At 71.6% G+C, this 40,403-nt stretch carries 34 protein-coding genes; 10 read left to right on the forward strand and 24 right to left on the reverse strand.

Annotated features, from left to right (window positions below; genetic code table 11):
• Positions 1 to 34 precede the first annotated feature (34 nt).
• From ACFXGX_RS02470 to ACFXGX_RS02490, 5 genes are all read right to left on the reverse strand, one after another.
• A complete protein-coding gene (locus tag ACFXGX_RS02470) occupies positions 35 to 1,108 on the reverse strand; it encodes an Ldh family oxidoreductase (protein WP_384783835.1) in 1,074 nt (357 codons plus the stop codon).
• A 20-nt stretch (positions 1,109 to 1,128) separates the two neighbouring features.
• Positions 1,129 to 2,862 carry a thiamine pyrophosphate-dependent enzyme gene (locus tag ACFXGX_RS02475; protein ID WP_384783837.1) on the reverse strand — a complete coding sequence of 578 codons (1,734 nt, stop codon included), beginning with the start codon at positions 2,860 to 2,862 and terminating at the stop codon, positions 1,129 to 1,131.
• A 13-nt stretch (positions 2,863 to 2,875) separates the two neighbouring features.
• Positions 2,876 to 3,736 carry an amidohydrolase family protein gene (locus ACFXGX_RS02480; protein ID WP_326789632.1) on the reverse strand — a complete coding sequence of 287 codons (861 nt, stop codon included), beginning with the start codon at positions 3,734 to 3,736 and terminating at the stop codon, positions 2,876 to 2,878.
• Positions 3,737 to 3,867: 131 nt separating this feature from the next.
• A complete protein-coding gene (lhgO, locus tag ACFXGX_RS02485; protein WP_384783839.1) occupies positions 3,868 to 5,079 on the reverse strand; it encodes an L-2-hydroxyglutarate oxidase in 1,212 nt (403 codons plus the stop codon).
• A 32-nt stretch (positions 5,080 to 5,111) separates the two neighbouring features.
• On the reverse strand, positions 5,112 to 6,560 hold the full coding sequence (locus ACFXGX_RS02490; protein ID WP_384783841.1) for an aldehyde dehydrogenase family protein: 1,449 nt from the start codon (positions 6,558 to 6,560) through the stop codon (positions 5,112 to 5,114).
• A gap of 207 nt (positions 6,561 to 6,767) precedes the next feature.
• Between ACFXGX_RS02490 and ACFXGX_RS02495 the strand changes: the two genes are divergently transcribed.
• Positions 6,768 to 7,055 (forward strand): putative quinol monooxygenase, encoded by a 288-nt coding sequence (locus ACFXGX_RS02495; protein ID WP_384783843.1) that lies wholly within the window; start codon positions 6,768 to 6,770, stop codon positions 7,053 to 7,055.
• Between the two features lie 98 nt (positions 7,056 to 7,153).
• Here ACFXGX_RS02495 and ACFXGX_RS02500 read toward each other — a convergent pair whose 3' ends face one another.
• The 12 genes from ACFXGX_RS02500 to ACFXGX_RS02555 all read right to left on the reverse strand — a co-directional run bounded on the left by ACFXGX_RS02500 (position 7,154) and on the right by ACFXGX_RS02555 (position 18,912).
• Positions 7,154 to 8,176 (reverse strand): methionine synthase II (cobalamin-independent)-like protein, encoded by a 1,023-nt coding sequence (locus ACFXGX_RS02500; protein ID WP_384783845.1) that lies wholly within the window; start codon positions 8,174 to 8,176, stop codon positions 7,154 to 7,156.
• Between the two features lie 3 nt (positions 8,177 to 8,179).
• Complete coding sequence (locus ACFXGX_RS02505) at positions 8,180 to 8,902, reverse strand: heme-binding protein (RefSeq protein WP_384783847.1); 723 nt, start codon at positions 8,900 to 8,902, stop codon at positions 8,180 to 8,182.
• Positions 8,899 to 9,681 (reverse strand): alpha/beta fold hydrolase, encoded by a 783-nt coding sequence (locus ACFXGX_RS02510; protein WP_384783849.1) that lies wholly within the window; start codon positions 9,679 to 9,681, stop codon positions 8,899 to 8,901. The genes ACFXGX_RS02505 and ACFXGX_RS02510 overlap by 4 nt, the downstream gene beginning before the upstream one ends.
• A 50-nt stretch (positions 9,682 to 9,731) precedes the next feature.
• Complete coding sequence (locus ACFXGX_RS02515; protein WP_384783851.1) at positions 9,732 to 10,103, reverse strand: VOC family protein; 372 nt, start codon at positions 10,101 to 10,103, stop codon at positions 9,732 to 9,734.
• On the reverse strand, positions 10,100 to 10,900 hold the full coding sequence (locus ACFXGX_RS02520) for a fumarylacetoacetate hydrolase family protein (protein WP_384783852.1): 801 nt from the start codon (positions 10,898 to 10,900) through the stop codon (positions 10,100 to 10,102). The genes ACFXGX_RS02515 and ACFXGX_RS02520 overlap by 4 nt, the downstream gene beginning before the upstream one ends.
• 5 nt (positions 10,901 to 10,905) lie before the next feature.
• Complete coding sequence (locus tag ACFXGX_RS02525; RefSeq protein ID WP_384783854.1) at positions 10,906 to 12,354, reverse strand: NAD-dependent succinate-semialdehyde dehydrogenase; 1,449 nt, start codon at positions 12,352 to 12,354, stop codon at positions 10,906 to 10,908.
• A gap of 86 nt (positions 12,355 to 12,440) precedes the next feature.
• Positions 12,441 to 13,361 carry a VOC family protein gene (locus ACFXGX_RS02530; RefSeq protein ID WP_384783856.1) on the reverse strand — a complete coding sequence of 307 codons (921 nt, stop codon included), beginning with the start codon at positions 13,359 to 13,361 and terminating at the stop codon, positions 12,441 to 12,443.
• Positions 13,362 to 13,523: 162 nt separating this feature from the next.
• Positions 13,524 to 14,435, reverse strand: a complete 912-nt coding sequence (locus ACFXGX_RS02535; RefSeq protein WP_384783858.1) for a LysR family transcriptional regulator — start codon at positions 14,433 to 14,435, stop codon at positions 13,524 to 13,526.
• A gap of 228 nt (positions 14,436 to 14,663) precedes the next feature.
• On the reverse strand, positions 14,664 to 15,629 hold the full coding sequence (locus tag ACFXGX_RS02540; protein WP_384783860.1) for a sugar ABC transporter substrate-binding protein: 966 nt from the start codon (positions 15,627 to 15,629) through the stop codon (positions 14,664 to 14,666).
• Between the two features lie 108 nt (positions 15,630 to 15,737).
• Positions 15,738 to 16,751 carry an ABC transporter permease gene (locus tag ACFXGX_RS02545; RefSeq protein WP_384783862.1) on the reverse strand — a complete coding sequence of 338 codons (1,014 nt, stop codon included), beginning with the start codon at positions 16,749 to 16,751 and terminating at the stop codon, positions 15,738 to 15,740.
• Positions 16,748 to 18,283 (reverse strand): sugar ABC transporter ATP-binding protein, encoded by a 1,536-nt coding sequence (locus tag ACFXGX_RS02550; protein ID WP_384783865.1) that lies wholly within the window; start codon positions 18,281 to 18,283, stop codon positions 16,748 to 16,750. Before ACFXGX_RS02550 ends, ACFXGX_RS02545 begins: the two co-directional genes overlap by 4 nt.
• A 38-nt stretch (positions 18,284 to 18,321) precedes the next feature.
• Positions 18,322 to 18,912 carry a carboxymuconolactone decarboxylase family protein gene (locus tag ACFXGX_RS02555; protein ID WP_384783867.1) on the reverse strand — a complete coding sequence of 197 codons (591 nt, stop codon included), beginning with the start codon at positions 18,910 to 18,912 and terminating at the stop codon, positions 18,322 to 18,324.
• 203 nt (positions 18,913 to 19,115) lie between these two features.
• On the opposite strand from ACFXGX_RS02555, the gene ACFXGX_RS02560 reads away from it, so the two are divergent.
• A complete protein-coding gene (locus tag ACFXGX_RS02560; protein ID WP_384783869.1) occupies positions 19,116 to 19,520 on the forward strand; it encodes a cupin domain-containing protein in 405 nt (134 codons plus the stop codon).
• 111 nt (positions 19,521 to 19,631) lie between these two features.
• Here the strand turns inward: ACFXGX_RS02560 and fusA are convergent, their stop codons facing one another.
• Positions 19,632 to 21,734, reverse strand: a complete 2,103-nt coding sequence (gene fusA / locus ACFXGX_RS02565; protein WP_384783871.1) for an elongation factor G — start codon at positions 21,732 to 21,734, stop codon at positions 19,632 to 19,634.
• Between the two features lie 579 nt (positions 21,735 to 22,313).
• On the opposite strand from fusA, the gene ACFXGX_RS02570 reads away from it, so the two are divergent.
• Positions 22,314 to 23,063, forward strand: a complete 750-nt coding sequence (locus tag ACFXGX_RS02570) for an MBL fold metallo-hydrolase (RefSeq protein ID WP_384783873.1) — start codon at positions 22,314 to 22,316, stop codon at positions 23,061 to 23,063.
• A 35-nt stretch (positions 23,064 to 23,098) separates the two neighbouring features.
• On the opposite strand, the gene ACFXGX_RS02575 is transcribed toward ACFXGX_RS02570, so the two are convergent.
• A complete protein-coding gene (locus tag ACFXGX_RS02575) occupies positions 23,099 to 24,889 on the reverse strand; it encodes a glycoside hydrolase family 15 protein (protein ID WP_384783875.1) in 1,791 nt (596 codons plus the stop codon).
• A 271-nt stretch (positions 24,890 to 25,160) separates the two neighbouring features.
• Here ACFXGX_RS02575 and ACFXGX_RS02580 point away from each other — a divergent pair, with 271 nt between their 5' ends.
• Positions 25,161 to 25,322, forward strand: a complete 162-nt coding sequence (locus ACFXGX_RS02580) for a hypothetical protein (RefSeq protein WP_384783877.1) — start codon at positions 25,161 to 25,163, stop codon at positions 25,320 to 25,322.
• Here ACFXGX_RS02580 and ACFXGX_RS02585 read toward each other — a convergent pair.
• Both ACFXGX_RS02585 and ACFXGX_RS02590 read right to left on the reverse strand, forming a co-directional pair.
• The gene (locus tag ACFXGX_RS02585; RefSeq protein WP_384783879.1) at positions 25,305 to 26,162 is read right to left on the reverse strand and encodes a GNAT family N-acetyltransferase; all 858 of its coding nucleotides are present in this window, start codon (positions 26,160 to 26,162) and stop codon (positions 25,305 to 25,307) included. The two genes, ACFXGX_RS02580 and ACFXGX_RS02585, sit on opposite strands and share 18 nt — an antisense overlap.
• 240 nt (positions 26,163 to 26,402) lie before the next feature.
• The gene (locus tag ACFXGX_RS02590) at positions 26,403 to 27,143 is read right to left on the reverse strand and encodes a chaplin (protein ID WP_384783881.1); all 741 of its coding nucleotides are present in this window, start codon (positions 27,141 to 27,143) and stop codon (positions 26,403 to 26,405) included.
• Positions 27,144 to 27,406: 263 nt separating this feature from the next.
• Here ACFXGX_RS02590 and ACFXGX_RS02595 point away from each other — a divergent pair, with 263 nt between their 5' ends.
• Positions 27,407 to 28,981 carry an alpha/beta hydrolase gene (locus ACFXGX_RS02595; RefSeq protein ID WP_384783883.1) on the forward strand — a complete coding sequence of 525 codons (1,575 nt, stop codon included), beginning with the start codon at positions 27,407 to 27,409 and terminating at the stop codon, positions 28,979 to 28,981.
• 91 nt (positions 28,982 to 29,072) lie between these two features.
• Entirely contained in the window at positions 29,073 to 30,641 is a 1,569-nt protein-coding gene (locus ACFXGX_RS02600) for an FMN-binding glutamate synthase family protein (protein WP_384783885.1), read from the forward strand.
• 76 nt (positions 30,642 to 30,717) lie between these two features.
• On the opposite strand, the gene ACFXGX_RS02605 is transcribed toward ACFXGX_RS02600, so the two are convergent.
• Complete coding sequence (locus tag ACFXGX_RS02605) at positions 30,718 to 31,980, reverse strand: arginine deiminase (protein ID WP_384783887.1); 1,263 nt, start codon at positions 31,978 to 31,980, stop codon at positions 30,718 to 30,720.
• A gap of 31 nt (positions 31,981 to 32,011) precedes the next feature.
• Positions 32,012 to 33,430: a basic amino acid/polyamine antiporter gene (locus tag ACFXGX_RS02610; protein ID WP_384783889.1), complete on the reverse strand. Its 1,419-nt coding sequence runs from the start codon at positions 33,428 to 33,430 to the stop codon at positions 32,012 to 32,014.
• A gap of 202 nt (positions 33,431 to 33,632) precedes the next feature.
• On the opposite strand from ACFXGX_RS02610, the gene ACFXGX_RS02615 reads away from it, so the two are divergent.
• The 3 genes from ACFXGX_RS02615 to ACFXGX_RS02625 all read left to right on the forward strand — a co-directional run bounded on the left by ACFXGX_RS02615 (position 33,633) and on the right by ACFXGX_RS02625 (position 37,243).
• Positions 33,633 to 34,646, forward strand: a complete 1,014-nt coding sequence (locus tag ACFXGX_RS02615) for a Gfo/Idh/MocA family protein (protein WP_384783891.1) — start codon at positions 33,633 to 33,635, stop codon at positions 34,644 to 34,646.
• A 167-nt stretch (positions 34,647 to 34,813) separates the two neighbouring features.
• The gene (locus tag ACFXGX_RS02620) at positions 34,814 to 35,494 is read left to right on the forward strand and encodes a TetR/AcrR family transcriptional regulator (RefSeq protein WP_384783892.1); all 681 of its coding nucleotides are present in this window, start codon (positions 34,814 to 34,816) and stop codon (positions 35,492 to 35,494) included.
• Positions 35,495 to 35,776: 282 nt separating this feature from the next.
• A complete protein-coding gene (locus ACFXGX_RS02625; RefSeq protein WP_384783894.1) occupies positions 35,777 to 37,243 on the forward strand; it encodes a PP2C family protein-serine/threonine phosphatase in 1,467 nt (488 codons plus the stop codon).
• Between the two features lie 192 nt (positions 37,244 to 37,435).
• Here the strand turns inward: ACFXGX_RS02625 and ACFXGX_RS02630 are convergent, their stop codons facing one another.
• Positions 37,436 to 38,935, reverse strand: a complete 1,500-nt coding sequence (locus tag ACFXGX_RS02630) for a hypothetical protein (RefSeq protein ID WP_384783896.1) — start codon at positions 38,933 to 38,935, stop codon at positions 37,436 to 37,438.
• Positions 38,936 to 39,166: 231 nt separating this feature from the next.
• On the opposite strand from ACFXGX_RS02630, the gene ACFXGX_RS02635 reads away from it, so the two are divergent.
• A complete protein-coding gene (locus tag ACFXGX_RS02635; RefSeq protein ID WP_384783898.1) occupies positions 39,167 to 40,306 on the forward strand; it encodes an aminoglycoside phosphotransferase family protein in 1,140 nt (379 codons plus the stop codon).
• The last annotated feature ends 97 nt before the right edge of the window (positions 40,307 to 40,403 follow it).

Consider the following 40,403-nt stretch of genomic DNA (forward strand, 5'->3'; position numbering starts at 1 on the left):
GCACCGGGCCGCTCGGGGTACGGACGTCCGGCAGCTACCCCCGGATTTCGGGCACGGCGATACCGAACGCGGCCGCGCGCTCGGTCAGTTCGCGCCACACCTTGGCCGCCACCGGCACCCCCTCCCCCGCGCGCACCGCGGCGACCGAGGCGCTGCGCTCCCCCGGGTAGAACACGCCCCGCGCCCCGTCCGCCGGGGTGAGCGCCTTGAGCGTGGCGAGCGTGGCGTCGACGGCGTCGGTGAAGGCGCCTGCGTCGCCGAAGGCCGCCGGGTCGATCGCGACGATCAGGGCGTTCTGGCGGTGCTCGCGGCCCGCTGGATCGTCGGAGTGGAAGGCGGCGAAGATGGGCGCGCCGACGAGCACGCTGGTCAGCAGCTCGAAGGCGAGCGACATGCCGGACCCCTTGGCGCCGCCCAGGGGCAGCGGCATGACCGCCTTCTCCGGATCGGTGGTGGGGGTGCCGTCCGCGGTGGCGGCGGCGCCCTCGGGCAGCGCGGTCCCGTTCGCCCTGGCCTGCCTGATCCGGCCCAGGGCGATGGTGGCGGTGGCCATGTCCAGGAGCAGCGGGGCATGGCTGTTCGCCGGTACGGCGACGGCGAGCGGGCTGGTCGCGACGGCCGCTCCCTTGACCCCGGTGTAGCCCATGTTGGGCATGCCGGCGACGAACGCGATGCCGATCAGGCCCTGTTCGGCGATCTTCGAGACGTAGTGGCCGATGGCCCCGGTGTGCACGGTGCGTCGTACGCCGACGGCCGCCACTCCGCTCGCCCTGGCACGGGCGACGGCCTCCTCGGCCGCCGCGGTGAGGGCCACCGGGCCGGGTGCGCGGTCCGCGTCGAGGACGGCGACGGCCGTGCCGCCCGACTCGACGGTGATCTCGGGACGGGCGTTGGCCACTCCCTTGGCGAGCAGTTCCAGATAGGCGGGGACGCGCGCGGCGCCGTGGGAGTCGATGCCCCGGAGCGCGGCCCAGACGAACACGTCGGCGGTGGTACGGGCGTGCTCGGGGCTGAGGCCGCCCTTCTCCAGGAGCGCGGCGGCGAGGCCGCGCAGCCCGTCGGCGGGGACGAGCACCTTGCCCGGCCGGGGTGTCGGTGTGTCGGTCATGGTGGCGGGTGCCTCCTGGATCAGCGGGTGACGAGGACGTCGACGACGGCGGTGGTGCCCTCCGCGACCGCCTTGAGCGCGCGCTCCAGGGCGGGGGCGAGCGCGTCCGGCGCGTCGACGGTCTCGGTGTGCATGCCGAACGGTTCGGCGAACCCCGCGAGCCGGGGCAGCCTGCGCAGATCGGTGCCGAGCCATTCGCCGGTCTCGGCCGCCGCGCCCTCGGGGTAGAACCTGCGGTGGTTGAGGTTCATCGACTTGTAGACACGGTTGTTGAAGACCACGATCAGCAGCGGCAGTCCGTACGCGTTCGAGGCGTCGTACGACGGGATGACCGGGTTGTACGTGAAGGCGCCGTCGCCGATCGTCAGCACCACGGGCCGCTCGCGGGCGGCGAGTTTGACGCCGAGCGCGACCGCGATGCCCTGGCCGAGTCCGCCCTGGACGTAGAAGTACGAGTCGGGGGCGGCCGTCCGCGTATGGCGTTTGACGACGCGGCTGTGGGTGATCGTCTCGTCGACGACGATCGCGTCCTGGCCCTCCAGGAGCCCGCGCAGGGTGGCGGCGACGTGCACGGGGTCGACTCCCTCGGACCGGGCCGCCTTCGCCTCGGCGGCGGCGATGGCGGCCTGTTCGTCCGCGTGCCGCTCCTCGTGCTCCGCCCGGCGCGCGGTGACGGCGGCCGTGGCCGCGGGGCCGAGGGGGCGGGTGTGCGCCCGCTTGGTGAGCTGGCGCAGGGTGTTGGCGACGTTTCCTTCCAGATAGTGGTCGGCGAAGAGGACTTGGTAGGCGACGTGGGGCCGTTGCGGGACCTCGTCGACGACCACGATCCGTGCCTTGGACGGGCGGCGCGACGGAGGGTAGAAGGGGGCACGGCAGTTGACGAGGAGGATGAGGTCGGCCTCGTCCATCCAGGGGCCGATGTCCGAGCCCGCGTGGAGCGGGTGCGTGCGCGGGAAGTTGCCGCACACGGCCGAGTCGGGTTCGACGACCGGGATGTTCCAGGCCTCGGCGAGGGCGACCAGGGCCTCGAAGCCGCCCGCCTCACGGCCGGCCGTCTCGGTGACGACCACCGGGCCGGCCGCTTCGCGGATCAACTCGGCGACGAGGTCCACCTCTTCGGGGGAACTGTGGGTCGAGCCCGGTGGGACGACCGGCTTGGCCTCGCGGCCGTCCCACTCCTCCAGCAGGATCTCCAGCGGGATGTTGAGGTAGACCGGTCCGGCCGGTGCCCGCCAGGCCAGTTCGGCCGCCCGCGTGACCATGGCGGGCAGGGTGTGCACCCCCGCGGCCTCGTTGGACCACTTGGTGAACGGCTGCGCGATGCCGTGCGGTCCGCCGACGACGGACAGGTTGCGGTACCACTGACCGCCGGGGTCCTGTCCGGGTCCGTCCCCGTAGGTCGTCGACTCCGAGGAGGCGACCACCATGGGGACGCCGGCGAGCAGGGCGCCGTGGACCGCCATGGAACCCTGGAGCAGGCCGGGGGCCGCGTGCAGGAGCACGGCCTGCGGGCGGCGTGCGAGGAGACCGTAGCCGGTGGCCATGCCGACCGCGACCGTCTCGTGGGTGAGGTCCAGATACCGCGGGGCGGGCTCGCCGTCGCGGTGGCGCCGGGCCAGGGACTCCCAGACCGGGGCCCATTCCGACCCCGACGAGCAGAAGACGTAGTCGGCGCCGACGGCGTTGAAGGCCGATACGAGCGCTTCACCGCCGTCCCCGCCGCCGGCACCCGGTGTGTTCTCGGTGTCCGTCATCTCAGGTGTGCCCTCAGCCTTCGATCGGCCAGTCGAGGACCTCGGAGATGCCGCGGCCCAGGATCCACTCCAGTTCCTCGGGCGTGAAGTCCCAGTGCTGGGTGAACTGTTCGATGGTGTCGGTGTAGGTGATGCCGTGGCCGAGCAGCCGGGTGATGTCGGTGCCGTAGAAGCACCGCTGGGGGCCCAGCTTGTCGACCATCTCGCGCACGTACTTCTCGATGTTCTTGTTCGGGAAGGGCTGCGTCGAGTAGCCGGGGAGCGCCGAGACCTTGACGTAGATGTTCGGGTGGACGGCCAGGTCGGCGGTCTCCTGGACCCAGTAGCCGATCGCGTCGTCCACGCAGCGGGCCATGATGCCCATGTGGTCGATGATGATCTTCAGGCCGGGATGCTTGGCGGCGATCTCGCCGAGCTCGCGCTTCCAGATCGGGGCGTGGACCATGGTGGGGATGCCGAGTTCCTCGGCGATCGGCCAGTACCAGTCGTTGGTTCCGTCGATCATCCAGTTGCGGTCCTGCGGACGGTGGAAGGTGAGCCGGGTCCCCTTGATGTGCGGGTTCCGGGCGAAGTCCTTCAGCATGGCGGTGCCTTCGACGGCGTCGTCCTGGGGGACGCGGGCCATGATGCCGAAGCGGTCCGGGTGGGCCTCGCAGGCCTCGAGGGCGTAGTCGATGCGGTTGCCCTCCCAGGACGGGGGCAGGATCAGCGCCCGGTTGACGCCCGCCTCGTCCATCAGCTCGAGGGCCTCCTCGTACGAGAACGGGTCCTCGCGGTGTCCGTTGAGGCGGATGCGCTCCCGTGCGCCCGGGACCCAGGGGCGGTCCGGGGTCTCTTCCTTCCAGATGTGGATCTGGGTGTCGACAACGAACATGTCATCTGCCGTTTCTCTGCGGAGGGGTGCCGGGGTGGTGCGGAGGGAACGCTAGGTCGGCGGGAGGTCTTTGCCGAGCGCTGGGAGCGCAAGCAGTTCTTGCGCGGAAGTGCCCTGCGCACAGGGCATGTTCAGGTTGCGCGGGCGTCGCCGAGGACGGTGTCGGCGATGTGTTCCGCGATCGCCATCGAGGAGGTCGCGGCGGGCGAGGGCGCGTTGCGTACGGCGGTGACAGCACCGGTGCGGTGGATGACGAAGTCGTCCACCAGCGAGCCGTCCCTGCCGAGCGCCTGAGCGCGTACGCCGGCTTCGCCGCGCACCACGTCGGTGGCGTGGATGGCGGGGACGTACGCCCTGGCGACCTTCATGTAGGCCTCCACCGACAGTGAGCCGCGTATCTCCTTGACGCCGGTGCGCCAGTGTTCCCTGGCCAGGCGCCACATGCCGGGGAAGCGGGCGATACGGGCGAGTTCGCGGACGTCGATGTCGGATCGGCGGTAGCCCTCGCGGGCCAGGGCGAGGACGGCGTTGGGGCCGACCTCGACCTCGCCGTTCACGCGGCGGGTGAAGTGCACGCCGAGGAAGGGGTAACGCGGGTCGGGCACCGGGTAGACGAGGCCGCGGACCATGTGCGCCCGGCTCGGTGTGACGGTCATGTACTCACCGCGGAAGGGAACGATGCGCGGCTCGTCACCGTCGTCGGCGAGCCGGGCGACACTGTCGCTCTGGAGTCCCGCGCAGAGCACCAGGCGGTCGGCCCGCAGGGTCTCGTCGCCGGAGGCGACCTCGACGCCGCCGCCGGTGAGGCGGGTGACACGGGTGACCGGGAAGCCGAGCCGCACCTCACCGCCGGAGTCCACGACGTCCCGCGCGAACGACCGGGCGATCACCGTGTAGTCCGTGATGGCGGTGCGCGGGGAGTGCAGGGCCGCCCGGCCCACGGCGTACGGCTCGATCTCGTGGATCTCGCCCGCCCCGACGCGGCGCAGGCCCGGCACCCTGTTCTCCAGGGACGTGGCGTACAGGGCCTCCAGACGCGGCACCTCGTCGTCCGTGACGGCGACGACGAGCTTGCCGCACTCGTCGTAGGGCAGGTTCCGGTCGTGGCAGTACGCCCGGATCATCGCCATGCCCTTGGTGCACAGACGGGCCTTCAGACTGCCGGGCCTGTAGTAGATGCCGGCGTGCACGACGCCCGAGTTGTGGCCGGTCTGATGGACGGCGACCTCGTGCTCCTTGTCCAGGACCACGACACGCGTACCGGGCCGGCGCAGCGCGATCTCGCGTGCCGTGGCCAGGCCCACGATTCCGGCGCCGACGACGGCGATCGTCTCGTCAGCCATCCGCTCTCCTCCTCTCGTCGCCCACGGCCCCGTCAGGCACCGAAGTGGACGGCGACGGTCTTGACCCGGGTATAGAAACGCAGCCCTTCCTCGCCCTGCTCCTTGAACGGCGAGCCGGAGTCGCGGAAGCCCCCGAACGGGTGGTGGACGTCCCAGCCGGAGGTGGTGGTGTTCACCGCGATCTGGCCGCACTCCACCTCGTCCGCGAACCGGTGGGCGGCGCCCAGGTCCCGGGTGAACACGGCGGCGGCGAGGCCGAAGACCGAGTCGTTGACCGCCTCGACCGCCTCGTCGAAGGAGTCCACCGCGCGCAGCGCGACGACCGGGCCGAACACCTCCTCGCGCCAGATGTCGGACTCCGGGGGCACCTCGCCGAGCACGGTCGGGTTGACGTAGCAGCCGTGGCCGAGCGCCTCGTCCGTGGGCCGGTCCCCGCCCGCGAGGACCGTGGCGCCCTGCTCGACGGCGCGTTCGATGTCGGAGAGGACGCCGTCCCGCTGCCTCGCGCTGACCAGCGGACCCATCGTGGTGCCGGCGGCGAGTCCCGGTCCGACCCGCAGGGCGGCGGTCTCGGCGAGGAGCAGCGCGGTGAACTCCTCGTACACCGGCCGCTCGACGATCACCCGGCTGGTGGCCGTGCAGCGCTGTCCGGCCTGCGCGAAGGCGGCGGCTGCCACGGCCCTGGCGGCGGCGCCCAGGTCGGCGTCGGCGAGGACCACGGTGGCGTTCTTGCCGCCGAGTTCGCCCTGGAAGCGGACGTTCGTGTGGGCGAGCGCGGCCCGCAGTCCCTCGCCGACCTCGTTGCTGCCGGTGAAGGTGACGGCGGTCAGGCGCGGGTCGCCGAGCAGCGCGTCGGAGATCTCCGCGCCGCGTCCGGTGACCACGCCCAGGACACCGGCGGGCAGACCCGCGTCGTGCAGGGCGCGGGCCAGGTGCAGGGCGGCCCCCGGTGTGTCGGTGGCCGGTTTGAGGATCGCCGCGTCGCCCGCCGCGAGGCAGGGGGCGAGCTTGCGTGCCGGGGTGATCAGCGGGTCGTTCCAGGGGGTGATCGCGAGGACGACACCGATGGGCTCGCGCTGGTGGTGCGTACGGGTGTCGGGGCGTACGTCGTGCACGAGCGTCCCGTAGCCCTGGCGGGCGATGCCCGCGTAGTACTCCAGGAAGTCGGCGGCCTTGAGGGTCTCGCCGGTCGCCTCGGCACGGGTCTTGCCCATCTCGGTGCTCAGATCCTCGGCGATCTCGGCGACGCGCTCGCGCAGCAGCCGGGCCGCCTCGGTCATGATCCGGGTGCGTTCGAAGGGGCTGGTGCGCTTCCAGACCGCGAAGCCCTGTTCGGCGTGGCCGTAGGCTTCGGTGACGTCGGCGGCGCTCAGCGCGGGAACGCGGGCCACCGGGGCGCGCAGATCGGCGGGGTCGTGGACGTCGATCCACGCGCCGGTCGCCAGCCACTCCCCACCGATGAGGGTTTCCAGGGTTCGCATCAAGATCACTTCTCTCGTCCGCCGCGGTGCGGGGCCGCGGTCAACCGGATGGGACGGCCCTGGGGGCCGCACCGACAACACACGAGCGGGGGCGGGGCCGGCCAGTCCCGCGGCGGCACACATTGCTTGCGCGCCGCACGGGTCGCTCATCAGGGGATTCGTGCTGGAATCGGCGGACCCGACAGCCCGCCCCTCCGGAGGAAACTCATGGCATTCGCCGTCGTCGCCCACTACCGCTGCGCGCCCGCCGACGCCGGCACGGTGCGCGCCGCGCTGCTGAGGATGCGCGAACTGACCCCCACGGAACCGGCGAACCTCGCCTACGAGGTGCACGCCGAGGTGGACAGGCCGGGCTCGTTCGTGCTCTACGAGCGGTACACGGACCGCGCGGGCTTCGAGGCGCACCGGGCGACGGACCACTTCGCGGAGTTCATCGTGGGCATCGTCCTGCCGCTGCTGACGGACCGCACGGTGACGTTCGCCGAGGCGCTCTGAACCGTCGGCCGTGCTCTGAACCCGTCGGCGGGAGTCCCGGTCCCGAGGATCCGTCGGCCGGGAGGCCCCCGTGGCTCCCGGCCGACTCGGCCGCGTGATCAGAACTCGTTGCCCCAGCAGTACCGGGCGAGTGTCTCCACCAGGACCAGTTTGCGGCGCTGGTCCCCGGCGCCGAGGAGCGGTCGCGCCCCGACGTCGGCGAAACCGCGGGACGGCGAGAGGGCCATGTCCTCGATGTCCTTGATCGCGGCGCCGGCGTCGATCCGGGCCAGCACCGTGTCGATCTCCTCCAGTTCCGGAGTGGTCGCGTCCACGACCCCGAGGCACACGTCCCGGTCCTCCGGCAGCGCCCTGAGCAGGTCGAGTTCGGCGGCCGTCCCCCGGTCGTACGGGAGGATCCAGCGGTCGGCGGGGACCTCGCCGTACAACCGCTCGGCCCTGGCCCGGTCCACCGTGTCCGGTGCCCGCCGGCCGGGGCAGACCCCGATCCGTACGCCCTCGGGACGTTCGTCCAGGCGCGCCGCAAGGGCCTCCACGGCGAGCGCGTCCTCGAAGGCCAGCACGCCGGGAGCGGCCGGCTCGGCCGTCAACTGGCCCAGCAGCAAGGGGTTGTCGAGCTGGATCAGCCGGACGCCGCGGGAGACGAGGAGTTCGATCTCCGCGTGGACGATCTCCGCCAGGGCCTCGCCGAGTTCTCGGGCCGAGGACGGACCGCCGGAGCCCGCGAGCGCGGGGTCGAAGGTGGTGGCGGCGAGGTAGGCCGGGGAGGGCAGGGACACCTTGGGCGCGATCACCGTCAGCTCGGTGAGCCGGGCCGCCCGGTCGGCCGCCAGCGGGCCGTCGGCCTTGGGCAGGGCCTCGGCCACCCAGCGGGCCAGACCGTCGGGCCCGGTGTCCCCCGTACGGCGGAAACCGGACACGGCGGCGAGGACGGCACCGCGGAAGTCCTCGTACGGGAAACCGCCGTCCGTGACGACGGTGGAGCGCACCGTGCGCTGGAGGGCGACCGCCTCCCTGACCGCGTCGTCCAGTGCCGCGGGATCGTCGCCCGGGTCCGTGAGGCCGGCCGGGCGGACCAGGCTGCCGTGGTGGTCGATGCGGTAGTTGAACGTGTCCGCCATGGCTCAGGCACCCTTCTCGGCGTTCTCGGCGTTCCGTGCCTTCTCGGCGCTGTCGGTGTTCCAGGTCGCCCCGGCGCCGTCGGTGTTCCAGGTCGCCCCGGCGCCGTCGGTGTTCCGGGTCGCCCCGGCGCCGTCGGTGTTCCGTGCCGTCCCAGCGCCGTCGGTGTTCCGTGCCGTCCCAGCGCCGTCGGTGTTCCGTGCCGTCCCGGCGACGTCGGTGTTCCGTGCCGTCCCGGCGTCCTCGGTGTTCCGGGTCTTCTCGTGGTCGCCGGCCGCCGTGCCCGCGACGCCCCAGGCCGCGAACTCCAGTTCGTAGCCGAGGGATGCGAGGACCTCGTCGGCGACCTGCTGGTCCTCGTCCGCGGTGCCCCCCGCGATGCCGAGTCCGCCGATGATCTCGCCGTCCCTCTTGATGGTGACGCTGCCCTCGGTCGCCATGATCGGCAGGGCGGCGCCCGGCAGTTGGGAGAGCTGCGCGAAGAACACCGGCTGGCTCTCCTGCCACTTCTTCAGCATCCTGCCGGGGCGCTGCATGACGGCCGCGGTGTACGCCTTGGCGCGGGCGATGTCCGGGGTGAGGGGACGGGCGCCGTCGCAGCGGCGGACGCTGATGACGAAGCCGCCCGCGTCCACCACGGCGACACTGACCGCCTTCCCGAGCGCCTGGGCCCGCTTCAGCGCGGCGGCGACGATCTCCTCGGCGGCGTCGAGGGTGAGGCTGCTCATGCGGCTTCCTTCCGTCCGAGGGTGCGGCGCAGGTGGGCGACGGCCTGGTTGTAGGGGCCGGGCGTCTCCCAGTACATGGAGTGCGGGGCGTCCGGGACGATCTCCAGCCGGGAGGCCGGGAGCAGTTCGTGGGCGCGGGTCACGGTCTTCACGCTGAGCACCGCGTCCTTCTCGCCGAGGAGGAAGGCGATCTCGACGCCCGACTCCTCGATGTCCCGCAGCGAGGGGCCGTCGGTGTCGAGATTGCGCAGGTCGGCCATCCTGGCGACGTTGAAGGTGCCCATCTGCTGGAAGAGGAACGTGCGGTCGGCGTGCTCCTGCTGGAAGCGCCGGGTGAGCAGCCGGTCGATGACGGGAAGCTTGACGGCCTCGGCGCGGTCGGCCGCGGCCAGTTCGCGCAGTTCGGGGTGGCTGATGCCACCGAGGGAGTGGCCGAGGACGACGGCCCCGACCCGGTCGGGGCGCAGCAGGCCGGCGCGCAGGGCGGCCACCGAGCCGATGGACTGGCCCACCAGCACCACATCGGTGAGGTCCTCGGCCTCCATGACGGCGAGCACATCGCCCGGGAAGTCCTGGCCGTCGAATTCCGGCATCGAGGAGTCGGACTTGCCGAAGCCGCGCAGGTCCATGGTGACGACGGTGAACTCCGCACGCAGGGCGGCCACTTGCTGCCACCAGGCAGCGTGGTTGCCGCCGCTGCCGTGCACGAAGAGGATCACCGGACCGCTGCCGTGACGTTCGTAGTAGAGGGAGGTGCCGTCGGAGTCGGCGAAAGGCATGGGAGGGAACTCCTGGAGGTACGGGGGGAGGGAATCCTGGCCGCGCGCGCTCAGTGGGGGCGCTTGCCGTGGAAGACCAGCTCGATCATGGTGTGGTCGGGGTCGTGGATGTAGCAGAACTTGGACTGGTTCTCGGGGCGTTCGATCGGCCGGGTGTGCCGGATGCCGAGTTCCTTGAGGTGGGCCAGGAACTCGTCCCAGTCCTCGACCTCGACGGCGAAGTGGTAGGGCGCCATGCGCTCCATCTCCTCGACCGGGGTGAAGTGGAGGTCGAAGTTGCCGCGGGTCATCAGGACGACCCGGGTGTTGGACTTGGGCATGATGCGCTTCATCCCGAAGACGTTCGTGTACCACGCGGCGGTGCGGTCGGGGTCGGTGGTGGGGAAGTTGACGTGGTGGATGTAGAGCGGTGCCTTGCTCATGGGGGATTCCCTTCTGGGTGTACGGGGTTGGAGAGCACGCCGATGCCGCTGATCTCGATGTCGACTCTGTCCCCGGGCTCGATCCGGCAGGTCGACTCGGCGCCCATCCACAGCACGTCACCGGGGCGCATCGTGATGTGCCGGGTGATCTCGACGATGTAGTCGAAGGGGTCGAAGACCATGTCGCCGGTCGGGAACGCGGCCCGTTCCTCGCCGTTGACCCGGAGCGTGGTCGTCTGCGCGAGCGCGTCGACGTCCGTCTCGATCCAGGGACCCATCGGCTTGAACGTGTCGCTGTTCTTGCCGCGCCAGAACGTGCGGTCCCGGTGCTGCCAGTCGCGGGCGCTGACGTCGTTGCCGATCGTCCAGCCGAAGACCGAGGCGCGGGCCTCCTCGTACGTGGCGTGCCGCAGCGTTCGGCCGATGACGGCGACGAGTTCGGGTTCGGCCTCGAACCGGCCGGACACGTCGGCCGGTTTGACGATGGGCGATCCGTGGCCGGTGAGGGCGCTGTTGGCCCGGTAGCCGACTTCGGGGCGCCCGGGGACCTCGGCCCCGCAGTGCGCGATGTGGCGTGGGTAGTTCAGGCCGACGGCGTAGAACACGGGCGGGACGACGGCCGGCAGCCAGACGGCCTCGGCCCGGGGCACGGTTCCGATGACGGTGAGGCCGGGGTCGTCGTCGTACCCCTGCCGCTCCATGGACTTCAGGGGGGATCCGGACAGCAGCTCGATGTCCTCCTCCCTCACGCGGCCCCAGACCGCCCGGCCGCCGGCCGACACTCGGGTGTACCTCATGGTGGTCAGCCCGCCAGAAGGTGGGAGACGCGCTTGGTGACCAGATAGGCCTCCAGCGCCTCGGGTCCGCCCTCCCTGCCGTAGCCGCTGTCCTTGACGCCGCCCGAGGGTGCCTCGGGGACCGAGCCGCCGCAGTGGTTGATCGAGAGGATGCCCGCCTCCAGTTCGCGCACCAGGTGTTCGGCGGTGGCCGCGGACTCGGTGAAGCCGTACGCGGCGAGACCGTAGGGCAGTTCGTTCGCGGTGCGCAGCGCTTCGTCGAGGTCGCCGAACGCGCTGATGGGCGCGAGCGGCCCGAACGGTTCCTCGCGCATCAGGTCCGCGTCCGGGGCCACGTCGGTGAGAACGGTCGGCGCGAAGAAGTAGCCGGCGCGGTCCAGGCGTTCGCCGCCGGTGCGGACGGTGGCGCCACGGCGTACGGCGTCGGCGGTCAGGCGTTGCATCGCCCGGAGCCGGCGTTCGTTGGCGAGGGGGCCCATGGTGGTGCCCTCGGTCAGGCCGTCGCCGACGACGACCGCCTCGGCCGCCATCACGAACTCGGCGGTGAAGTCGTCGACGAGGCTCTCGTGGACGAGGAAGCGGCTCGGGGAGGTGCAGACCTGGCCGGCGTTGGCGAATTTGGCCTGGGCGGCGCGGCGGGCGGCTCGGGCGGGGTCGGCGTCCGCGCACACGATCACCGGGGCGTGGCCGCCCAGTTCCATCAGGGACGGTTTCATGACCTCGCCCGCCGCGGCGGCCAGGAGTTTGCCGACGGGGACCGAGCCGGTGAAGGCGACGAGGCGGATGACGGGCGAGGCGATCAGGTGGGCCGACACCTCGGCCGGTTCGCCGAAGACGAGGTTGAGGACGCCGTCCGGCAGTCCGGCGTCCACGAAGCAGCCGACGAGGGCGGCGGCCGTGGCCGGGGTCTCCTCGGAGGCCTTGATGACGATGGAGCAGCCCGCGGCGAGGGCCGAGGAGATCTTGCGCATGGGTCCGCCGGCCGGGAAGTTCCAGGGGACGAACGCGGCGACGGGGCCGATCGGTTCACGGCGTACGGACAGCAGGGTGCCCGGGGCGGAGGGGATGATGCGGCCGTAGGCGCGGCGGGCGTCGTCGGCGTGCCAGCGCAGGGTGTCGGCGACGCGGAGTGCCTCCCCGGTGGCCTCGGCGAGGGGCTTGCCCTGTTCGAGGGTCATGATCCGGCCGACCTCGGCGGCCCGCTCGGTGAGCAGGTCGGCGGCGGTGTGCAGGATCGCGGTGCGCCGGGCGACGGGGGTGTCGCGCCAGGTCCTGAATCCCCGTGCGGCGGCGTCGAGTGCGCGGTCGAGGTCGGCGGTGGTGGCGAGGGGGACCTGTCCGATCACCTCTTCGGTGGCCGGGTCGACGATCGGGGCGGTGCGTCCGGTGCCGCCCGGGCACCATTGCCCCGCTATGTGCAGGCGGACGGCGGGATAGCCGTGGTCGGTGGTCATGGGTGGGAGCCCTCTCAGGCCGGCGGACGAGACGGTGGGAGCCCGCGGCGCGGAGGCCGGGGGTGGGGCGGGGGGCCGGGCGCCGGTCAAGAGGCGGAGGCGTCCCGCTGGTCGCGGTTGGTGCGCAGGGCCCAGATGTGGTGCGGCGGGGTGGTCGTGTGGACGCGGGTCTCGTACGAGTCGTCGACCCGGTCCATGTCGGCGGCGTACTCGACGCGCCCGCCGCAGGGCGCGTGCAGGAAGCGGAAGACGTTGGAGCCGACCGTGTGGCGGCCGAGTCTGCGGGCCTCGCGCCAGCCCCGGTCGATCATGTGGTTGCCTCCCTCGACGACGTCGTCGAAGCCGGGGACCTCGTAGGCGATGTGGTTGATGCCCGCCTTGTCGGGGCGGTGGCAGAGCAGCATGGTGTGCTGGTCGTCGTCGCCCGGTGCCCGCATGAAGACGCCCATGGGTTCGACGACGTCGGTCGGCCGGAAGCCGAGGCGGTCGACGTAGAAGGCGACGGCCTCCTCGCGGCCCTCCTTGCGGATGTTGAGCGCCACATGGCACATGCGCAGCGGGCGGACGCGGGTGATCGGTTCCAGCGCGGTGTTCCAGCGGGTGACGCTGCCCAGCGCGTTGGCGGGCCGGGGCGTGACGTCGGCGGGCCGGGGCCGGGCGAGGGTCAGACCGGCCCCGAAGCCCGTCTCGTCCACGGTGTGGAACACCCCCGCGACGTCCTGCCGGACCGGGCGGTCACGGCCGGCCGCGGCGACCAGGCGCGCCAGCTCCTGGGGGGTGTCGACGCCCCAGACCACTTCCCGCAGGGTGGGTCCGTCCTCCACCGGGGGCGGGAGCAGCGTGCCCGGTGCGGTGTCGAGGCGGAGGGTCTGGCCGGTGCGGGTCTCGAACACCGCGTGCTCGTCGGTCCGTTCCTGCGGGAAGAGCCCGAAGTCGTCGAAGAACCGGACGCATTCGCCGAGGTCGTCGATGCCGTAGGTGACCGATTCGATTCTCTGGATTCCCATGGGTTCCTCGTTTCGCGGGTCGCCTGGTGAGCGTAGGTTTCGGGCTCCGGCCGGCTCAACGGTCCGGGCTCGACGGAATGCGCAATCGTTTCTTGCGGCCGGGGAATGCCGTGCGGACAGGTCCGCTCGGACAGCTCCGTTCGGACTCCGCGTGGGCGGTTCCTAGGGGCGGATCGCCGGAATGGGATTCTGGGAGAACCACGCGGTGAGGAAATCCAGGAAGACGCTGACCTTGCGCGGAGTGCCCTGCCCGGGGCCGTAGATCGCGTACAAGGGGCGTTCGGGGACCGCGAGTTCGGGGAGCAGGACCTGGAGATCGCCCGAGATGAGATCGTCGTACGCCGGCCGCTGGGGCAGCAGGGCGATACCGCGTCCGTGTACGGCGGCCTTCTGCAGGGCGATGTAGGAGTTCGACGAGAAGGCGACGTTGCGGATCTTGTGCAGGGTGGAGGCGTGGCCGTGGCCGATGCGCCAGACCGGGTCGTTGACGTGCACGAGGCACTCGTGGGCGGCGATCTCGTTCGGCTCGGTGAGCGGTCCCCCGCGTTCGAGGTACTTCTCGGAGGCGCACAGGACGAACGGCAGTGAGGCGATCTTCTTGAGGCGGACGCTGGAGTCCCTGAGATCCCGGGTGTGGAAGGCCACGTCGAATCCGCTGTCGAGGAAATCGTAGGTCCGGTCGGACATGCCGCCCAGTTCGAAGCGGACCTGGATCTTCGGGTGGGAGGCGGAGAACGCCGCTATCGCGTCACCGAGGTCCAGACTCCCGATCCATTTGGGGCAGATGATGCTGAGTGTGCCCTCGGCGCGGTCGTGGAGCTGGGCTATCCCCGCGTCCTCGGCCTCGATCTCCTCCAGGATGCGCGCGGCGAAGTCGGCGTAGCGCTGCCCGGGTTCGGTGAGGCTGACGGAACGGGCCGTGCGGTTGACCAGTCTGACGCCCACCTGCCGTTCCAGTTCGGCGACATGGCGTGAGACCAGGGAGCCGGAGGAGCCCAGTTTCTTGGCGGCGCCGTTGAAGCTGCCGACCTGTGCGACGGTGACGAAGCTGTGCATGAGGAGCAGGCGGTCCATGTTTCCCTCCGGAGGCCCACGACTGCCAGGGGTGGGCCCCGGCGGCGGTGCCGGTGTTCGGGTGTGCGGGCGGTACGTCCTTCCCCAGGGGGCAGGTCTCACTGCGGTGCGGGCCCTTGTCGCGCCGGTCCGGAATGCCCCTGCGGGCGGCTCTGCGAGGACATTCCAGGGACGACGGGACGGGTGGCTCGGGACGCGCTGAGGAAGGCGCCGCTCACCGTGCGGGCGCTATGAGGTGGGGCAGTACTGCGGGGCCTTGGTCAGGTTGTCCTTGGTGACCAAGAGAAGTGGAATGTTGGCAATCTTGTCAACCTTTTCTTTGCCCAGGAGACCGATGGCGCTCTTCACCGCCGTCCGGCCGATGACCATGGCCGAGTTGGCCACGGTGGCGGAGAACCGGCCGTCCTTCACGGCGGCCAGCCCCTCGTCGGTGCCGTTGACGGTCACGATCTTGACGTCCTTCGCGCCGGCGGCGTCGAACGCCTTGCGGACGGCGAAGCCCATCTCCTCGTTGGCGACGAAGGCGTAGTCCAGGTCCGGGTGCGCCTGGATCATGTTCTCGGCGACCTCCTGGGCCTTGACCGGGTTGAACATGCCGGGCTGGTTCGCGACGACCTTCGCGGTGGCCGGCAGTTCGTTGGTGAACCCGCCCACGAGCAGGTCGGAGGCCGCACCGGGCGCTCCCGCGACCACACCGACCTTCACGTTCCCGCCGTCGGCGTCCTTGCCGACCCAGTCGGCGTCCAGGGCGCCCACCTTCTGGAGGTCGACGACGGCCGCGCCGAGGATGTCGTTCGCTTCGTTGGGGGCGACGGAGGTCAGGTAGATCGGAATGCCGGAGGCCTTGGCCTTGGCTATGTCGCCGTCGAGCGAGTCGACGTTGACGGTCTGCACGATCAGCGCGTCGACATCGCGGGAGATCATGTCCTCGATGTTGGACAGTTCGGTCCCGGCGTTCTGGTGGGAATTGGCCGTGTAGACCTTGGCGCCTTCCGACTTCGCCGTCTGCTCGACGGCCTTCTGCAGACAGGTGTGGAACGCGGTGTCGGCGCCGTTGACGAATCCGAGGGTGACGGAACCGGAACTCGCCCCGGCCGAACCGGTGTTGTCGTTCTTCGCACAGCCGCTCAGCACCAGGGTGGTACCGGCGGCCGCGGCGATCAGGGCGCGGCGGGAACGGACGGAAAGTCTCATGGTCGTACGCCTTTCATGACGGGAAGAGGGCAGGGCGGATCGCCTTCGGAAAGCGGAGAAGGAAATCGCCTGCGCCGTGCGGGAGTTGGTGAGGTGCGCGGGGCGGCGTCAGTTCCGTGTGGAACGGGACTTGTGGAACTCGTTGGCGACGGCCGCGACGAGCAGGACCCCGCCCACGGAGACCGGCTGGTAATTGCTGGAGACCTGAAGGAGGTTCAGCGCGTTGGCCACGACGCCGAGGAGCACGACGCCGAGCGCGGTACCGATCACGGTGCCGTGGCCGCCGGCCAGCGAGGTACCGCCGATGACCACCGCGGCCACGGCGGTGAGCTGAAGGGAGAGCCCGCCCGTGCCGGGGCTGCTGGAGCCGAGCCGGGACAGCAGCATCAGACCGGCCAGACCGGACAGGGCGCCGGTGACGGCGTACAGCGTGAGCTTGCGCGCGGTGACGTCGATGCCGCTGAGCCTGGCCACGTGCTCGTTGCCGCCGATGGCGTAGGCGTCCCGGCCGAACACGGTGAACCGCATGATCAGAGCCGTCGCGAGAAGGACCAGGACGGCGAGGACGAGCAGGTAGGGGATGCCGAGGATCTTGTCGTTGCCCAGCGGGAACATCCGGGTGCCGATGGAGACGCTGACGCTGTCGAGCACGAGCAGCGCGACACCGTCGAGCAGGGTGGCCGTGGCCAGGGTGACGACGAAGGGGGCGACGTTGGTGAACGTCACGACGAGCCCGTTCACCAGGCCGATCGCCGTGGCGAGAGCGATCGTGGCGCCCACGGTGAAGACGGTGGAATGGCCGTGCGACAACAGCTGCGCGCCGAGCGCGGTCGTGACGGAGACATTGCTGCCCATGGAGAAGTCCATGCCGCCCGCGGTCATGAGCAGGGTCAGGCCGGCGGCGATCACGGCGGTGACGCTCACCTGCCGCAGGATGTTGATCACGTTCGTGTCGGTGGCGAACGCGTCGGTCCGCAGCACGGTGGCCACCACCACGACGACCAGGACGGCGGTCAGGCCGGTGTGCGGGGCACGGCGCAGAGCACCGAGCCGGTTCCCCGGCCGCCTCCGGCCGTGCGAGTCCGCGATCCCCGGGGCATCGGGAAGTGTCTTGACGCTCACTGGGGCTGACCTCCGAGTGCGGTGGCGACGAGTTCGTCGCGGGTGATGGCGGTGATGTCGTGCTCGGCGACCGGGCGGCCCGCTCTGACGACGATCACCCGGTCGGCGAGCCGCATGACCTCCTCGGCGGACGAGGACGCGAGCAGCACGGCCGCGCCGCGCGAGGCGAGGTCGTCGATCAGGGTGTGGATGTCGGCCATGGCGGCGATGTCCACGCCGTTCGTGGGGTCTTCGAGGAAGCAGGCGACCGGCTCGGTCTGCAGCCACTTGGCGAGCAGCACCTTCTGCTGGTTGCCGCCGGACAGGGCGCTCACGGGCGGGTTGCCGGCGAGCGAGACGACTCCGTAGCTGCGCCGCAACGGCCGTGCGCGGCGGGCGAGTTCGCCTCGCCGGTGCAGGCGTCTGCGGGCGAAGCGGTCGCCGGCGAGCATCAGGTTCTCGTCCAGGGACATCCCCGGGACCAGTCCGAGGGCCCGTCGGTCGCCCGTGACGCAGCGCAGTCCGCCGGCGAGCGAGGCGTGCACCCGGCCGAACGGCACCGGGGCGCCGTCGACGAGGAGTTCGCCGGAGTCGGGGCGGCGGCGGCCGGAGAGCAGGTCGAAGAGACGGGACTGCGCGTCGCCGGCCGGTCCGAGAACCGCGACGATCTCACCCCTGCGCACCTCGACGTCGAGGCCCCGGACGGCCCGGCCGTCGCTGAGCGCGCGGACCGCGAGGCCGATCTCGTCCTTGGGGGCGGGGCGTTCGGAGCGGCGCGAGACGACGTCCCGGCCGACCATGGCGCGCACCAGCGAGTCCGGGTCGAGCTCGGCGGCCGGCACGCTGCGCACCACGGCTCCGTCGCGGAGCACGGTGAGGCGGTCCGCGACGGCCATCACCTCGTCGATGTAGTGCGAGATGTAGACGACGGCGACACCGTCGTCGCGCAGGGTGCGCACCAACTCCCTGATCTGCTGGGCGGCTTCCGCGCTCAGACAGGCGGTCGGCTCGTCGAGGACGAGGATCCGGCCGCCGCGGCGTACCTCGCGGGCCACCTCGACCATGGTCTGCTCGGCGACGCTCAGCGAACCCGCCGTCCGCTCCACGTCGATGTCGATGCCGAGCCCCGAAAGGGCCCGCGCGGCCTCGGACTTGAGCGTCCTCCAGTGCACCGCGCCACGCCGGGTGGGCAGGTCGCCGAGCATGACGTTCTCCGCGACGGTCAGACCCATCGCCAGTTCGCGGCGCTGGGGGACGGAGGCGATGCCGAGCCGTCGGGCCCTGCGTACGGTCAGTTGGTGCTGGGTGTGTCCGTCGACCTCGACGGTGCCGGAGTCGGCCTGGTGCACCCCGGAGAGGATCTGCACCAGCGTCGACTTCCCGGCGCCGTTCATGCCCATCAGCGCGTGGACCTCGCCGGGGTACAGGTCGAGGTCGACGTCCGTGAGCGCGGCGGCGCCGCCGAAGCTCTTGGTGACACCGCGGACGCGGAGTACGGGTCCGCGGGCGGTCCCGGCGCCGCCGGCCGTCGTCGTCGGGGTCCTTGGGGTCACGGCGGCGCCTCCTTGCGCGTCCCGGTCCGTGAGGGTGGTCACGGCCGCGGTCCGTCGTCGTGGCCGTGACGCCCGTGGCCGCGGATGTCGGGGAACGGGGGCTCGCGGTCGGCCTGGAGGTCCACCTGGAAGGTGTTCAGGCACATCCCGAGCATGGTGAAGTTCCCGAGCGCGCCGATCGTGTCCACCAGGCCCTTCGGGCCGAAGTGGCCGAGCGCCCGGGCGAAGGTCTCGTCGCGGACGAAGTGCTCTTCGAGGACCTCCCGGCAGAACTGGTAGAAGGCCTGGTCGGCCTCGTCGTCGAAGACCGCTTCGCGCCTCTCGGCGACGGCCTTGACGGCGGCCTCGGGGACACCCGCCTCGATCGCCTGGTCCACGTGCGCGTTCCAGGAGTACTGCGCGTCCCAGTTCCGGGCGGCCATCAACAGGGAGAGTTCGCGCAGGTGCTTGGGCAGACTGCAGTCGAACCGGGCGAAGGCGCCGAGGGATTCGGCGCGCTCGCACATCTCCGGGCTGTGCAGCCAGACCCGGAAGGGACCGCGGACGGCGCCGCGCCGGCCGGCGATGCGGGCGGCCAGTTCCCGCTGGCGCGGTTCCATGTCCTCATCGGTCAGAACGGGGAGCCTCATGTGGCTGCTACCTGCCTTTTCTTTCCGGCGTGTTTCCGGCACGTACGGGGATGCCGTGCGATGCCAGCCGACGGTACAGCCGGGTGCGGGAAGCTCACCCTTCCCGGAACGCAAGGTAAAACTGCACGCCGGACGGCACCCGTTCGCGGGAACGCGACCTAACGTCGGTCGACGCATCACCGTCGACGGGAGAGGAACTCCGGATGACCACGATCATCGAAGCCGCGTCCGTGCCCCCGCTGGACCGGGGCGGCGCCGTCGTGACGACGCCGCTCGTCACCACCCGCTCGGCGGGCGGGGAGAACCGCATCACCAGCGGGATGAGCGTCTACCCGGTCGGCTCCGGAGCGCCTTTGCACTCCCACAACTGCGACGAGCACGTGACGATCCTGGAGGGCGAGGCGGAGGTGGTCGTCGACGGCGAGGTGACGAAGCTGAGGCGGTTCGACACCACGTACGTCCCCTCCCCCGTTCCTCATCTCTTCAGGAACATCGGCGACGGCCCGCTGCGCATCCTGTGGGTCTACTCCTCGGGCCATGTGACCCGTACGTTCACCGCGACCGGGAAGACCGTCGAACACCTCTCGGACGAGGACCGGATGGGCTGACGCGAGGACGGCCCCGCCCTTCTCGGGCGGGGCCGTCTTCAGGGGCCCTCCTCAGCGCCGTCCTCAGAGGCCGTCCTCAGAGGCCGTCCTCAGGAGCGGGACCGCTCGGGGTCACCGGGCGGGCACTCCTTGGACGGGGGCCGGGGCCAGACCGGCGGGACGGGTGGTGAACACGCCCCGGCCCTGGGTCCGGCTGCGCAACCGGGTCGCGTAGCCGAAGAGTTCGGCCAGCGGCACGGTCGCGGTGATCACCGACGTACTCCCGCGGGTGAGCGAGCCCGAGACCCTGCCGCGCCGGGCCGCGAGGTCGCCGAGCACTCCGCCCACGGCTTCCCCGGGCACGGTGACGGTGACCTCGGCCACCGGCTCCAGCAGGACCATCGCACTGGCGCGCAGCGCCTCACGCAGCCCGAACCGGCCGGCCGCGCGGAACGCCATCTCCGAGGAGTCCTTCGCGTGGGTCGCCCCGTCGGTGAGGGTGACGCGCAGTCCGGTCACCGGGTGACCGCCGAGGGGACCCTCGGCGAGCGCGTCCCGGCAGCCCGCCTCCACGGCACGGACGTACTCCTGCGGCACCCGGCCGCCGGTGACCGTCGAACGGAAGACGAAGCCCGTCACCGTCTCCCCGGCACCGCCGGGGTCCGTCCCCAGCGGCTCCACGTCGAGGACGACATGGGCGAACTGCCCGGCGCCGCCGTCCTGTTTGACATGCCGGTACACCAGACCCGACACCCCGCGGGCCACCGTCTCGCGGTAGGCCACCCTCGGCCGCCCGACGGCGACGTCGAGCCCGTGGGCGCGCCGGATCTTCTCCACCGCCACCTCCAGATGCAGTTCTCCCATTCCCGACAGCACCGTCTGCCCGGTCTCGGGGTCGGTGCGGACGACCAGCGAGGGGTCCTCCTCGGCCAGCCGCGCCAGAGCCGACACCAGCCGGTCGGTCTCGGTGCTCCTGCGCGCCTCGACCGCCATGGACACCACCGGATCGGCGACGACCGGCGGTTCGAGGAGCAGCGGTGCCCCGGGGGCGCACAGGGTCGCCCCGGTCCGGGCGGACTTCGGCCCGATCACGGCGACGATGTCACCGGCCACCGCGCGCTCCAACTCCGCGTGGCGGTCGGCCCGTACGCGCAGGATGCGGGCGATCCGCTCGGTGCGTCCCGTGCCGGCGTCCAGCACCGTCTGTCCCTTCGCCACCGTGCCCGAGTAGACACGCAGGTACGTCATCCGTCCGGTCGCGGTGGCGTTCACCTTGAACACCAGGCCCGCGAACGGTGCCGCCGGGTCCGCCGCCCGTTCCCGCTCCGCGCCGTCGTGCGTGCCGCGGACGGCGGGCACGTCGAGCGGCGAGGGCAGGTAGGCCACCATGGCGTCCAGCAGCGGTTCGACACCGCGGTTGCGGTAGGCCGAGCCGCACAGCACCACGACGCCCTCACCGCTGCGGGTCAGGTCGCGCAGCGCGGACGACAGGGTCCGCGCCGAGAGGGTGGAGCGGGCGCAGAACTCCTCCAGGGCCGCCGGGTGGAGTTCCGCCACCGCCTCCTCCAGGAGCCGGCGCCGGCGCCGGGCCTCCTCCAGCAGGTCCCGCGGCACCGGGATCTCCTCGGCGGCGTCGGCGCCGTCGGCCCACACCAGGGCGCGCATCCGCAGCAGATCGACCACGCCGGTGAAGGCGTCCTCGGTGCCGATCGGCAACTGGACGACCAGGGGCGCCGGATGCAGCCGCTCGCGGATCGAGTCGACGGCGGTGTCCAGGTCGGCGCCCGCGCGGTCCAGCTTGTTCACGAAGGCGATCCGCGGGACACCGTGCCGGTCGGCCCGCCGCCACACCGACTCGCTCTGCGGCTCGACGCCCGCGACGGCGTCGAACACCGCGACGGCTCCGTCGAGGACGCGGAGCGAGCGCTCCACCTCGTCGGAGAAGTCGACGTGGCCGGGGGTGTCGAGCAGGTTGATCCGGTGGCCGTCCCAGGCGCAGGTGACGGCCGCGGCGAAGATGGTGATGCCGCGGTCGCGTTCCTGCGGGTCGAAGTCGGTGACGGTGGTGCCGTCGTGGACCTCGCCCCGTTTGTGGATGGTGCCGGTGAGGTAGAGGATCCGTTCGGTCACGGTGGTCTTCCCGGCGTCGACGTGGGCGAGGATGCCCAGGTTGCGGACGACGGCGAGGGGGCCGGTGACGGGGTCGGTGAGGTGACGGTGCAGGTCGGTACGCACGGCCGAGGGCCTTTCGGACGATCCGGAAACGGGTCGGCGCGAATCCCGGACGACACGCCTGGGATCAGGCGGTGGCGTACCTCCGGCGGGCACGGCGCGCGGCGACCGGGCGTGCGGTCGCCGCCGTGCGGGCGGAGGTCAGTGAGTCGTCGCGGGCGTCCGGTTCCGGCCGCGCAGCCGGTACCGGGCCCCCGAGGACACGAGGATCACCTCGTACTGTGACGGGGGGACGACGACAGCGGTGCGGTAACGCACGGCCCGGCTCCCCTCGTTCGTCACGGCGCACACGACACCTCGAGCGGTGGTGTGCGATTCCGTGGCGAGTGTAGGGAACAGGACCGGGGCTCGGCACCGGGTTTTCCATGACTGATCCGGCGGGCCGGGGGCTGGGCACCCGTTTTCCGTGACCGATCCGGCGGGCCGGGGGCTGGGCACCCGTTTTCCGTGACCTGCCCGCCGAGCCGGTGCTGTGCAACGGCTCGGTCGCGGCTCCGCCCCTGGCCGGATCCGCCGTTCGCGATACCTTTCGCCCTGTCAGAGCCCCTTGGGCATCAGCGGTTGTGCGAGGTCAGGATGGTCATGAGCGAGGAAACGATCGTCGAAGCGGCGCCCGGAGTCCATCTGGTGCACGGCAGCAACACGAACTGGGTGGTGCTGTCCGAGGGCGACTCCGTCACCCTGATCGACACCGGCTATCCCGGGGACCGCGAGAAGCTCCTGGCGTCGCTGAAGACCCTCGGCCACGCGCCCGAGGCGGTGACCGCCGTGCTCATCACCCACGCCCACAGCGACCACCTCGGCTCCGCCGAGTTCCTGAACCGCACCTACGGCACTCCGGTCCAGCTCCACGAGACCGAGGTGCCGCACGCGCGCCGCGAGTTCCTCCACCAGGTGAGCGTCGGACAGGTGTTGCGGCAGGCGTGGCGCCCCGGCGTGCTGCCCTGGATGGTGCACGCCCTGCGCTCCGGCGGCACGGCGGACGTGGCCATGACGAAGCCCGAGGCCTTCCCGAACACGGGCCCGCTCGACCTGCCCGGGCGGCCCGTCCCGGTGCACACGCCGGGCCACACGCCCGGTCACTGTGTCTACCACCTGCCCGAAGCCGGCGTACTGATCTCCGGTGACGCCCTGGTGAGCGGTCACCCCACCTCGCGGATACGGGGTCCCCAGCTTCTGCCCAGGATGTTCGACACCGAGCGCGCCGAAGCGCTCGCCTCGCTCGAACGGATCGAGGCCCTCGCCGCCGACGTGCTGCTGCCCGGACACGGGCCCGTGCACCGCGCTTCGGTGGGCCGCGCGGCTCAGCGCGCCCGGGAGCTGGCCGGCTGACCGGGCCCCGCGGCGGGGGCCGTCCGACGGCTCGCTCACTCCGACAGCAGGAACGCCGTCTCCACCAGGGCGATGTGGCTGAACGCCTGCGGCGCGTTGCCCAGTTGGCGGCCGGCGTCGGGGTCCCACTGCTCGGAGAGCAGACCGAGGTCGTTGCGGATGTCCAGCACGCGTTCGAACACCTCCGTGGCCTCCTCCCGCTGTCCGGTCGCGGCGAGCGCGTCGGCGTACCAGAGGGAACACGCGACGAAGGCGCCCTCGCCGCCGGGCATCCCGTCCACTCCGTGCACGCCCCGCCCGTTCGGCGCGTACCGGCGCACGAACCCGCCGTCGGTCAGCTCCCGCATCGCCCGCACGGTGCCGCGCACCCTGTCGTCCCCGGCGGGCAGGAAACCCAGCCGGGGGATCAGGAGCGCCGAGGCGTCCAGGGCCCGCGAACCGTAGGACTGGACGAACGACCCCCGTTCCGCGTCCCATCCCTCCCGGCACACCTCGCGGTGCATCTCGTCCCGCAAGGCACGCCAGACGTCCGAGGACCCGTTCCTGCCGAGCAGTTCGCCCATCCGCAGCGCGCGGTCCGCCGCCACCCAGGCCATCACCTTGGAGTGGACGAACTGCCGCGCCGGGCCGCGTACTTGCCACAGTCCCTGGTCCGGCTCGCGCCAGTGCAGGCGGAGCTGGTCCATCATGGCCTCCACCAGGCTCCACACCTGGCGGGGCATGGGGATGCCGGCCCGCAGCGACAGCACGAGCGCGTCGAGCACGTCGCCGTACACGTCGAGCTGGAACTGGCTCATGGCCGAGTTCCCGAAGCGGACCGGCCGCGAGCCCTCGTAGCCGGGCAGCCACGGCGCCTCCGTCTCCCGGAGCAGCCGCTGTCCGCCGACGCCGTACACGGTCTGGAGCCGGGCGGGGTCCCCCGCGACGGCCCGCAGCAGCCAGCCCAGCCAGGCCGTGGCCTCGTCGCGGTAGCCGCCGCGCAGCAGGCAGGACAGCGTCAGCGCGGAATCACACAGCCAGCAGAAGCGGTGGTCCCAGTTGCGCTCGCCGCCGATGCAGCCGGGCAGCGAGGTCGTCGGGGCCGCGACGATGCCCCCGGTGGGCGCGTAGGTGAGCGCCTTGAGTGTGATCAGGGACCGCACGACGGCGTCGCGCCAGGGCCCTTGGTAGGTGCACCGGGCGGTCCAGCGCCGCCAGAAGTCAGCGGTCTCCTTGAGCACCGTCTCCGCCGGAACGGACAGCGGAGCGGGGGGTTCCGGCACGTACGAGGGTGCCCACACGAACGTCAGTGTCGTCCTGCGCCCGGCCGGGACCGTGAAGTCGTGGACGGTGGAGGTCTCGCCGCCGGGTCGCGCCTCCAGGCCCTCGGTGTTCAGCCACACGGCGTCCGGCCCCGCGACCGCGACCGTGCAGGCCTCACCGGCCTGGATCCACGGCACCACCCTGCCTTGGTGGAAGCGCAGCCTCAGTTCGCTGCGCATGGTCACGGAGCCCGAGAGGCCTTCCACCATGCGTACGATGCACGGAAGCTGACTGCGCGGCGGCATGAAGTCGATGACACGGACGGCACCCGTGGGCGTCTCCCAGCGGGACTCCAGGACGAGCGTGTCAGGCCGGTAGGCGCGGCCCGTGCAGGAAGCGCGCACCGCTCGGGAGGCCGGCGCGATCCGCCAGAAGCCGTTGTCCTCCGTGCCCAGCATCGCGGCCAGACAGGCCGGGGAATCGAACCGGGGCAGACACAGCCAGTCGATGGAACCGTCTCTGCCGACCATGGCAGCGGTTTCCAGATCGCTGATGAGGGCGTAGTCCTCGATGGGTGCGTTCATGATCGAAGCCGCGCTGCCGTGTGCATTGCCGCTTCTGCAGGATACGTCCGTGATACGGGAGTTCGCCTCCTGGCCCCGTCACGAGACCGTCCCGCGGCGAACGGCTCGGACGGCACATCGCGGTTCCCGCGAACCGGACCCCGCCGTGGACCGTCATCGGACTCGGCGGCGCCGCTGGAGAACATGACGACCTACCGGATCGGCGCCGCGTCCCGGCTGCCCGGCTGCCCGGCTGCCCGGCTGCCCGGCTGCCCGGCTGCCCGGCTGCCCGGTGGACACGGACGTGATCGCCGAGGTGTTCACCCCGCTCACCGACCGGCTCACGGTCGGCCGGGTCCCGTCGGACCCGACCCTGCCGGACTACGGAGACTCCGGCAGGGGCCTGCTGACCGGGGTCGCGGCCGCCCGCGCGGACTCAGCCGAGTTCCAGTGACGTCACCCCGTACACACGGTCGCCCGCGAACTCCCTGACCGGCCCGGTGTACATGCGGGCCGTCTCGAAGGAGGGGCTCAGACCGAGCTTCTCGACCAGAGCGACGGCCGCCGAGTTCGCCTGGGGCACGTCGACGGAGAGCGCCCTGCCGTCCGCCTCGGCGGCGAGCGCGGAGAACAGGGCTCGGGCGTCGTCGGCGGTGTCGGCGAACAAGGGGCCGACCCGCAGGGAGTCGCGCGCCGGACGGATCACGGCGTAGCCGCTCAGCCGGCCGTCGTCCGTGTGCCGGACGAAGGTGCGGTGCCTGGGGGCCGTCAGCCACGACCCCAGGAACACCGGCCGGTCGGCCGGGTAGCAGGCGCTGTCGTACGCCGTGATCGCCTCGTGGTCCGCGGCTCCGGCCGCGCGCACGCCCGCCGGTTCCTCCCCGGCCGGAGCCACACCGGTGAACCGGGCGGTCCGGTAGGCGAGTTCGAAACCGGACTTGCGGTAGTTGTCCTGCTGCGCGACCACCCCGTCGAGGCCGACGGTCCGGCCGCCCGCGTGGGCGAGAGCCGTCTCCCAGGTGGCGAGGCCGTAGCCGTTCCCGCGCAGATCGGGGCGTACGAGATAGAAGCCCAGGAAGGCGTAGTCGGCGCTGTAGTTGACCACCGAGATGGCCGAGACCGGCTCCCCGTCGACGCGTCCGAGGAAGAAGCCCCCGGAGTCCTGCGCGAAGAAGCTCACGCCGTCGGACAGGCCGGGATTCCACCCCTCGTCAGCGGCCCAGCCGCCGACGACCTTCCAGTCGTCGAGCGTGGCCTGGCTGACGACGAGGCCGTCGGGTCCCGGAGAGGTCATGGGGCACTCCAATGCGTACGGGTCGGATGCGCGCCGGCATACGGCCGCGCGGTACGCCGGCCGGCCGGTCGCGCAGCATCCTTCCCGATCTCCGTGCCGCTCGCAGCGACAGGCACCGCGCACCGGAAGGGATTCGGCCACCTCCGCGCACACCCCCGGCCCGACACCGTCACCATGCGCTCGAAGGAAGCTCCACCGGTCACCCGTCCGATGGAGCCTCCCGTTCGTGACCGCCTCGGGTCAGCGCACCGCGCCGGGCCGGAACCTGCGGAACAGCACGGCGCCGCCCAGCAGCATCGCCGCGCTCGCCGCGATGGCCGGCATCGCGCCGTCCGCGCCCGTATGGGCGAGGGCGGCCACGGCCTCACCCCTCTCCGTGACCCGCTCCGGGCCCGCGGTGGCGGGAACCGCGGCCGGGGTGGACGGCCTCGGGGCGGGCTTCACGCCGGGGTGGGCCTGCACGGGCTTGGCACCCGAGGTGTTGACCGACTCGTTCCCGACGGCCGGGTTGCCGAGGCCCACCGCCGTCACGGAGTTGCCGCTGACGTTGACCGGAAGATCCACCGGGAGCTGCAGGCCGTTGCCCGAGAGCACACCCGCCGAATCCTTTCCGCGGCCGTGCGCGACCGCGCCCCCGCCATCGCCATCGCGGCTGCCGCCGACCGTGCCGCCACGATGGGCGGTGCCACCGTGCGCTCCGGCTCCACCGTGCCGCACGCCGCCGGTCGCGGCGGTGCCACCGCCCTGGTTGGCGCAGCGGGCGCCCGCGGCGGGGTTGAGCAGCCCGGCCACGTTCACCGTGTTCCCGCACAGGTTCACGGGCACGTGCACGGGGAGCTGGACGGTGTTGCCGGAGATCAGGCCGGGCGAGCCTGCCGCCGCACCGTCCGCCGCGGAGTCGGCGTGCGCCGGCATGGCCGCGGCCAGCGCGCCCGATGCGGCGGCCACGGCGATCAAACCATTTCGGGTCACCCGTTTCATGCGTTCACTGCCTTCCTGACAACGACGTGGGCGATCGCCCACATTGCCAAGAACGCCTGCGGACCATCCGAGTTATGGCTTATCGGCCTTTCACCCCTTCGAGCGTCCCGTATTTCGAACGGCCGTCTCACCCCGTACGGGACAGCGGCGCAGCGTAGGGGACGACGGCCGGTTCCGCTCGCCCGGAGGCGTGCCCCAAAAGCCGCGTCTATCGTGATCCGGGAGGTATCGCCGGTCCACCGCAGGCGACCCTGGAGGCAGGCATGCTGTCCGTGCACCAACGCTTCGCGGTCGCGGGAGCCGCCACCGCGACGCTGACCCTGCTGGCGGCGGGTCTGCCGACGACGGCGACCGCCGACGACGGGCCAGGCCTGTCCCGCTTCCGGCACCAGAAGGTCACGTGGGCGGCCTGCAAGGGCGAGGGCATGCCCAAGGACCTGCAGTGCGGCAAGGTCACCGTCCCCCTGGACTACGCGCGGCCGGGCCGGGGCACGCTCGACCTGGCGCTGGCCCGCTACCGGGCGACGGGCCACTCGCGGGGTTCGGTGGTGCTGAACTTCGGCGGTCCGGGCGGGGCGGGCGTTCCCGGGCTCGCCGCGAGCGGCAAGGACTTCATGGGCCTGACGAACGGCTACGACGTGGTGACCTTCGACCCCCGCGGAGTGGGCCGTTCCTCGCCGGTGAGCTGCGGCGACGGTGTGGACGAGATCTTCGGGGCCGCCGCGGCCGACACCGATGTGCAGGCGGCGCTCAAGGCGGTCAAGAAGGCCGCCGACACCTGCGCCCGGCACTCGGGGGCCGTCCTCCCCCACATCGGCACGGTCGACGCCGCCCGCGACCTGGACGTGATACGCCAGGCGCTCGGCGACAAGAAGCTCAACTACCTCGGATTCTCGTACGGGACGCGGCTCGGCGCCGTGTACGCGGCGCAGTTCCCCAAGAGGACGGGACGGATGGTGCTCGACGGGGTCGACACCCTCACCGAGCCGATCTCCGAGCAGGGCCGCGCGGGCGCGGAGGGACAGCAGACGGCGCTCGACGACTTCATCACCTGGTGCGCCAAGAACCTGGCCTGCCCATTCGGCCAGGACGCGCGCGGCGCCGGCGAGCAGATGGTCCAGCTCGTCAAGTCGCTCGACGAGGACCCGGTGATGTCGGACTTCGGCCAGGAGTTCTCCGGACAGGACCTGGTGGGGGCGATCAGCCAGGCGCTCTACAGCAAGGAGATGTGGCCCGTCCTCGAACAGGCCCTCAGCCTGCTGATCCAGGACGGCGACACCCACGGACTCACCCAGCTCTACAGCGGCGCCTCGCTGCCCGCCACCTCCACACCCGTCCGGCGGGGGCCGCCGCGGAACGGCGGGCTCGTCGACGCGGAGGACGTCCCCCTCGACAACCTCCCCGCCGCCCTGATGGCCATCAACTGCGCCGACGACCCCGACCGGCCCAGCGCCGGCGAGGTCGCCCGGCAGGTCACCAAGCTGCGTGCCGCCTACCAGGAGGCGTCTCCGGTCTTCGGGCAGTACCGGCTCGCCCAGGTGCTGATGTGCTACGGCCGCCCGAAGGGCACCGACTACATACGCGAGAAGGTCCGCGACGTACCCGCCTCGAAGATGCTGCTCGTCGGCACCCGCGGGGACCCGGCTACCCCCTACCGCTGGACCCTGGAGACCGCCAGGCGTCTCGGTTCGTCCGCCGTGGTGCTCGACAACAAGGGCGATGGGCACACCGGGTACGCGTCCTCGAAGTGCGTGCACCGCAAGGTCGACGACTTCCTGCTGTACGGGTCCCTGCCGGCCGACGGCAGCTCCTGCGGCCCGGAGGACACGGACGGCTGACGGACACCCCACGGGGTGAGCGGGACGACCCGCGCGGGTGTCCCGGTCAGCGGCTTTCGTCCCGATGGGTTTGACTCGGGGTGTGCGCCGGATGCTCCCACTGCTGCTCGTCGCCCTCGGTGCGGCCGGGGCGCTGCTCCTGTCGGGCGCCGTCTCGGCGTGGTGGTGGTGCGCGGCGGGCCCGCTGCTCGCGCTGACCGCGCTCGGCGCCGGGGATCTCGCGCAGCGCCGTGATGCCGTGCGGCGCAACTATCCGCTGCTCGGCCGTGTGCCGTTCCTGCCGGAGGCCCTGCGCCCGAAGGGCCGGCGGTCCTTCGTCGGGCACGGCGTCGACGGGCGGCCCTACGGCCGGAGCGTTCGCGCCCTCGTGTACGAGCGTGCCGAGGGGGTCGAGGCCGAGGAGCCGTTCGGCACGGAGCGTGACGTGTACGAGGACGGCCACGAGTTCCTGGAGCCGTCGTTGCGCCCGGTGGAGGTGCCGGACGAGCCGCCCGTCGTCCGGGTGGGTGGCCCCGACTGCGCCCAGCCCTACGACATGGCTCTCCTGAACGTCTCCGCGATGAGTTTCGGGGCCCTGTCGCCGAACGCCGTCCTGGCGCTCAACAGGGGTGCGGCGCTGGGGGGTTTCGCGCACGACACCGGCGAGGGCGGCCTCTCGGACCACCATCTGCGGGGCGGCGGTGATCTGGTCTGGGAGATCGGCACGGGGTACTTCGGATGCCGTACTCCCGAAGGGGACTTCGAGGCTCGGGAGTTCGCGGACAAGGCCGCGCTGCCCGAGGTGAAGTGCGTGTCGCTCAAGCTCTCCCAGGGAGCGGGACCGGGGGCGGGCGGTGTGCTGCCGGGGGCGAAGGTGAACGCGGAGATCGCCCGTGAGCGCGGTGTGCCCGAGGGCGTGACCGTGGTGTCGCCTCCGGATCACCGGGTGTTCTCGACGCCGAGGGAGCTGGTGCGGTTCATCGCGCGGATGCGGGAGCTGGCGGGCGGCAAGCCCACGGGCTTCAAACTCTGTGTCGGCTCGCGACGCCAGTTCCTGGCGGTCTGCAAGGCGATGCTCGCCGAGGGGGTGACACCCGACTTCGTCGTCGTGGACGGCTCGGAGGGCGGCACGGGTGCCGCGCCCCCGGAGTTCGCCGCCACCCTCGGTACACCGCTGACCGAGGGGCTGATCACCGTGCACAACGCGCTGGTCGGCACCGGGCTGCGGGACCGGGTCCGGATCGGCGCGAGCGGCAGGGTCGCCACGGGCTCGGACATCGTCAAACGCCTTCTCCAGGGCGCCGACTACACCAACGCCGCCCGCGCGATGATGTTCGCCCTCGGCTGCGTCCAGGCCCGGCGCTGCCACACGGACACCTGCCCGGCCGGAGTGGCGACCCAGGATCCGCGCCGGGTCCGCGCGCTGGACGTGGCCGACAAGTCCGAGCGGGTGCGGCGCTACCAGCGGGCCACCGTGCGCAGCGCGAGCCAGATCATGGCCGCGATGGGTGTACGGGATCCCGGTGAGCTCAGCCCGCACCTGCTGCTGCGGCGCGTCGGACCGATGACGGTGCGGTCGTACGCGGAGCTCTACGAATGGCTGGCACCCGGGGTACTGCTCGCCGAGCCGCCCCCGTCCTGGGCGTCGGACTGGGCCGCCGCCGATCCCGACGCCTTCTGAGCTCCCGGGCGGGAAAGGCTCCGCCCGGGCGTCCGCCGAACCTCCGCCGGACGTCGGCCCCGGCCTCCGCCGGACGTCAGAAGTCGACGGGGTCCCGCACGATGGGGCAGGTCATGCAGTGGCCACCGCCGCGCCCTCGTCCCAGCTCGGACCCGACGATGGTGATGACCTCGATACCGGCCTTGCGCAGCAGGGTGTTGGTCTGGGTATTGCGGTCGTAGGTGAACACCACGCCGGGTTCCAGGGCGACGGCGTTGTTGCCGCTGTCCCACTGCTGGCGCTCGGAGGCGTACACGTCGCCGCCGGTCTCGACGATCCGCAGTTCGGACAGTCCCAGCGCCTCGGCGACGACGTCGGTGAACGCGCGCGAGCCCTCGTCGGTGAGTTCGACGCCGGGTGCCTTGTCGCCGGGCCGCAGGGAGAACGTGTGCACCGAGTCCATGATGGCCGGATACAGGGTGACGAGGTCGCGGTCGGCGAAGGTGAAGACGGTGTCGAGGTGCATCGCGGACCGCAGCTTCGGCATGCCCGCGACGACGATGCGCTCGGCCGCCCCGCCCTGGAACAGGGCGGCCGCGACCTGGCTGATGGCCTGCCGGGAGGTGCGTTCGCTCATGCCCATGAGGACGACGCCGTTGCCGACCGGCATGATGTCGCCGCCCTCGAACGTGGCCTGGCCCCAGGAGAGTTCGGGGTCGCCCCACCACACCGTGGAGCCCGTGAAGTCCGGATGGAAGGAGTAGACGGCCTTCATCAGGAGCGTCTCGTCGTGCCGGGCCGGCCAGTAGAGCGGGTTGAGGGTCAGGCCTTCGTAGAGCCAGCACGTGGTGTCGCGGGTGTAGAGGGTGTTGGGCAGCGGCGGCATGAGGTATTCGCGCACGCCGGTCGATTCGCGGGCCAGGGAGAGGTAGCCGGTGCGGAACTCGTCCGGCAGGTCGGCGGTGGAGAGTCCGCCGATCAGGTACTCGGCGAGGGCGGCGGGTTCGAGGGTCTCCAGGAAGGCCCGGGTGCCGTCGACGAGTCCGAGTCCGACCTCGTTCGGGGTGATCTTCCGGTCGAGGAGCCAGTCCTTCGCCGCGGGCAGGGCCATGGTCTGGGCGAGCAGGTCGTGCAGTTCCACGACCTCCACCCCGCGCCCGCGCAACTTGTCGACGAAGTCGGCGTGGTCGCGCTGCGCGTTCTCCACCCACATCACGTCGTCGAAGAGCAGGTCGTCGGCATTGGTCGGGGTGAGCCTGCGGTGGGCGAGGCCCGGTGCGCAGACCAGGACCTTGCGCAGCCTGCCCACCTCGGAGTGGACGCCGTACGGCGGACGGCTCGTGGTGTCTTGACTGGTCACGGTGTGCCTTTCTCCGGCGGAGGCCGACGGGTCACAGACTGATCCAGCCCAGCGCCAGGGCGACGATCCCCGTGACGGCACCGGCGACCGAGACGACGAGGATGACCAGTTCGCGGGGCGAGAACGGCGTCCTGCCCTGTTCACGGCGCGCCATCACGAACAGCACGGTGGCGGGCGCGTAGACGATGAAGGAGACGAGGAGGTACTTCAGTCCGGCCGCGTAGAGCAGGAAGGCGGTGTAGACGGTGGCGAGGGCGGCGACGACGAGATCGCCGCCGAACCGGCGCCGGGCGATCTTCAGGGCGAAGGCCGCCGCCAGCAGGAACGGGATCAGGGTCAGGGCGCTGGTCAGGTCGAGGGCGAAGTTGAAGGCGTCGTCCGAGAAGAGGGTGACGACCAGGACGACCTGGGTGAGCAGAGTGGTCAGCAGCAGCGCCGGCACCGGCACGTCGGCGCGCGTGGAGCGGGCCAGGAAGCGGGGCATGTCCTCGTCCTTCGCCGCGACGAACAACACCTCGGCCGCCATCAGCGTCCAGGCGAGGTACGCGCCGAGCACCGAGACGATGAGGCCGACGCTGACGAAGACCTCGCCCCAGGTGCCGACCGCGCTCTCCAGGACTCCGGCCATCGACGGTTGTCTGAGCTCGGCGATCTCCGCCATGGGCAGCAGCCCGTACGACACGATCGTGACCGAGGCGAAGACGGCGAACACGCTGAGGAAGCCGAGGACGGTGGCCCGGCCGACGTCCTCGCGGCGCTTGGCGTGCCGGGAGTAGACGCTCGCCCCCTCGACTCCGAGGAACACGAAGACGGTGGCCAGCATCGTGCCCTTGACCTGATCGAAGAGTGAGCCCGCGTAGGCGGCGCCGCCCCAGTTCTCGGCGAAGACATGCGGCTTGAGATAGAAGAGCGCCAGCACGACGAAGACGAGGATCGGAATGACCTTGGCCACGGTGACGATCCGGTTGATGGCCGCCGCTTCCTTCACCCCTCGCCGGATCAGGAGGAAGAAGGCCCACAGGCCGACCGAGGAGAGGACGACGGCGAGGACGGTGTCCCCGTCGCCGAGCGCGGGCGCGATGGCGCCGATCGTCGACATGATGAGCACCCAGTAGGTCACGTTGCCCACGCAGGCGCTGGCCCAGTAGCCGAAGGCCGAGAAGAATCCGAGGTATTCGCCGAAGCCGGCCTTGGCGTAGGCGTAGACACCCGCGTCGAGGTCGGGTCTGGTGACGGCGAGCCGCTGGAAGACGAAGGCGAGCATCAGCATGCCGGTACCGGCGACGGCCCAGGCGATCAGCGCGCCCGCGACACCCGTCTCCTGGGCGAACCGGCGCGGGAGGGAGAACACCCCGGCGCCGACCATGGAGCCGACGACCATCATGGAGAGCGTGACCAGGGTCAGCTTGGCGGCCGGTACCGCCTCGGATTCGGTGTCGACCTGCGTCATGGGTGTCCTGCGGAGAGGGCATCGTCGTGCGCGACCACGATGCGGGCAACGTCATCTGGCGACCTGAGCGACATTAACAACCAATTGCCCGGAATGTGCATCGGAGGCCGGTGCCAGGGTGCTGCGTCGTCGATCCCCGCGGCCGACAATCGGATCACCGGGCCGGAACGGCCTCGGCAGTCGTCGGAGAGGTGCGCACCGCGTGAGTGAGCTGTTGGGTGTGGCGGTACTGGGTGCCGGACACATGGGAGCCGACCATGTACGCCGTCTGGACCGGGTGGTGAGCGGTGCCAGGGTCGCCGCCGTGGCGGATCCCGACACCGGGCGCGCGCAGGAGGCGGTCGCCGGCATCGACGGTGTATCGGTCCACGCCGAGGCGGCGGCCGCGCTCGACGCGCCCGGGGTGGAGGCCGTCCTCGTCGCCTCCCCCGGTCCCGCGCACGAGGAGGCCCTGCTCGCGGCCTTCGCCCGGGGCCTTCCGGTGCTGTGCGAGAAGCCGCTGACGCCGGAGTCGGCCGGGGCGCTGCGGGTGATGGAGGCGGAGGTACGGCTCGGGCGACGGCTGGCACAGGTCGGGTTCATGCGTCGGTACGACGCCGAGTACCAGCGTCTGAAGTCGCTGCTGGACAGCGGCCGGCTGGGCCGACCGCTGATGCTGCACTGCACGCACCGCAACGTCTCCTCGCCGCCCGGCTTCACCTCGGCGATGCTGGTCAACAGTTCCCTATCGCACGAGATCGACGCGGCGCGCTGGCTGCTGGGACAGGAGCTCACCGCGGTGACCGTGGCACGCCCCCGGTCGTCCGCGAAGGCGCCCGAGGGGCTGATCGACCCCCAGTTCGTCCTGTTCGAGACGGCCGGCGGCGCCCTGGTCGACGTCGAGGTCTTCGTGAACTGCGGATTCGGCTACCAGGTGGGGTGCGAGGCCGTGTGCGAGTCGGGGAGCGCGCGAATCGGGGACGAACGGTCCATGGCCGTGACCGCCGCGGGCGGCCGGCGCGAGGAGGTGGCGCAGGACTATCTCATGCGCTTCGCCGACGCGTACGACCGTGAGGTACAGGCCTGGGTGGACGCCACCCGGGCCGGCCGGGTCACCGGCCCCGGGGTCTGGGACGGGTACGCGGCGTCCGCCGTCGCCGAGGCGGGAGTCAGGGCGCTGGAGAGCGGCGGCCGCACAGCCGTCGAACTCGTCCCGCGCCCGGCCCTCTACACCTGACCGGCGCGCCGTCGGGGTGCGGGCGCTCCGGCCGAGTCGAGGCTGCGGCTGCGGCTGCGGCTGCGGCTGCGGCTGCGGCTGCGGCTGCGGCTGCGTTAAGGGATATCGCGTCCGTGATAGGATCTAACAGTCCGATGTTCCGCACCCCGACACGAAGAGGCGACGACGTGGCCGCAGACAGCCGGACCGGGACCGGCCCGCGCGACCGGTTCCGCGCGCAGGTACGCCAGGAAGTGAAGACCGCGGCGCTGCGTCAGCTCGCCGAGGGCGGCCCGGAGGCACTGTCCCTCAACGCGATCGCCAAGCAGCTCGGCATGACGGGACCCGCGCTCTACCGCTACTTCGCCAACCGCGACAGCCTGCTGACCGACCTCGTCGTCGACGCCTACGGGGACCTGGCGTCGAGTCTCGCGCGGGCCGCCGAGACCGGTCCGGCAGACCCGGCCGCCCGGCTGACCGGGCTGGTGCATGCCTACCGGGCCTGGGCGCTGGCCGAACCGCACCGCTACCGCCTGCTCTTCCGGGCACCGCTCCAGGGCTACGACGCCCAGGCCTCCACCCTGGTCGAGGCCTCGCAGCCGGCCATGGCCGTACTCCTCGGCGCGGTGAGCGCCCTGGCCGAGCCGGATCCGCGGACCCCGGGCGGCGCGGCGGCGCAGTTCCTGGACTGGCGCGAGCGGCACGGCTTCGAGGGCGTGCCGGAGGCGGTCGCCGCGCGCTCCACCCTCCTGTGGGCCCATCTGCACGGCATGGTCGCCCTGGAGATCGAGGGCAACTTCGCGTCGATGGGCGTCGATCCGTCCTATCTGTACGAGGCCGAGGTGGCGGACTTCGTGCGCTCGCCCTGAACGAGCCCCGAACACTCGCACAAATGCCCTTCGAACAGCAGAATGAAAGCCCCTCAGGGGACTGCCTACACCCCTCAAGTCACGTACGGTGTCTACGACTTGACTCCGCACGGCGACTACCACATCGGGACCGGTCACCCACTCCGGGAGGACTGCGGCATATGTCAGAAGCATGACCGTATCGGGTGTTGCCAAACCACTTACAGTGCGTCGCGGGCTGTGCGACAGTCGTAGCGGTCCTTCCGTCACCGAGGTCGTACCGTCCCCGCATCGGAGTACGTCATGCCACCCCATCTCTCTGCGGACCGCCCCGCCGCCCAGCCGCCCAGCCGCGGCACGGTCGACGCGCTCATCTCGCAGACCCGCGCCCTGCGCGGCGAGGTGGACGCGGTACGGCGTGAGGCTCCCGCCGACGAGGAGGACGCGCAAGGGCGGTGGCAGCGCGCGCTGTGCAATCTGGCGCTGCATCAACTGAACGACCTGGACGCGCACTTGGCCCAGCTTCGGGACGGACCGACGGAGCTGCCCGTCCCCCCCGAGGCCACCGCGGCCCCCCGGACCGCCCCGGCCGCACCCCCGCACGGCTCACTGCTGAGCCGGGTCGGCAGCGCCGAGTGGAACCTGCTGACGGACGAGGCCAGTTGGTCAGGTGAGTTCTACCAGATCCTGGGCCGCGACGCCGCCGCACCCCCGCTCACCCTCGACGAGCTGCCCTCGCTGGTCCTCGACGAGGACCGGACGATGCTGACGGCGATGGTCACCGACTGCCTCATCGACGCGAAACCCATCGACGGGGAGTTCCGCATCGTGCGACCCGACGGCGGCGTGCGGACCGTGCACATCATGGGTGAACCCGTGCTCGACGCCGACGGCAGCACCGCCTCGATGTGGGCCGTGCTGCGCGATGTCAGCGAACTGCGCCGCAGTCAGCGGACGGTGGGCGAGACCCGGGAGTCGCTCCAGCGGCAACGGCACGTGGCCCGGACCGAGCACCGGCTCGCGGTCGAACTCCAGGAGGCCGTGCTGCCGCCCTGGCGCGGCTCCCTGCGCTTCCCCCGCACGGGACCCCGGGCGCTCGACGTGGCGGCACACTATCTGCCGTCGTCGAGCAGCGCCCTGATCGGCGGCAACTGGTACGACGCCCTCGAACTCCCCGACGGGGAGACCCTGTTGAGTGTCGGAGACCTCACCGGCCACGGAGTCACCGTGACGTCGGGGATGGCGATGCTGCTCGGCGCCCTGCGCGGCATGTCGGTCGCCGGCACCCAGCCCGGCCAACTCCTCTCCTGGCTCAACCAGTTGCTCGACGCCACCGTCCAGCCCGCTCTGGGCAGCGCCGTCTGCTGCCGCTACGTCCCCGCGACCCGCACCCTGAGCTGGGCGCAGGCAGGACACCCCGCCCCGCTGCTGTACCGCGACGGGACGGGGCGCGCGCTGTCGGCACCGGACGGCGTCCTGCTCGGAGCCACCTCCGGCGCCGTCTACGGGCAGGCCGAGGAAAGCCTCCGCGTGGGCGACCTGCTGCTCCTGCACACCGAGGGACTGGTACCCCGGCGAACAGCGGCCCCGGACCCGGAGGAGACCGGGAGTCAGGAAGGGGCGAGGGCCGTCCAGAGGCTGCTCGACCTGGCCCCACGCTTCGGCGAGGCCCGTACGGCCCAGGACTGTATTCGGATGGTTGTCGAGGAGTTCGGCGGCACCGAGCGCGAGGACGACGCCTGCGTGCTCATCGCCCGGATCGGATCCTGACGCGGGAGACGCCGAGGACGCCGAGCGCGACGAGGTGGCCGATGGGAACACCGAGAACACCGGAGCCCGAAGGCACCGGAGCCGGACAAGACGGCGGAGACGGCACGGACGGCCGGGACCGGCATCCTCCCCTGACGACGGCTGACGTCGTTGTCAGCCGAGCCGCCACGCTCCAGACCCGTGCGCTGCGCTCTAGACGCGCGTGCTGTCGCCGCGCCTGGGCTTGAGCGAGCCCTTCGGCAGCGCGAGTTTGATCTCCTCACGCAGATCACTGATCTTCGGATAGCTGGAGTACTGGCCGGTGAGCCGGTACATCTCGCGCAGCCGGTCCCAGGTGCGATGGGAGGAGTTGGAGCCCATCGACGTCAGAGCCAGTCGCGCGTAGCGATCTGCCTGTTCGGGATCGTCGGCGATGAAGCAGGCCGACGCCAGCGAGATGTGGTCGAAGATCTTCGACCGGTCCCGCCCCGACTCCCGCAGTTTCAGAGCCTCCTTGGCGTGACGCTGCGCGATCGCCGCGGCGGCCGGCTCGTGCTCGGCGAGCGTGCGGTAGGCGAGCGCCTGCATGCCGTGCATGTCGGCCTCGTCGAACAACTGCATCCAACTGGGCGGCGGGACGTCCCCGCGGTCGGAGACGAACAGGTCCTCCGCCACACCCAGGGTGCGCCGCATGGCCTGGCCCTTGCCCATGGACGCCTGCGCCCAGGCCTCGATGGTGTGCAGCATCGCCTGGGTGCGGGGCAGTACCTCGTCCCCCGAACCGGACTTGGCGAGCTTCATGAGGTCGAGTGCGTCGTCGGGCCGGCCCAGGTGCACCATCTGGCGGGCCGCCCGGGAGAGCGCCTCCCCCGCACGGGGCCGGTCGCCACCCTCACGGGCCGCGTGGGCGGCGATGACGAAGTACTTCTGAGCCGTGGGCTCCAGGCCGACGTCGTGCGACATCCAGCCCGCGAGGACGGAGAGGTTGGCGGCGACGCCCCACAGGCGCCGCTGGAGATGGTCGGGGTGCCGGTAGGAGAGCATGCCTCCCACTTCGTTGAGCTGGCCCACCACGGCCTTGCGTTGCAACCCGCCTCCGCGGGATGCGTCCCAGGCCCGGAACACCTCGACGGAGCGCTCCAGTTCCTCGATCTCCTGCGACCCGATGGGGGCGGCCTCATAGCGGTCGAACCCGGCGAGGTCGGCGTGCAGGGGGTCCTCGAACTGCGGAGCGTCGGCCGCGAGGGCCGGATCGTTGCGGAGCCAGTCGTGCATGGCAGGGCTGAGTGCGGATCCCGCGGCGAGCGCGGCACCCGCGCCCACCAAGCCGCGTCGGTTGAGCATGAGGTCCATTCCCGTGAATTCGGTGAGGACCGCGGCGGTTCGGTCGGGCGCCCACGGCATGGCATCGGAATGTTCCACACTCCCGCCGCTCTGCCGTTTCCCCGCGCGCCCGTGCCTGACCAGACCGAGGTCCTCGATGGTCACGACACGGCCGAGACGCTCGGTGAACAGAGCCGCCAGCACCCGCGGCACCGGATCGCGCGGGATCTCTCCCATGTCGATCCACCGCCGCACCCGCGAGGTGTCGGTCGCGAGCTGCGGGTGGCCCATGGCCGCCGCCTGCCGGTTGACCAGCCTCGCGAGTTCACCCTTGGACCAGCCGGCCAGGCCGAACAGGTCCGACAGACGAGTGTTGGGTTGTCCGTTCACGTCAAGCCCCCAGGTTCTCGGCTGATTTCGACAGTAACCGTCTGTCAGTTGCTGAGCGACTATTCGCCAGGGTTCGCCAGGGTGCGCCAGATGGTGTGCCAGTGGGCATCGGGTGTCAGGTAGGAACGCGCCACCCCGACCCGGTTGCCAGGGACATTCCCCAGGATGAACCAGGCGGCCGGGGCGGGCAGCGCGGCAACTCGCAGGCACACGAAGGGATCTGTTTCGCCCATGTACACAGCATCGTCCTCCGTGTCCGCTCCGCCCCGGTCGTTGCACTCCCGCCCGGTGGGCAGCGGCCCTTACCTCGACCCCACGCGTCAGGCGGCCCCCGTACTGGGTGCCGGCCGGACGCGGCGCGTGCCGGGGCTCGGCACCCAACCGCTCAGCGGGAGACTCGACTTGTCCGGCCCTCAGGGGGCCCAGCTGCGCACGGCGATCGCGTCGGTGCACCGGATCTGTCCGGAGTTCGCTCCGGTCCAGGTGCTGCGCCGCAGCGGACGCTCCGTGCTCCTCGTCGGCACGACGGGGCGCAGCACGGCCGTCGCCAAGTGCTTACTGGACCAATCCCCCGTCTGGGCCGAGCGGATCCGGCACGAAATAGCTGCATACCGTCTGTTCGTCCGGCACCGCCCGCCTGTTCGGGTGCCCCGGCTGATCGCGGCGGATCCGGACAACTGCACACTGGTGATCGAGCGCATGCCGGGCCGGGTGGCCGCGCTCCAGCGGCACCCGGTCGAAGCGCCGCCCCGCGCGGACATCCGTGCCGCGCTGAGCGCCATCTGCCGGCTGAACGCCTGGCGGCCGCCGGCCGGGACCTTCAACGCCCCGCTGGACTACGCGGAACGGATCTCCCGATTCCATGAGCTGGGGCTGCTCACCGACCGGGACATGGGCGACCTGCAAAAGCTGGTGCACGGTATCGCGACGACCTCCGGCCGCCAGGGCATGGGTCAGTTCTGCCACGGCGATGCCCTCATGTCGAACATCCTTCTCTCACCGGCCGGTCCAGTGCTGGTGGACTGGGAGCACGCGGGCTGGTATCTGCCGGGCTACGACCTGGCGACGCTGTGGGCGGTCCTCGGCGACGCTCCCGTGGCGCGCCGTCAGATCAGCCAGCTCGCGCAGTCGGCGGGCCCGACGGCACGGGACGCCTTCCTGGTGAACCTGATGATCGTCCTGACCCGTGAGATCCGTACGTACGAGATGGCCGTGCAGCGTTCCCTGCACGACGCGGCCCCGGCGGCAGCGGGCCCCACCCACCCGGCTGCCGCGCCGTCCGGCGAGGAACAGCGGCTGCTGCTGAGGCGGCTGCACGACGACTGCCAGATGGCCCGCCGGGCCGTGCGCGCGGCGGTCGGCACTCGCTGAAGGGGACGGAGGTCCGCGGGGGCGCCCGGCCACGGCCCCCCGCCGCGCCCCCCCCAACACACCACCCCCCGCGACCGCCCCAACTGCCCCCCCCCCA

The sequence above is a fragment of the Streptomyces sp. NPDC059371 genome, assembly GCF_042751995.1.
Taxonomy (GTDB): domain Bacteria; phylum Actinomycetota; class Actinomycetes; order Streptomycetales; family Streptomycetaceae; genus Streptomyces.

Bases quoted from the DNA above. Each gene is read 5' to 3' on its own strand.
- ACFXGX_RS02575 (WP_384783875.1), bottom strand. From the start codon at position 24,889: ATGAACGCACCCATCGAGGACTACGCCCTCATCAGCGATCTGGAAACC.
- ACFXGX_RS02525 (WP_384783854.1), bottom strand. From the start codon at position 12,354: ATGACCACCGACCACGGCTATCCCGCCGTCCGCCTGCACATAGCGGGG.
- ACFXGX_RS02625 (WP_384783894.1), top strand. From the start codon at position 35,777: ATGCCACCCCATCTCTCTGCGGACCGCCCCGCCGCCCAGCCGCCCAGC.
- ACFXGX_RS02515 (WP_384783851.1), bottom strand. From the start codon at position 10,103: ATGAGCAAGGCACCGCTCTACATCCACCACGTCAACTTCCCCACCACC.
- ACFXGX_RS02495 (WP_384783843.1), top strand. From the start codon at position 6,768: ATGGCATTCGCCGTCGTCGCCCACTACCGCTGCGCGCCCGCCGACGCC.
- ACFXGX_RS02570 (WP_384783873.1), top strand. From the start codon at position 22,314: ATGAGCGAGGAAACGATCGTCGAAGCGGCGCCCGGAGTCCATCTGGTG.
- ACFXGX_RS02555 (WP_384783867.1), bottom strand. From the start codon at position 18,912: ATGAGGCTCCCCGTTCTGACCGATGAGGACATGGAACCGCGCCAGCGG.
- ACFXGX_RS02595 (WP_384783883.1), top strand. From the start codon at position 27,407: ATGCTGTCCGTGCACCAACGCTTCGCGGTCGCGGGAGCCGCCACCGCG.
- ACFXGX_RS02530 (WP_384783856.1), bottom strand. From the start codon at position 13,361: ATGGGAATCCAGAGAATCGAATCGGTCACCTACGGCATCGACGACCTC.
- ACFXGX_RS02560 (WP_384783869.1), top strand. From the start codon at position 19,116: ATGACCACGATCATCGAAGCCGCGTCCGTGCCCCCGCTGGACCGGGGC.
- ACFXGX_RS02505 (WP_384783847.1), bottom strand. From the start codon at position 8,902: ATGAGCAGCCTCACCCTCGACGCCGCCGAGGAGATCGTCGCCGCCGCG.
- ACFXGX_RS02500 (WP_384783845.1), bottom strand. From the start codon at position 8,176: ATGGCGGACACGTTCAACTACCGCATCGACCACCACGGCAGCCTGGTC.
- ACFXGX_RS02540 (WP_384783860.1), bottom strand. From the start codon at position 15,629: ATGAGACTTTCCGTCCGTTCCCGCCGCGCCCTGATCGCCGCGGCCGCC.
- ACFXGX_RS02590 (WP_384783881.1), bottom strand. From the start codon at position 27,143: ATGAAACGGGTGACCCGAAATGGTTTGATCGCCGTGGCCGCCGCATCG.
- ACFXGX_RS02610 (WP_384783889.1), bottom strand. From the start codon at position 33,430: ATGACGCAGGTCGACACCGAATCCGAGGCGGTACCGGCCGCCAAGCTG.
- ACFXGX_RS02480 (WP_326789632.1), bottom strand. From the start codon at position 3,736: ATGTTCGTTGTCGACACCCAGATCCACATCTGGAAGGAAGAGACCCCG.
- ACFXGX_RS02600 (WP_384783885.1), top strand. From the start codon at position 29,073: ATGCTCCCACTGCTGCTCGTCGCCCTCGGTGCGGCCGGGGCGCTGCTC.
- ACFXGX_RS02535 (WP_384783858.1), bottom strand. From the start codon at position 14,435: ATGGACCGCCTGCTCCTCATGCACAGCTTCGTCACCGTCGCACAGGTC.
- ACFXGX_RS02475 (WP_384783837.1), bottom strand. From the start codon at position 2,862: ATGACGGACACCGAGAACACACCGGGTGCCGGCGGCGGGGACGGCGGT.
- ACFXGX_RS02510 (WP_384783849.1), bottom strand. From the start codon at position 9,681: ATGCCTTTCGCCGACTCCGACGGCACCTCCCTCTACTACGAACGTCAC.
- ACFXGX_RS02635 (WP_384783898.1), top strand. From the start codon at position 39,167: ATGTACACAGCATCGTCCTCCGTGTCCGCTCCGCCCCGGTCGTTGCAC.
- ACFXGX_RS02490 (WP_384783841.1), bottom strand. From the start codon at position 6,560: ATGCGAACCCTGGAAACCCTCATCGGTGGGGAGTGGCTGGCGACCGGC.
- ACFXGX_RS02470 (WP_384783835.1), bottom strand. From the start codon at position 1,108: ATGACCGACACACCGACACCCCGGCCGGGCAAGGTGCTCGTCCCCGCC.
- ACFXGX_RS02585 (WP_384783879.1), bottom strand. From the start codon at position 26,162: ATGACCTCTCCGGGACCCGACGGCCTCGTCGTCAGCCAGGCCACGCTC.
- lhgO (WP_384783839.1), bottom strand. From the start codon at position 5,079: ATGGCTGACGAGACGATCGCCGTCGTCGGCGCCGGAATCGTGGGCCTG.
- ACFXGX_RS02520 (WP_384783852.1), bottom strand. From the start codon at position 10,900: ATGAGGTACACCCGAGTGTCGGCCGGCGGCCGGGCGGTCTGGGGCCGC.